Below are 45,898 nucleotides of genomic sequence, written 5' to 3' on the forward strand. Positions count from 1 at the left end.
GATCTCCTTCAGGAATGCTTTGTAGGCGGCGCGGTCGTAGTTCGGGCCCGCATGCTCACCGTGCCAGGCATCCACCTTGCCCTGGATCTCGTCGCGGACAGCCAACAGTGATTTGTTCTTGGGAGCGAGATCGGCGATCACCGACGCGGCACCGGTCCAGAAGGCATCCGAATCTACGTCGGTACCCGGCAGCGCCTCCTTCTCGACGAAATCGAATAGGACCTTGGCGACCTGAAGTCCACCAGCCTGCACACGATCGGTCATGAATTCCTCACTCTTTCCGGTCACGGACACCGGTCACCGGTGTCCCCACGACAACGCTGTCGATGTTACTCGGCGGTAGGTCCGACGCCGAACTCGCCGCCGATCAGTAAATTCTGGCATCGAGCGATCAACGCCGAGCGTAGAGGTGCCGCTTCGCTGGACAATTCCCCCTGCGCGCGCACGTATTCTGCTCGACCGGCCGCGGTCTCGATCCGAATGGGTTCGAGGTCGTAGTCGCTCAAGTCGTACGGACTCGCCCGCATGTCGATCGTTCGGGCATGCAGAGCGAGCTCGAAGCAGTCGGTGAGGAACTCGGAATCGATCAGCGGCCCCAACTTGTAGCACCACTTGTACAAATCCATCGAGGCATGAATGCAGCCGGGTTGTTCGGATGTCAGACGCGACTCCGAGGACAGCGCGAGAGCATTGCGCGGCGCGGCATCGGGGGTGAAGAACCGAAAGGCGTCGTAGTGGGTGCACCGCAACGTCATCGAATCGACCACGGCATCGGTCCCGTCATGTCCGAGCCGCAGCGGCACCTGCTCGTGCCGTTGCGCCGAGGTGCCCCCGCGGTAGACCATCGCCCACTCGTGCAGTCCGAAACAGCCGAGAACGGGTGGTCGCTCTCGGGTGGCAGCGAGCAGTCCGAGGGTGAATTCGATGCTCGATCGGCGTCGCTCCACCAGGTCCGATCGCACTCGGTAGCCCGGTCCGTCGTCGGTGTCCACGTGTTCGTAGGACGCGAACTCCGCGAAATCTCGCGCACGTTCACCGGTGAGGACGATGCCGTGACCGGGATTCCACCGGCGCAGCTGGCCCGGGCGGTGACTGTAGTAAGTGAACAGGAAATCGAGCACAGGATGAACGCCGCCGTGGCCCCGATCGGTGAGATAGTCGCCGACGAGGTTCTCCACCCGTGCCGCGTGCGCGGCGCGCCGAGTGGTCCACTCCGCCTCGGTCAGCAACGTCGAGCCGTGCATTCACGCGTTCCGTGGGGGAGCGGTCACGGACTCGACGCTCGGCGAGGATTGACCCGGGCGAGGACCGGCCACCCGGTGCGTACCGTCGCGAACCGTGCCGACGAATTCCTCGACCAGGTCCTCGAGCGCGACGATGCCGACCGTGGCACCCGTCGCGTCGTGTACGGCACCCAGATGGCTGCTGGCACGACGCAGCTTGGTGAGGGCGTCGTCGAGCACCGTGTCGATGGAGACCATTGGCAGGGCCCGCACATCGCTGCGGGGAATGACCGTGTCCGGTCCCGCCGCTTCGTCGGCCATGTCGTCGAGTACGTCCTTGAGATGCAGGTAGCCGACGAGCGCGCCCGAGGCGTCGCGCACTGGATAACGGGAGAATCCGGTTTCGATGACAGCGCGTTCGACGGAGCCGAGAGTGGGTCCGAGGGTGTGATCGGGCCCGGACAGCTCGATGCTGCGAACCTGCTGGGAAGGAATCAGAACCTCACCCACCGTTCGCCCGGACGTCTCGAGCGCCTGCCGCAGCCTGCGATGTTCCTCGGCATCGATCAATCCCTCGGATCGCGATTCGCCGATCATCTGCGACAACTCGACCGCCGAGACCGAAGAACTCAGCTCGTCCTTCGGCTCGATACGCAGCAGCCGAAGGGTCAGGTTGGCGCACAGGTTGTAGAACGAGATCAGCGGCCGCGCCACCTTGATGAACAGGAGATGGATCGGCACCAGAATCATGGCGGTGCTCTCCGGACCCGCGATCGCGATGTTCTTGGGCACCATCTCGCCGACCAGAATGTGCAGAACGACCACGAGGGTCAACGCGATGGCGAAGGCGATCGGGTGCAGGAACGACTCGGGAATGCCGACCGCTTCGAGCGGAACCTCGATCAAGTGTGCCACCGCAGGCTCGGCCACACGACCGAGAAGAATCGAGCAGATCGTGATGCCGAGCTGGGCGGCGGCAAGCATCTGCGAGAGGTTCTGACCGGCCTCGATGACGCTCTGGGCACGCTTCTTGCCCTGTGCAAGTAGCGCCTCCAGGCGATCGCGGCGGGCCGAGATCAGGGCGAACTCGGCACCGACGAAGAACGCGTTACCGGCGAGCAGCAGAACGGCGAGAGCGACTCCGAAGACATCACCCATCGATCTCACCTTCCGATCTCATCCGAGCCACAGCCGCCGCGTCGACGGGCAGGAGCACCACCCGGTCGATGCGACGACCGTCCATCCGAATCACTCGTGCCACCCATCCGCCGTCCCGTTCCAGCGGATCCTCGTTCGCCGGGGGAGGCAGCAGAACTGCGTCCCCCTCGCTCGGGATCCGACCCAACTCCGTCAGGACCAATCCACCGATGGTTTCGTACTCGCCCTCGGGCGCGGAATATCCGGTGGCCGACGCGACCTCGTCGATGCGCAGCAGTCCGGCGCAGTCCCAGCCGTCTCCCGAGCGGGCGACATCGAGCTCCGGCTCGTCGTGTTCGTCGCGCACATCACCGACGATCTCCTCGATCAGATCCTCCATCGTGACCATGCCCGCTGTGCCGCCGTACTCGTCGACGACGAGCGCGACCTGCATACCGTCGGCGCGTACCCGTTCCATCACCGCGTCACCGTCGAGGCTGGACGGTACGACGGGAACGTCGCGCGCAAGGGACTCGACCGTCGTCGTGCGACGGTTCGCTCCCGCAACGGTGAACGCATGCTTGATGTGGACGACGCCGACGGTGTCGTCCAGGTCGCCGTCGACCACCGGAAAACGCGAGAATCCGGTGCGTGCAGCCGTTTCGATCAGATCGGCCACGGTTGCGTCCGTGGCGAGCGTTTCGATCTTGACTCGCGGCGTCATCAGCTCCTCCGCCGTGCGGTCGCCGAACTGCAACGAGCGATCCACCAGTCGGGCGGTGTTCTCGTCGATCGATCCCTGCCTCGCCGACGTGCGAACCAACGAACCCAGTTCCTGCGGAGAACGCGCGGATCTCAGCTCCTCGGCCGGCTCGATGCCGAGTCGGCGTACCAGCCAGTTGGCCGAGCCGTTGAGACCGTTGATGGCCCACTTGAAGATCAGCGAGAACCCGGCCATCGCACCGGCGGTGACACGAGCGGTCGACATCGGTTTCGCGATGGCGATGTTCTTCGGGACCAGCTCACCGAAAATCATCGAGAACGACGTGGCCAGGATCAGCGCCACCGCCAGAGAGATGCCGGCCGACAGGGTTTCGGAGGCACCGAACGCGTCGGCCACCGGCCGAATGAAGCCCGCCAGTACCGGTTCGGCCAGATATCCGGTGATCAGTGTCGTGATGGTGATGCCGAGCTGCGCGCCGGACAGCTGAAAGGACAGCGTCTTGTGGGCGTGCAGAACCTGGCGCGAGCGCAGGTCTCCGTTCTCGGCCTGTGACTCGACCGCGCTGCGTTCGAGAGCAGTGAGGGAGAACTCGGCAGCGACGAACAGCGCGGTGCCTGCAGTCAGGGCGACGAAACCCAGCAGGCTGACGATGGTGATGATGGTTGCCACGGCTCAGCGCCGCCGAAGTTGAGACAGGAGTACGGCACCGCCGGAATGCACGTGGCTGTCGAATCTGGTGTCGCCGGGTTTCTCTCCCGGCTCGATAGAGGATCCCTCCGAAGTGGAACCGTCGTCGTGCTGCTCTGCAGTTGCCGAAACGGCAACCGAAATAGTGGGTGCCTCGGGCACCTGATTCCCTTCTGTCGGTTCGCGTTGCGGTCCCACTCGCCGTGGATCCGACCGCTCGGCCGGCCATGGAGAATCGAATGCTCGATTTTTGATGGCCGGCCCGCGCGAACTGCTGTGTCTGCTGTAGGAGAGTCTAACCGTGCGTGCCCGTCACCACCCGGAGGGCAGGGGCCGTCCCTCGGCGAATCCGGCCGCGGACTGAACTCCCAGAACTGCTCGTTCGGCCAACTCCGGGAGGGAACGGGCTCCGGCATACGTGCAGGTGCTGCGAACTCCGGCGCAGATGTGGTCGATCAGATCCTCGACACCGGGCCGATCGGGATCGAGGCGCATCCGAGAACTGGAGATTCCTTCCTCGAACAAGGCCTTGCGAGCCCGGTCGAACGCTCCGTCGGTGGCGGTACGGGCGGCAACGGCTCGCTTGGACGCCATGCCGAAGCTCTCTTTGTACCGATTGCCGGACGCGTCGACACGCAGGTCGCCGGGGGACTCGTAGGTGCCGGCGAACCACGACCCGATCATGACGTTCGCAGCACCGGCAGCCAGTGCCAACGCAACGTCACGCGGGTGGCGCACACCGCCGTCGGCCCACACCGAAGCACCGAGTTCGGCTGCAGCAGCGGAACAATCGGCGACAGCCGAGAACTGCGGGCGCCCGACGCCGGTCATCATTCGTGTCGTGCACATCGCTCCTGGACCGACGCCGACCTTGACGATGTCCGCGCCCGCCTGCACCAGATCGCGCGTGCCCTGGGCAGACACCACGTTGCCGGCCGCCAGGGGAACGCCGAGATCGAGTGAGCGCACAGCAGCGAGGGCTTCGAGCATCTTCTCCTGATGCCCGTGAGCGGTGTCCATCACGAGCACGTCGGCACCGGCCTCGACCAGCGCAGTCGCCTTCTCCGCCACGTTGCCGTTGATGCCGACGGCCGCCGCGATTCTCAGCCGCCCCGACGCATCGACTGCAGGTGCGTAGATACCGGTCCGAACCGCGCCGGTCCTGGTAACGACACCCGCCAGCGTGCCGTCGTCCTCGACGACGACGGCGAGGTGTGCATGTGCTGCCTCGATCTGCTCGAACACTTCCTTGGGGGACGCATGGCGGGGGACGCGGACGAAGTCGGTAGACGCCACGGAACTGAGCCGGGCGAATCGGTCGACGTCGGTGCAGGCGCTCTCGGTGACGACTCCGATGGGCTTGCCGTGTTCGACGATGACGACCGATCCGTGTGCGCGCTTGTGCACCAGCGCCAATGCGTCGGACACGGACGCATTGGGGCCGAGGACGACAGGTGTGTCCGCGATCAGGTCACGACTCTTGACGAATGCGACGGTCTCGGCGACGGCCTCGGTGGGGAGGTCCTGCGGGATCACGGCGATCGCTCCGCGGCGTGCGACGGTCTCGGCCATCCGCCGGCCGGACACAGCGGTCATGTTGGACACCACGATCGGGATCGTCGTTCCCGAGCCGTCGACCGTACCGAGGTCGACATCGAACCGCGACGTGACGTCGGTTCGGCTGGGGACGAGGAAGACATCGTCGTAGGTGAGGTCGTAGGGCGGATGATGACCATCGAGGAACTGCACGTTGATCGAGACTACCGGTCGGGCGCAGCCGACGGTGCCGACGCCCCGGCCACCGACTCCGATTCGATGCGCGTCGACGCCTGGGTCCGCGACAGCAGAATCGTCGTGACGAGCATGACGGACACCGCCACGGCAATGGTGGGGAGTGCAGCCCCCTCGGTTCTGATTCGCTCGTCCAGGACCGTGATGCCGATGAACGCCGCACCGAGAGGCTCGCCGATCGTGACGGCCGGCAGTGACGCCGACAGCGGCCCGACCTGAAATGCGCGCTGTTGCAGATAGAACCCCAGGACTCCTGATCCCACCAGCGCGTAGGTCTGCCAGGCACCCAGTGCTCCGAGCAGGTCGCTCTCGACGAGATCGGTGACGAACTTCGTCAGGGCCGCAGCCAGACCGAACAGCAGACCTCCCGCTGCCCCGAGCAGCAGGGCTCGCGCGCCGGGGTTGCTCACCAGCAGCCCGACCACGGCAGCGCTGCCGATCACCACAGCGGCGCAGATCAGCGGCCCGATCCAGTCGGAGAGAGGGGCGTCGGTAGTGCCCTCACTGGGATCACCGACGACAATGAACACCGCAAGGGCGGCGGCCAGAAGGACAGCGAGCGCCCAGGTGGAACCAGGCAATACACGGCCCGCCAGTTTCGCCGACATCGGGAGTGCGAACAGCAGGGCAGTCACGAGCAAGGGCTGCACGACGAGGACGGAACCGACCCAGAGCGCAGCGATCTGCACCGCAAAGCCGCCCCCGTCACCGAGTACGCCCACCCACCATCGCGGACTACGGATCAGCGCCGAGAACAAGGACGTCCCCTCGGGAACCGAGGCTGCGGCGCTCTGCTGCGCCACCGACGCGCAGGCGAACAGGAATGCAGACACCAGGGCGAGCGCCACAGACAGCCACGAGGCGGTCACCCGCGTCGTCCTCTGCTTCCGCCCCGCCTGCCCCCGGTCCGGCCGCTCCGCTCGTGGCGGACGGAGCCTGCGCCGCGCCGTGAACCGCGCGGCGGCGGTGGTTCCGCTGCCTGCGGCGGCAACGGCCGGCCGATGGGGGTACGCGCGCCGGTCAATCGACGCCAGGAGGTGGGATCGGTCTCGGTATCGACCACCGTTGCCGAGACACCGGCATCGTCGGCCATGGCGCACACGTGCTCGACCTGTTCGTCGGTTGCCAGCGTCACGACGATTCCGCTGGCACCGGCGCGTGCAGTTCGGCCTGCGCGATGCACGTAGTCCTTGGAGTCGAGCGGAGGGTCGACGTGCACCACGAGGGTGACGTCGTCGACGTGTACCCCCCTGGCTGCGACGTCGGTTGCGATCAGTGCAGTCGATTCGCCGTCCCCGAAAGTGGCGAGCGAACGTGTTCGATGCGCCTGAGTCTTGTTGCCGTGCAACGACGATACCGGTACACCCAACCGTCGACAGTCATCGGTGAGCCGATCGACCGCATGGGTCGTGCGGACGAACAACAACGTGCGACCGTCTCTGTTGGCAAGTGCGGCCGCCACGTCGGTCTTGCGTGCAGCGTCGATCCTGAACACGTAGTGCGCAATGTCGGGCTCACTGACCGACTCCGCTGTGGAATGCTCGGCCGGATCGGTCAGGAACTTCTCGACCAGACGGTCGACGTCCTCGTCCAGGGTCGCCGAGAACAGCAACCGCTGGCCGACGGCCGGTGTCGCGCCGAGAAGCGACTCGATCTGAGGCAGAAATCCCATGTCGACCATGCGATCCGCCTCGTCGATCACCGTCACCTCCACGCGATCCAGAGCGATCGAACGTCGCTCGAGCAGATCGTTGAGACGACCGGGGGTGGCGACAACGATGTCGATTCCGCGCTGAATCTCTCGGACGTTGCGCTCGAGCGGAACCCCGCCGACCACACCGACGCTGCGCAGGCCGAACGTCGCACCGTGGACGTCGAGGACTTCGTGGATCTGGAGCGCCAATTCACGAGTGGGTGCCAATACCAGTCCGCGCGGTGCACCGGGCTCGCTGCGACGGCCGGCAAGCCGAACGAGAAGCGGGAGTCCGAACGCCAGCGTTTTTCCCGACCCGGTCGGAGCACGTCCGAGTACGTCGCGACCGGCAAGCGCATCGGGCAGGGTTGCGGACTGGATCGGAAACGGCTCGGAGACACCCGCTTTCCTGAGCGAGTGGACGAGAACCACAGGCAGTCCCAGGTCTGCGAACGATCGAACGGATTGACCCGGCATGGCTGTGACCCTACCGCTGCGTCGATCACGCGTCGGAATCTTCTTGTCGGTACCCGACGCGATACTCCGTGTAGAACGCACGTTCGAGTCGCGTTCGACATCGCGATTGCCGAGGGGGCGATCGCACGCAGAGGGTGGGGGAGCTATGTGCAAGATGTGTCAAGGCTTCGGCGTCGACGAGTACATCGGTGACGTCAGGCGCACCATGGAGCAATTCGGGTGGGCTCTGCAGTACGTGGAATCCGAGGTCGACCGGGAGGGTATCCACCCGGCGTTCTGTTACACCGTCGGCCTCACCGACTTCGGGAGTCCGGAAATAGTCCTGACGGGGCGTGGGCCGACCGAGTCCTCTCGAATACTGAACGCGCTCGGCGCGTCGGTGGCTTCGGGGATGCTGGAACTCGAAGCCGGAATCGGTTGCTCAGCAGCAGGATTCGAGTTGTTCACGATCGATGTACCGGAATGTGCAGACATCCTGTACACGGCATCCGACTTGTACGGCAAGGGCTGCTTCAGCGCCGTGCAGGCGGTGTGGATGGATCTGGAAGGTTCGTTGCCCTGGGAGGGCATCCCGTCGACGGTGGTCCAACCGGTCCTCGGGCCGGTGCCCATCTGACCGAATTCCCGGTGGTGCATCGGGGGCGCTGCGTACTGCACGCAGCGCCCCCGATGGACAACGGTGGGTCAGGCTTCGACCTCGGAACGATCGCCACTCCACAGAGTGTGGAACTTGCCTTCCGAGTCGGTTCGCTCGTAGGTGTGCGCCCCGAAGAAGTCCCGCTGTCCCTGCGTCAGAGCGGCCGGTAGACGCTCTGCCCGCAATGCGTCGTAGTAGGAGAGCGAGGACGCGAACGCCGGCACCGGAATGCCCAGCGAGGCCGCAGTGATGACGACCCGGCGCCAGCTGTCGATGGCGTTCTCGATGGCATCACGAAAGTACGGAGCCAGGATCAGGCTGGGGAGTTCGGCGTTGTCCTCGTATGCATCCTTGATGCGATCGAGGAACCGAGCGCGGATGATGCACCCACCACGCCAGATGGTGGCGAGGTCACCGGGGTGCAAGTTCCAGCCGTATTCTGCACTGCCCGCCGCGATCTGGTCGAAGCCCTGCGCGTAGGCGACGATCTTCGATGCGTACAGAGCCCGGCTGATGTCGTGTGTGAACTGCTCCGCGTCGGTGGGCTTGTCGGCAAGCGATCCCGAAGCGAGTCCGACGGCTGCCTTGCGCTGAGCCCGTGACCCCGACAGCGCCCGAGCGAACACCGCCTCGGCGATACCGGTGACGGGAACACCCAGATCCAGGGCCGCCTTGACGGTCCACCGGCCGGTGCCCTTCTGTTCCGCAGCGTCGACGATCACATCGACGAGAGGCTGACCGGTCTTGGCGTCGACCTGGCGGAGCACCTCGGCGGTGATCTCGACGAGGTAGCTCTCGAGGTCCCCGTTGTTCCACTCGGTGAACACGTCTGCCACCTGGGCAGGCGTGTAGCCGAGGGCGTCGCGGAACAGGTTGTACGCCTCGCCGATCAACTGCATATCGGCGTACTCGATGCCGTTGTGGACCATCTTGACGAAGTGGCCGGAGCCGTCGGGGCCGATGTGGGTGCAGCACGGTGTGCCGTCGACCTGTGCCGCGATGGATTCCAGCAGCGGACCGAGTGCCTTGTAGGACTCGGCCGGACCACCCGGCATGATCGACGGGCCGTTGAGCGCGCCTTCTTCACCGCCCGAGATGCCGGCACCGACGAAGAGCAGCCCGCGCTCCTTCATGGCCGCCTCGCGGCGAATGGTGTCGGTGTAGAGAGCGTTGCCACCGTCGATGATGATGTCGCCCTCCTCCATCGCGCCTGCAAGCTCCTCGATCACCGCGTCGGTGGGGTCGCCTGCCTTGACCATGATGAGCACTCGGCGCGGCTTCGCGAGAGCGGCGACGAACTCTTCGATGGTTTCGGTGCGGATGAAGGTGCCTTCGGAGCCGTGCTCGGAAATCAAGGCATCGGTCTTGGCGACACTGCGGTTGTGCAATGCGACGGTGTGGCCGTGGTTCGCGAAGTTGCGGGCGATGTTGGAGCCCATGACGGCGAGTCCGGTGACTCCGATCTGAGCCAGTTCTGTCGGTTCTGCTGCTGAGGTCATACAGACAGCTTTCCCTGCCGAGCAATTTCGCGCGAGCCAACCCCCCGGGTCTGCGTCGAACCCAGTCCGACAGAACGACAACGGGTGCCGCATTCGCGAAGAATGCGGCACCCGTTGTTGCAGTTCCGGTCGGATCACGACCTCACGGTGACGAACCGATCAGTGGCTGCGAGCCGGACCGTCGAAACCGTCGTACGAACGGCGTTCCGTGCGGCTGCGGAAGCCTCCGGAGCGGTGCTCGTCCTGGCGGGGGCCGGACGCGGGACGACGGTTGTCGGAGCCACGGTACGAGCTCGAGTCGGAGCGACGCGGACGGTCTCCCTGGTAGCCCTCGCTACGTGGGTTGGAGCCCTGGTAGCCGCCGCCGCTGCGGGGATTGGAACCCTGGTAGCCCTCGCCACGCGGGTTCGAACCCTGGTAGCCGGTGCGGGGACGGTCTCCCTGGTAGCCCTCGCCGCTGCGCGGGTTGGAGCCCTGGTAGCCGCCACTGCTGCGGGGGTTCGAGCCCTGGTACCCGCCACTGCTGCGCGGGTTGGAGCCCTGGTATCCGCCGCCGCTGCGTGGGTTCGATCCCTGGTAGCCGGGACGACTGTTCCGGTCACGGGGAGCGGACTCGGCGCGCAGGGGCTCACCGGTCGGCTTCTTCGCCCCGGTGATGCTGTTCAGCTCGGCCGAACCGGGCGAGACGTTGACGGCGGTGGCCTTGACGCCGGCCATACCGGTCAGACGCAGAACCTGACGACGCTGGTTGGGGAGCACGATCGCGACAACGGTGCCCTTTTCTCCGGCGCGTGCTGTGCGTCCTGCGCGGTGCAGGTAGTCCTTGTGGTCTGCGGGCGGGTCGACGTGAACGACCAGGTCGATACCGTCGACGTGGATTCCGCGAGCAGCGACGTCGGTGGCGACGAGAACGGGGGTACGGCCGTTCTTGAAGCGCTCGAGAACGCGGGTGCGCTGATTCTGTGCCTTGCCACCGTGCAGTGACTCCGCGGCGATACCGAGCGCACGTAGACGGTCGGTGATTCCGTCGCAGCCCAGCTTGGTACGCGCGAACATGATGGTGCGGCCGCCTTCGCGGGCACCGATCTCGGAGAGAACCAGATCCTTCTGACCCCGGTCGACCATGAGTACGTAGTGATCCATGGTCCGGACGCTGGCTTTGCCGTCCTGGGTGGAGTGCTCGACGTGATCGGGCAGGAACTGGCGTACCAGCGACTGAACCTCACGGTCGAGGGTTGCCGAGAACAGCATGCGCTGTCCGTCTGCCGGAGTGTCGGCGAGGACGGCACGCACCTCGGGCAGGAAGCCCATGTCGGCCATCTGATCGGCCTCGTCGAGGGCGGTGATCTCGATGGAGTCCAGGATGCAGGTGCCCTGACGAAGGTGATCGGCGAGGCGGCCGGGGGTGGCGACGAGAACGTCGACTCCGCGTCGGAGCTGCTCGACCTGCTTGTTGAACGGGGTGCCGCCGACGGCGGGCATGACTCGCAGGCCCTGCGCATTGGCGTAGGGAGCGAGAGATTCGACGACCTGGAAGGCGAGCTCGCGGGTGGGAACCAGCACCAGTGAACGCGGGCGCTTCGCGGCCGGTCGGTCGGTGTGCAGCGACAGGCGTTGCAGAATCGGCAGGCCGAAGGCAAGGGTCTTGCCCGAACCTGTCTGCGCGCGACCGAGGACGTTCTTGCCGGCGATCGCGTCGGGGAGCGCCTTCTCCTGGATGGGGGAGGGCACGGTGATCGAGTTGCGCGCCAATGCGGCGACGACTGCCTCGGGCAGTCCGAGATCGGCGAAGGTGAAGGCCGGTGCCGCTACGGGCGTCGGGACTGCCGTGGCGTCGGAAGTGGTGGAAACGGGTGTGTTGGAAACAGCGTGGGTCACGCAGTAAAGCCTCTCCGGATTACGGGCACGCCAATAAGCCCGAAGCTGAGAGCACCCGAAGAACCGGGAAACACGAAAAACAGCCAGAACACATTGATACGAGCCAGGGCACTGTCACCTGGCCATCAGAATGCAGCTGAGAACTGCATAAAGTGGGGCTGTTTGTGCCATTTCGATTGCTAGGTCGCGATGGCGACCGGTCTCTACTGTACGGGACGTCTCGCGAATTGTTCGACTCGAGTCGATGTGACCTGTGCGACCCCGATCGCGTGCAGACTCACCCGACGAGCTTGCTCAGTTCCTCCAGCCACGGCATGGCGACGTAGATCGTGGGGAGAACGAGGATCACCACGGCCGCTGCGTAGGCAGCCGCGGCGATGCGCACATCGCTGCCCGGTCCGCTCAAGCGTTGAACACGGATCAGGGTGTGCGGTCCACCGGCCGCCATCGCACCACGCGGTGCGGTGGACCCGGCACACGTGACCAGTGCCCTGGCCAGCGGAGTGGGGCCGGTCACCTTGACCGCCGAATCGTCTGCGAGCAGCTCGACCAGCAATTGCACGCTGCCGAGGGCGGATTTGCTTCGGACGATCCGCGGAAACGCTTCGTTGACCGCGGTGAACGCCTCGAGGACCAGGTCGTGGCGGGCCCGAAGATGGGACCGCTCGTGACTGAGTATGGCGGTCACTTCTGCCTCGGAGAGGCTGGCCAGTGTTCCTCGACTGAGGACCACCCGCTGGCGCAGACCGGGCAAGCAGTACGCAATCGGTTCGGCCGCGTCGATCACTCGAATGTCGGCATCCCGAAGACCACGAAAAGGGTTCTCGCCCAAGTCGCTTCGATCCAGAAGATCTACGAGTACGCGGTGCCTGGACCGGCGGCGGCGAGTTCTGATCGCTACCTGAACGACAGAGAACATCAGTTTGGCGCCGATACCGAGCGTGATCGCGAGGACGACGACGTAGAGGATCCACAGAGGGAGACCCAGTGCGTCGATCTCGTCGGTCGGGGCCGTCGTCGGACGGCCGTCCGGACCGGGAACCAACAGCAGTCCGCCGATGGCGAGGCCGGAGCTGAATGCAGAGAGAACAGCAGCGAGAGCAATCGCCTGCCACAGCACGAGGGCGGCGCGGGGTGACCGGTACGGCCACGTCGCCCGAGCGAGCACCGCTGGAACCGGCCCCGCCAGAATCAGCGCGAGTACCGCAAAAACCAGGGCAGTCGTCGAGTTCATGTCCTCACTTACTACGGCGAGCGTCAGTCCCTCGGACGGCTATCTCCAGCCGAAGGGGACTCTGTAGTCGATTGTGCCACTTCCAGCGCGGCAAGTGCCTCACGGAGTGCGGCGGCCTCGTCGGCCCCCACCTGCCCGACGAAGTGCACGAGAGCCGCTGCGCGTCCACCCGATGCCGGTGCCTGCGACAGAGCGTCGACCATGAGGCTTGCTACCAACTCGTCGCGGCCGTGCAACGGCGCGTACCGGTGTGCTCTGTCGTCGCGTTGCTGGACGACCAACTTCTTCTTCGCCAGCCGCTGCAGCACGGTCATCACCGTTGTGTACGCGAGTTCGCGATGCGTCGCGAGCGCCTCGTGGACCTGTCGAACGGTCTGGGGATCCGACGACTCCCACAGATGGTCCATCACTGCGCGCTCTAGTTCACCAAGACCAGCCATTCGTCCGAGTCTACGGCTACTCCGACGCTGATGCGTACTACTCGTAGTAGTACCGAGCTGTCGGGTGGTGTGGGATCGGTCATAGTCGCTGCCGCCCGATTTCGGCGGGTCCCCACCGGCGAGGTGTCGTGGACGAATATTCTGACGACAGTTCGTGCCGCATCTCGGTCCGAATCCGTCAGACGAGCGGAGCTTCACGTGGATTGGTTCGATTCCCTTTCTTTGATCGACGGACCGTTACCTGTCATCGTCGCAGTGGCCGGAGTTCTGGGCGGTGTCTGGCTGCTCGTCTCTCGCTCGCGGCGATACATGACACGTGGGCTACCGATAGTGGCAACGGCGGCCGTTGTGGTCACCGTGATCGGTTACGTGGTCGTCGAAAAGGTGTGGCGACCGCTCCCGGATCCGATCGAGACGTCCATCTATGTCTGGATCGGGGTCGGCCTCGGGGCCCTGATCGCGGTGATCCCACGTTCGATGGCGGCGCACGGGGTTCTCGGTACGCTCGCGTCGCTGGTGGCGGCCGTGCTCGTCGTGGCAGTCTCTGCGCTGAACGTCAACCTGAAGTTCGACGCGTATCCGACCGTGGGTACTGCGCTGGGGGTGGAGTCCGCGACCCGCATTCAGTTCTCCGACGTTCCTCCAGCGGTTTCTCGAACCGTCACCGGAACGCCGCTCGATTCCGTCTGGACCGCACCAGCGGGAATGCCGTCCGCTGGTCGCCTCACCTCGGCTGCCATCCCTGCTACGGCATCGAACTTCTCTGCCCGAGACGCTCAGGTATATCTTCCCCCTGCATATTTCTCGGATCCACGTCCTTTGCTGCCGGTACTCGTACTCCTCGCCGGTCAGCCGGGTGACCCGGAGGACTGGCTCAACGGCGGCAAGCTCGCCGAGACGATGGACAACTTCGCCCGCGACCACGCCGGCCTGGCACCGGTTGTGGTCGTGGCCGACGGCACCGGTTCGCCGATCGACAACCCGCTGTGTGTCGACTCTCCGCTCGGCAACGTCGACACGTACCTGTCGCGCGACGTACCGGACTGGATCGACAGTGCTCTTCAGGTCGATCCGGATCGCGCACAGTGGGCGATCGGTGGACTGTCCTACGGCGGAACGTGTTCCATCCAGATGGCGACGAATCATCCCGACGTCTATCCCACCTTCCTCGACCTGTCGGGTCAGACCGAGCCCAGTCTCGGCGACAGGGATCGCACCATCCGCGAGGCTTTCGGCGGAAATCCGGCAGCGTTTGCTGCCGTCAACCCACTCGACCTGCTGAAATCGCGTCAGTACCCTGATTCGGCCGGTATTTTCGTCGTGGGGTCGGACGACAACGACTACAAATCCGGTCAGCAGGAGATGTACAACGCTGCGAAGGCCGCCGGGATGGACGTGCAGTACGTGGAGGTACCGGGCGGGCACAGCTTCGCGGTGTGGTCGGAAGGGCTCCGCCGTGAGCTCCCATGGCTGGCAACGAGAACAGGGTTGATTTCGTGAACGTGACCGATCCGGAACGACCGTCTGCGGCGGACGCCGAACCACCCACGCCCGCCGAACCGTCCTGGGTGTCCGAGCGCACGGAATCCCTGAGGTCGGGTGCGTCTGCAGTCATGCGCCAACTTCGGCGGGTGTGGGCGCTCATCGTGTTCGGTGCCGTGGGAGCACCGGTGAGTTTCACCTTGCTCGCCGTCGTCTGGGTGATGGGCATCGTCGCTGCGGTCGTGGACAACCGGGGCGAGATGGACAAGTACTTCGCCGTGGGCATCATGCCGTTCGAGCACTGGCACCTGTGGACCCCGCTCACCTCGGGTCTGACGGCGCCCAACATCGCCGGTTGTGTGGTGGCCACAGTCGGGGTGCTGCTCGCCGCTGCACCGATCGAGCGCCGGATCGGATCCCGTCGCTTCGCCGTCGCAGCATTCGTGACGCAGGTGGCCGGCTCGCTGCTCGGTCTCGGTCTCGCGGCCCTGGCCAAGACCTTCGACGCGGACTGGGGCTTCCGGTTGCACGTCGGAACCGCTGTGGGCCCGACGACCTGGATCTTCGGCGTGGTCCTGGTCGCGACCTCGCGCATGGATACGTTGTGGCGCAGGCGAATCCGCGTCGGCGTGCTGGCCCTGCTGGTGACGTTGGCATTGTTCGGTGGACACCTGCAGGACGTCGTTCGGCTCGCTGCGGCGGTGATCGGTCTGATCGTCGGACCATGGATCGTCGGGCGATCGGCCCGCGGACCTCGATTGGCGGGTACCCAACGCGAAGGTCGGGTGTTGGTTGCGCTGATCGTCGCCGCGAGTGCCCTCGGCCCGGTGCTGGCTGCCCTGAGTCCCAACGCTGTCGGGCCGTTCGCGGTACTTCGTGATGTAGTGCGGGGGGTGCCGTACACGGCGGCCGAGGTGCGCGAAATCTGCTCCGACGCGACCACCGACCCGGTCGAATGCCGTCGTGGTCTGCTCGATCTCAGACTCGGGGGAGTCGGCCCGACGATCCTGAGCATCATGCCGTCCTTGTTCCTGCTCGTGGTCAGTGACGGCCTGCGTCGAGGCAGGCGTTTCGCGTGGGCGATGGCGGTGGTCTCGCAGGGAATTCTGCTTGCACTGTCGGTGGCCAACTTCGCAATCCGGTTTCTCGAGTCCGGTGACGATCAGTCCCTGTTCTACGGATTGGAATCGCCGACGGCGTACCGCACTGCGGTCCCGTTCCTGCTGCCACTGATCGTGCTGCTGGTCCTGATCGTCACGCGCAAGTTCTTCGACGTCTCGGCACCTTCGGGTACCTACCGTCGATGGGCGGCCTCGGTGGTCGGAGTGGCGGTCGGACTCGCCCTGATCTACTCGATCGGTGGGTATCTGGCCCGCGACGGGTTCGCCGATTCGGCGTCCTTCGGCGGGTTACTGGCGGACTTCCCGCAACGATTGATTCCCCCGGTCTATCTGCAGTGGCTCGAACCCGCCCTGCTACCTCAGAGCACGCCGACGACCCTGCTCTTCGAGTGGACCGGCGTGGTGTTCTGGGTGGTGGTGTGCGTGCTCGCCGCCAGCACGTTCCTCACCCCGGTGTACGGCACCGAGACCGATGCCACCGAACGCGCGCGCGGATTGCTGATGTCGAGCAGCGGGTCTGCTCTGTCGTGGATGACGACCTGGCGCGGCAACAAGTACTGGTTCGGTCCGGACGGCCGTAGCTACGTCGCCTACCGAGTCATCTCCGGTGTGGCACTGACCACCGGCGATCCCGTCGGTCCACGGGAGTCCCTGCGGGACAACGTCGTCGACTTCGCGGAGTTCGCGTCGAGGAACGGATGGATTCCATGCTTCTACTCCGTCACCCCCGACGTCCGCCGCATCACCGATTCCCTCGGCTGGGGCGGAATCCAGGTCGGTGAGGAAACGGTCCTCGACCTGGACGGAATTGCCTTCACCGGCAAACGATTCCAGGATGTGCGGACTGCACTGAACAGAGCGAAAAAAGCCGGCGTCGTCGCAGAGTGGATTCGTTTTCCTTCTGCTCCGCTGGCGATCACGGACCAGATCACTGCCATTTCGGAGGAGTGGGTCGCGGACAAGGGCATGCCCGAGATGGGCTTCACCCTCGGCGGTCTCGAGGAGGTCGACGACGAGAACGTGCGGTGCCTGATCGCCGTCGACGAGCAACGGACCGTGCACGGCGTGACCTCGTGGATGCCGGTCTACGAGGATGGAGTCATCGTCGGTTGGACGCTCGATTTCATGAGACGGCGATCCGAAGGGTTTCGACCCACGATGGAATTTCTCATCGCATCGGCCGCTCTGCTGCTCGAACAGGAGGGGGCCAGATTCCTCAGTCTCTCGGGAGCGCCCCTGGCCAAAGTCGACGAGAAGCAACCCGAACACGTGGCCAGTGCCGAGCAATCGACGCTGTCGGGACTGTTGGAGCGGCTGCTCGATGTCCTCGGACGCACCCTCGAACCCGTCTACGGATTCCGTTCTTTGTTGGCGTTCAAATCGAAGTTCCAGCCTCGCTACGAACCGATGCACATGACCTTCGCGGATCCGGCCGCACTGCCCAGTATCGGCAACGCGATCGGCCGCGCATATCTGCCGGACGTGTCGATCGGTCAGGGTGTCAAGCTGGTGCGCACCATGATCGAGCGGTGACGCCGGCTCGTCAGTTGGCGGTGAACGGTTCTGCAGCAGAACGGTGCAGTGACTTCACCGGCCCGCCGACCGACCCGTACACGTGCCGAGTGCCGATCGGAACGACGAGTGGGCGATCGGACATCGGGTCCTCGATCACGGCGGCTTCGAGGCCGAAGACGTCGAGCAGAAGCTGCTCGGAAATGACGTCCTGCGGCCGACCCGAGGTGACGATCTGTCCCTGCTTCATCACGATCAACCGGTCGCTGTAGCGAATTGCCAAGTTGAGGTCGTGCAGCACCATCACGATGGTGCGGCCGAGTTCGTCGTGCAGCCGGTCGACGAGGTCCAGGACTTCGATGGAGTGCGCCAGATCGAGGTACGTGGTCGGCTCGTCGAGGAGCAGAATGTCGGTGCCCTGGGCCAGCGCCATCGAGATCCATGCGCGCTGCCGTTGGCCGCCGGACAGTTCGTCGACGGGCCGGTCGGCGAGATCTGCGACCCCGGTCAGTTCCAACGCGTTCGCCACCTCGGCCTCGTCGTCCGAGCTCCACTGCCGGATCCACGACTGGTGCGGATGGCGACCGCGCGACACCAGATCGGCGACAGTGAGCCCCTCGGGAGCGGTCGGTGCCTGAGGCAGCATTCCCAGTGTGCGAGCCACCTCCTTGGTCTTCATCGACGAGATCGCCCGACCGTCGAGCGTGACGCTGCCGGCCTTGGGCTTGAGCAGGCGGCCGAGCGAACGAAGCAGGGTCGATTTTCCGCAGCCGTTGGGACCGATGACCGTGGTGATGACACCGGTGTGAATTTCGAGATCGAGGTGCTCGACGATGATGCGATCGCCGTAACCGAGGCTGAGGTCTTCCGCGATCAGGCGCGAGGTGTGGCCGATTGTCATATGGAAGCCTTTCGATTACTGCGAACGAGAAGGTAGAGCAGGAAGGGTCCACCGAGGGCGGAGGTGACGATTCCGACCGGGAGCTCCACCGGCAGAATGGTGCGCGCGATGAGATCGCTTGCCACCACCAACAATCCACCCAGTAGTGCCGAGGCGATGATCGGCGGGCCCGGCGTTCGCAGAATCCTCAGCGCGATCTGGGGGGCGGCCAGCGCTACGAATCCGATGGGTCCGGCCGCGGCGGTGGCGATCGCCGCGAGCGCGACAGCAGCGAGCAGCATCATGGCTTGGCTGTGTTGCAGGCGCACGCCGAGCGATCGCGCGTTGTCGTCACCCAGGCGTAGCGCGCCGAGGGTGAACGTCGCGATGACGGTGCCACCGCCGACGAGTACGACAGCCGCCGCGACCGGCCAGACCGAGGCCCAGTTGGCACCGTTGAGCGAGCCGTTGAGCCAGACCTGAGCGCGCGAGACGTCGTTGATGTCGGCGCTGATCAGTAGCCAGCCGATCACGGCCGTGAGCATGGCGTTGACGGCAATTCCCACCAGAATGAGCCGGAAGCCGTCGACGCCTTTTCGCCAGGCGAGGGTGTAGATCGCGATTGCGGTGAGCAGACCGCCGATCAGGGCCGCGAGTGGCAGGCCCAGAGTAGCGAGCAGACCGCTGAAGCTGCCGCCTCCGCCGAGCACGATCAATGCGACCGCTGCGGCACTGGAACCGGCGGTGATACCGAGGATGTCGGGGCTGGCGAGCGCGTTGCGGGATATCGACTGGGTGATGGCCCCGGATATACCGAGTGCCGCTCCGACCAGCAGCCCGGTCAGAGATCGCGGCAGGCGCAGGTCCATCACGATGAAGCGCTCGATCCTCGAGCCACCACCGAGCAGGACGTCGAGGACCTGAGCTATCGACAGCGGAAAGTCGCCCCGGCCGATGTTCACGCACATGACCAGCATCAGTGCCACGGCCAGCAGGGCGGTGGTCAGAACCATGAGCGGCCGTCGGACGGTCGAGATCGGGCCGAGGCGAAACGGAGGCCGAGTGCGAACCGCGCCGGTACCGGACGGGGGCGCGGGGGACCGTACATCGGCGGTCACAGGCCGACCAGCTTTCTGCGTCGAACGAGGGCGATGAAGAAGGGCGCTCCGATCAGGGCCAGAACGATGCCCACCTGTAGCTCGCCCGGGCGCACCACGACGCGTCCGATGACGTCGGCGATCATCAGCATCACTCCGCCCATGAGCCCCGCGTAGGGGACCAGCCAGCGGTAGTCGGGTCCCGTCACCGCCCGAGCGATGTGCGGCACGACCAGGCCGACGAACGCAATGGGTCCGCACGCGGCAGTCGCTGCGCCGGTCAACAGCGTGATGGCGAGGATTCCGACAGTTCGGGTGATCGCGATGTTGGTCCCGAGCGAGCGTGCGACGTCCTCACCGAGGCTCATGACATTCAGGCCGGGAGTGCTCGCGAGTGCGATCAGAATGCCGATCACCAGGAAGGGCAATACCTGCCACAGCACGTCGAGGCCGCGTCCTGCGACCGATCCGACCACCCAGAAGCGGTAGCCGTCGAGGCTGGTCTGATCGAGCAGTACGACTGCGTTGGTCATCGCTGAGAGAAAGAACGCGACGCCCGCTCCGGCCAGCGCCAGATTGATCGGACTGGATCTGCCCGATCCGATCGACGACAGTCCGAACACGACGACGCTCGCCACCGCAGAGCCGGCGAACGCGAACCACAGGTACTGACTCGGTGAGGTGAATCGGAACAGGTAGATGGCCATCACCACGAAGAACGCCGCACCGGCATTGAGGCCGAGCAGGCTGGCGTCGGCCAACGGGTTGCGCGTGTGCCCTTGGATGAGGGCACCTGCGATACCGAGCGCGATGCCGACGACCAGTGCGAGCACCGTGCGGGGAATCCGCAACGTGCGCACGATGATGTCGGTGTCGGTGCCCGTCGAATTCAGCAGGGCGTGCGCGATCTCGGCGAACGTCAGTGGCCGGGCACCGATGGCGATGCTCGCGAGTATCCCGGCCACGAGAGCTGCGACCAGGACGGCCAAGCCGAGCAATCTCCGCCGTCGAATGGCTGCGACCGAACCGTCCTTGGGGATGGGCTCGAACCCGTCCGCGACTGCCGTCTTGTCACGCACCACCTCGGACGATGCAGCACCTATGCGGAACTGGCGTCCGAGGGCACGCCGCGCGCCGATCGGGTCGTGCGTGGTGCTGTCACGCAGCGTCAGGCCCATCCAACGTCGACCGGTGCTCTGGCCTTCGTTGCCGTCGCGGTATCCGCGGTTCCAGACGAACAGAGCCAGCGCGACGCATACGGCGATCGTGCCGAACACGAATCGGTCCGCCTGGCCGCCACCGTTGTCGTCACGGAGCGCGTCGACGATCGACCAGCCTACGAAGAGCGGGAGCAGCACGATCAGGGCATCGATCGCGGCAGCGGCGATGCGAGAACTCCGCGGCGGCGGTCCCGCGGGCACGTCCTGGGTCCCGTACTGCTCGTCGGGAGACCGGCGAGCGCCGTGGGGACCGAGTAGCGGAGCAGTTGTCACTGTGGTCGTGACTCCTCGCTGTATCGAAGGGACTCGGTTTAGGTTACGGAACCCTTGCTCGCCGCGTGAGGCGAGGTAAGGATAGCGGTACCTGTCCCGTTTTGAGATCTGGTTAGGCTAACCTACATACAGGGGTCGAGGTGCGATGCGTGCACCCGCCACGAACTGCGAGGAGATTCAGGTGTCAGTTGCAACCGCGGAATTCACGGGCTGGGCCGATGTGCATCGATTCTCGAATCGATCCGGCGCGGCGACGTTGTTGGCCGACTCGTGTGCAACCCTGCGCGCGCTGAATCCCGATTATCCGCGGATGTACGCGGTGGCAGCGATGGCGAACGAGGGAAAGCGACGCTGGTGGCAGTTGGCCGTGGGCCTCGACGACGGCCGCGTTGAGCAGATGTACCGACGGTCGCTCGAGGATCTCGATGTTCCGGAGGCCGCGGCAGTGCAGGTCGCGACGGCCTTGATCCACGCCGTCGTCGGCCGCGTGACCGCGCTGCTGGTTCTGGAGGCACGCGCCTGGGATCCGGGCATCGACAATCTGTGGATCCACATGGACAGCGACGGCGGAATCGATTGGGCGGGAGTAGGATCGCCGATCCTGAGAGTCCTACCGGAGGACCCGGCTGCGGGTGAGCCCGGCACGGTCACGCTCCCATGCGAACAGGCCTTGTTGGTCTGGACGGCGCACCGTTGCACGACCTCGCTCGGTGCGGTCCACCGCGCGGTGTCGGAGCGCGCACCGCTGGACGCGCGAGTCTTCTGGGCTCTGGTGGGCGACGCCATCCTCGGGGCCTCGACGTACGTGCCGATTCTTGCGGGGGCGGGCGCATCTGCAGGTGCGCGCAGAGGTCAGATGTTGCTCGACGCGATGGTCGCGGCGGGGGCTCCCGTCCGGTCACGCGTCGGGGTGCCTGGCCGGGTGCGGCTGCGGGCGTCGTGACTCCCTTGCGCATGAACTAAGGTTTGCCTATGCTGACTTGATACCAACGGACCGCGCCGGAGTCCTGAGGGCTGCAGTGACTCCCGGTCCTTGCCACGGTGGGCCTCTCGTTCACAGCGAACGAGAGGCCCACCGATTTTCGTGGGTCGATCGTCGTGTATCTCTGAGTCGGAGTCGACAGTCGAGTCGGCCGGACCATTTCGACGCCACCGGAGGCAGAGCTATGACGGACTCGAACGGCATTACTGGGGAGAGCACCTTCGACACCATGACGCCGGAGCAGCTCACAGAACTGTGTGGACGAGGATTCGACGGGGTAGTCGGCCTGCGATACCTCGAGGTGTCCGGCGACGAGGTGTGCGCGGAATGGACCGTCACCCCGCAGCTTCATCAACCGGCCGGAATCATGCACGGGGGCGTGCTGTGCTCGGTGGTCGAATCGGTGGCCAGTATCGGTGGATCGGCGTGGTTCGGCGCGCGCGGACACGTGGTCGGAACCAACAACAACACCGATTTCCTGCGCGCAACGCGCTCGGGAACCCTGACCGCGCATGGACATCCGATTCACCGGGGTCGCACCCAGCAGCTCTGGCAGGTCGACATGACGGACGAGAACGGACGCCTTGTCGCCCAGGGCAAGGTCCGGCTCGCGAATGTCGAAAACACCGCGCATCTGGGACAGTGAGGCCCATGACCGGACACAGCGACAACGCCGAATCCTCCTCCGAGTCCAGGGGCACCGCATTGACCCCCGACGCGTTCGATCGCCTGGAGTCACTGTTCGGTCCCATCGATGACGAACTGGCACAGCACTATCCGGGTGACCGAATCGGCGGTCAGCCTTCGCACACCGTCTACGTATCGGCCGCGGACGCTTCGGCTGCCGTGCCGGCCGAATGGGGCGCGGCCGCCCTGGCCATCCTGGACGCCAACCCCGAGGCATTCGCGGGACTCGACACCGCCGACGCACTGCCACTCGTGCGTGACCGGCTCGGCAGTGCTCCTGTTCAAGATCTCAGATTCGACTTCGAGGACGGCTACGGGTGGCGGTCGGACGCCGTCGAGGACGGTCATGCGCGCGCAGCCGGTGCCGCGCTGTCGGCGTTGGCGCTGGATCCAGCGGGCCCGACATGGCTCGGAGTACGCGCCAAAGGGCTTGCTGCACATGAGCGTCGGCGTGGTATTCGCACTCTCGAGCTCGTTCTGGAGGGAGCCGGGGGAGTGCCCGACGGCTTCGTGTTCACCGTACCCAAGCTGCGCGCCGTCCAGCAGGTGGCCGCAGTGGTGGCCGTGTGCGAGGAACTCGAGCGGGCCCATGGTCTACCGGATCGTGCGCTTCGGTTCGAGTTGCAGATCGAGAGCCCACAGGCGGTGATCGGGGCCGATGGCACGACGACGCTCGCGCGGGCGATCACTCGGGCGGACGGCCGCTGCACTGCCCTGCACTACGGGACCTACGACTACAGCGCCGCCTGCGGAATCACTTCTGCGCAGCAATCATTGGCGCATCCGGTGGCAGACCATGCGAAGAGCGTCATGTTGGTGGCGGCGGCGCAGACCGGGGTATGGGTGTGTGACGGCTCGACCCAGGTGGTGCCGACCGGCGATCCCGATCAGGTCGCGTCGTCCGCTCGGCGGCATTTCGATCTGGTCACCAGATCCCTCGAGCGCGGCTTCTATCAGGGGTGGGACATGCATCCTGGGCATCTGGTGACACGGTGGCTTGCCACCTTCGGCTTCTTCCGTCAGGCCATGCCGGTCGCTGCTGCTCGGTTGGGCAGCTACCTCGATCGTCAGGGTGGTGAGGTGATGGACGAGCCGGCGACGGCGCAGGCTTTGGCAGGCGTACTGGTGCGGGGTCTGGATTCGGGCGCGTTCGGCATCGCCGAGCTGCAGAACGTTGCTGCCGGCATCGACCGAGACGTGCTGCGCGGACTGCTCGATCGATCGGTGACCGTGCCGCTCGGATGAGGTGCGTCGGCGCACTCCGCTGCCGACGGGTCGCAAGCGTGTCAGAATTGCCGGGCACCATCACCGATCGGGACGGAGAACTCCAATGCGGTTGTCTCCGCACGAGCAGGACCGACTGCTCGTCAGTTACGCGGCCGAACTCGCTCGCCGTCGTCAGGCACGCGGCCTGAAGCTCAACCACCCCGAGGCGATCGCGGTCATCACCGATCACCTCCTCGAGGGTGCCCGCGACGGCCGATCGGTCGCAGACCTGATGTCCTCGGGTCGTGAGGTTCTCGGTGCCGACGACGTGCTCGTCGGGGTTCCCGAGTTGCTCCCCGAGGTGATGGTGGAAGCGACTTTTCCGGACGGTACGAAGCTGATCACGGTGCACGAGCCGATCTCGCCGACGCGGGGTGACGGCCACCTGATCCCGGGCGAGATCATCACCGTCGCAGGCGACATCGAGATCAACGAGGGTGCCGAGGTGATCTCGATGATCGTCGTGAACGCGGGAGATCGACCGGTACAGGTGGGTAGCCACGTGCATTTCCCGCAGTCCAATGCAGCTCTGCAGTTCGACCGTGAGCGGGCATACGGTTGCCGGCTCGACATACCCGCAGGCACAGCGGTGCGTTTCGAGCCCGGCATCGAACAGACGATTCGGCTCGTGCCCCTCGGTGGCACGCGCGAGGTACACGGATTGAGCATGACACCTCCCGGAAAGTTGGACAGCTGATGGCGCGCATGAGTCGCAGTCGATACGCCCAGTTGTTCGGCCCCACCACGGGTGATCGAATCCGTTTGGCGGACACCGATCTTCTGATCGAGGTCACCGAGGACCGCAGTGGCGGACCCGGCAACGCCGGTGAGGAGGCCGTGTTCGGCGGCGGGAAGGTGATCCGTGAATCGATGGGTCAGTCCCGAGCCACCCGCGCCGACGGTGCTCCCGACACGGTGATCACCGGGGTGGTGGTTGTCGATTACTGGGGAATCATCAAGGCCGATCTCGGTATTCGCGACGGACGCATCGTGGCACTCGGCAAATCGGGCAACCCCGACACCATGACCGGGGTACATCCCGATCTCGTCATCGGCCCGTCCACCGAGATCATCGCGGGCAACGGGAAGATCGTCACAGCAGGCGGCATCGACTGCCACGTCCACCTGATCTGCCCTCAGATCAAGGAAGAAGCTCTCGGCGGCGGCATCACCACCGTCATCGCAGGAGGAACCGGCCCCGCCGAAGGCAGCAAGGCCACCACCGTCACCCCTGGCGCGTGGCACCTCTCCCGAATGCTGGAATCGCTGGACGACTGGCCGATGAACATCGTGCTCCTCGGCAAGGGCAACACGGTCAATCCGGACTCGATGTGGGAGCAATTACGAGCGGGCGCATCGGGATTGAAACTGCACGAGGACTGGGGATCGACTCCGGCCGCGATCGACGCGTGCCTGCGAGTGTGCGAGGACGCAGGCGTTCAGGCAGCACTGCACTCGGACACCCTGAACGAGGCCGGCTTCGTCGAGACCACCCTCGATGCGATCAAGGGACGCGGAATTCACGCGTACCACACCGAGGGTGCGGGCGGTGGGCACGCACCCGACATCATCACCGTTGCGGCGCAGCCACATGTGTTGCCCAGCTCGACCAACCCGACGCGTCCCCACACCGTCAACACGCTGGACGAACATCTCGACATGCTGATGGTGTGCCACCACCTCAGTCCTTCCATTCCGGAGGATCTCGCCTTCGCCGAGAGCCGAATCCGACCGTCGACCATCGCGGCCGAGGATCTGCTGCACGACATGGGTGCGATCTCGATGATCGGTAGCGACGCCCAGGCGATGGGCCGGATCGGTGAGGTGGTTCTGCGAACCTGGCAGACGGCACACGTGATGAAATCTCGCCGTGGGTTCCTGGCCGGTGACAACGGAGCCGACAACAACCGTGTCATGCGCTACGTCGCGAAGTACACCATCTGCCCGGCCGTCGCACACGGCCTGGACGACGAGATCGGTTCGATCGAACCGGGGAAGCTCGCCGACCTCGTGCTGTGGGATCCGGCGTTCTTCGGCGTACGTCCCCACATGGTGATCAAGGGCGGCATGATCGCCTGGGCTGCCATGGGCGATGCCAACGCGTCCATCCCGACCCCGCAGCCCGAACTGCCGCGTCCGATGTTCGGGGCGTCGCCGAAGGCGGCCGCTGCGACCTCACTGCATTTTGTTGCCCCACAGGCGATCGAGGACGGACTCGCTGGACGTCTCAACTGTGATCGACGGCTGGTTCCGGTCAAGAACGTGCGCGGCGTCAGGAAGTCGGACATGGCACACAACGACGCTCTGCCCGATATCCGAGTGGATCCCGACACCTTCACCGTGCGGATCGACGGTGACGTGTGGACAGAGCAACCGGCCACCGAACTGCCGATGGCGCAGCGATATTTCCTCTTCTGATGTCCGATGCCCGACTACGAGTGACGACGCTTCTCTCGCTTGCCGATTCCCGCCTGCCCACCGGTGGCCACGTGCACTCCGGGGGAGTCGAAGAAGCCATCGCCTCGGGCTTCGTTCGAGACATCACGACGCTCGAGGCCTTCCTACGACGGCGCATCAGGACTTCCGGTGCCACCACGGCGTCCATTGCCGCATCGTTGGTGCACGGGTCGTCGAGCACGGACGAGGCCGATGCCGAATCCGACGCACGAACTCCGTCCCCGGCAGCCAGGTCTGCCTCCCGTGCTCAGGGCCGTGGATTGCTTCGGTTGGCCAAATCGGCGTGGCCGCATCATGATTGGGCGTCGATCGGGCGGAGGCCACACCTGGCGGTTGCCGCTGGGCACGTCGGACTCGCGGCGGGCCTGTCGGTTGCCGACACGGCCGCGGTACAGGTGTACATCACCATGACCGGGTCGGCGATTGCAGCACAGCGTCTCCTCGCGCTCGATCCGGCCGAGGTCGCGGCGTGCACCATCCGGTTGGGCGAGTTCTGCGACGACGTGACGGCCGCGGTGTGTCGATGTCTGCCGGAGCTGATGGAGTTGTCGGATCCGTTGCTGGACATGTTCGCCGAAGCCCACGCCGTCCGCGATCGGCCGTTGTTCGTATCCTGATTACGGTTCCATTTTTTCTCTAGTGACAAGGAGTTCGACATGCCCCCGCACCTGATCGACGGTGAGCCCCACGACCACGGTTTGGATCGGCCCAAGCGCGCACGGGTGGCAGGCGATGCGCTGCGCGTCGGGATCGGTGGTCCCGTCGGGTCCGGCAAGACGGCGTTGGTGGCTGCCCTGTGCCGCGAGCTGCGCGACGAACTCTCACTGGCCGTACTCACCAACGACATCTACACCACCGAGGACGCGGATTTCTTGCGTCGGCACGCGGTGTTGCCCGACGAGCGCATCACGGCGGTGCAGACCGGTGGCTGCCCGCACACCGCGATCCGAGACGACATCACGGCCAATCTCGACGCCATCGACGATCTGATCGAGAACAACCCGCCCCTCGATCTGATTCTCGTGGAATCCGGTGGCGACAATCTGACGGCGACGTTCTCGTCCGGTCTGATCGATGTACAGATCTTCGTCGTCGACGTTGCCGGGGGAGACAAGGTGCCGCGCAAGGGCGGTCCCGGTGTCACGTTCTCCGACCTGCTGGTCGTCAACAAGACGGACCTCGCCCCGTACGTCGGAGCCGACCTCGGTGTCATGGAGCGCGACGCGGCCCAGGTGCGCGAGGGACGACCGACTGCGCTGATCTCCCTCACCGACGATCCGGCGGCGACCATGGTGCTCGAGTGGGTGCGGGAGCAGCTGAAGGTGATCGCCGACGCCGACGCGCATGCCCACACGCACTGAGCGTCGATGCACACCGAGCTCTGCATCGACGCGAGCCGCACCCGGAGCCCACGCATCACCTCGGTGGGAGGGCTGGCCGGCCGACAGACGGGACCGGACACGGTTCACCTGATCGGAACGGCGGCAACGCCTCTGGGCGGTGACACCATCACCGTGAGAATATCGGTGGCGGCCGGCGCCCACCTGGAGGTGCGCAGTGTCGCTGCCTCGTTGGCGATGCCCGGTGGGCTGCATCGTCACTCCTCCGCGCAGTGGCACTTCGAGGTCGGAGCGGGCGCGTCGTTGATCTTCGATCCCGAACCAATGGTCGTGGTATCCGACGCCTCGCACTCGGTGGTCAATACCGTTGCACTGCAGGAAGATTCAACATTGTGGCTACGTGAGAGGACGCAGATCGGACGATTCGAGGAAGCATCGGGTCGGTGGAGCAGTGCGATGCGATGCGACGTCGGCAACAGCCCGTTGTTGCGTCACCGAGTGGAACTGGGTGCGGGATCGGTTGCGCACGACGCGCTGTCGGCTCCGCTGTCGATGTCCAGCACCTTGCAGTATCCCGATGACCGTTCGTCCGAGGTCGATCTCGCCGACGGGACCGTCCGGCTGTCGCTGGCAGGAGGCGGTTCGCTCAGCACCTCCGTGGGACGCCGACTGCAGCCCGCCGGAGCCGATCTGTGAGACCCGCACACTTCGAAACGAACAACGCATCGGCCGACGGTGTCCCGTCGGCCGATGCGTGTTCTCGAACACTTCGGTCGGCGGCCGATCAGCCCGCTGCGTCCTCGCGTTGCCGTTCCACCTCGGCGGTGCGCTTGTCCACGTCACCAGCACGTTCGATGGAGTTGAGTTGCTCGATGGCCAGTCGCGCGAACACCTGCTGCTCGGTCGACGCCATCTGAGCCCGACCGCGGCCGAGGAACGTCACGAACCACGAGATGACGGTCGTGATGCGGCTGCGGTAACCCACCAGGTAGTAGAGATGTAGCGCGAGCCACATGAGCCAGGCGATGAAACCGCCGAATTCTAGCTTTCCGACCTTGGCGACCGCGTTGAAGCGCGACACCGTTGCCATCGAACCCTTGTCGAAGTACTTGAACGGGGCCCGTTGGGCGGGATCGTCCTGGCCCTTGACCGACGCCTTGATCAGCTTGGCCGCGTAGGTCGCTCCCTGGATGGCGCCCTGCGCCATGCCGGGAACGTCCTTGACCGACATCAGGTCGCCGATCACGAACACGTTCGGATGGCCCTTGACGGTGAGGTCCGGTTCGACCAGCACGCGTCCGGCGCGATCGGTTTCCGATCCGGATTGGTCGGCGAGCTGCTTGCCGAGGGGGCTGCCCTGCACGCCTGCAGACCAGACCTTGCACTGCGACTCGATGCGACGCGTCGTGCCGTCCTTCTCCTTGACGGTCAGGCCGTCGTTGTCGACGTCGGTGACCATCGCGTTCAGCTGGATTTCGACGCCGAGCTTCTCGAGCCGCTCGGCGGCCTTGCGGCCCAGCTTCTCGCCCATCGGCGGCAGCACGGCGGGCGCGGCGTCGAGCAGGATGACGCGGGCGTCACGCGGATCGATGTTGCGGAAAGCTCCGTCGAGGGTGCGATCGGCGAGCTCGGCGATCTGCCCGGCGAGCTCCACGCCGGTGGGACCTGCGCCGACGACCACGAAGGTCATGAGGCGGTCCTTCTCTTCTTGATCGTCGGAGAGTTCGGCCTGCTCGAACGCACCGAGGATGCGTCCGCGCAGTTCGAGAGCGTCGTCGATGGTCTTCATGCCGGGCGCGAACTCGGCGAAGTGATCGTTGCCGAAGTACGACTGTTGTGCGCCCGCCGCGACAATCAGGCTGTCGAACGGAGTGACGGTGATGCGTTCGAGGAGCTTGGACGTGACCGTCTTGGCCTCGAGATCGATGTTCAGCACGTCTCCGAGCAGCACCTCGGCGTTCTTCTGCTTGCGCAGAATGACGCGGGTGGTGGGGGCGATCTCGCCGACGGACAGAATTCCGGTCGCGACCTGGTAAAGGAGAGGCTGGAAGAGGTGGTGTGTCGTCTTGGCGACGAGGGTGATGTCGACGTCGGCTTTCTTGAGCGCCTTGACGCCGAACAGACCTCCGAACCCGGAACCGATGACGACGACGCGGTGACGCTTCGATTCGAGCGGTTGGATGCTCATTACCTGCTCCCTAACGATTGCTGTGTGAGGTCAACGGTAGTCGCCATCCATCGCGACGTCTCGGCGAGGTCGTCGTGTCTGTGGTTGCATCTCACACCTATCGGCCGGCTGCGGCGCGCTTCGCCAGTTCCACGGTCGCGGCCCGCAGTTCGGCAGCCGAGTCGATCGGAGTCGCATAGCCGACCCTTGTATACGCGATCCCGCGTGGCGTGAGCACTTTCAGATCCAGTCCGTACCGGTCCGCGGCCGTGCACTCGGCGGATGTGGCGTCGGGAAAGCCTCCCAATTCGCGAGCCATCGCGTTCAGCGACGACGCGTGGTCGGCGTTGAGGTGCTCGATTGCGTACGCCGAGGTCGGCGACACCGGATCGGGCGCGGCCTCGGAATACGCGTCGGCAGTTGCCGAATCCATCCGGCCGTATCCGCCGACCCAGCGGACTCGCTGCACGCGCATGACCCAGAGCGTGAAGTCGCTGTAGTCCAGGTAGTACTTCGCTGCTGGTACGCCGTCGAGATGCGCCGCGCGTGCTGCGGCCAATTCGTCCCCGTCGGGCCGTTCCACCACGCCGGCCAGCGTGATACGGCCCGACGCCAGGGGATCGGTCTGCGATTGCGGTGCGACGATCGACAGGCTCATCCGTTGATCGCCTGCGAGGTTCCGTCCGTGCTCGGCCATCCGGGAGACACACAGAACTGGAGCGCCGTCGAGCAACCCGTAGGTGACGAACGATGCCCAGGGATCGCCGTCCGCGGTCAGGCTCGCGAGGGTTGCGGTGTTGGTGGACGCAGCGATCGTGCGCGCTTCCTCGGCCGCGGAGGGACGACGGTCGTGGACCACCGGTGCTAGGGGAGGAGGGACGGACGGGGCGTCACCGGGATCGCCGTGATCGAGTGCCATGCGGTGAAGCTTACGGCGACGACCTAGACGAGGTCTGCGGCATGAATCAGCGCGTCGGCGACGAGTGCGACACCGAGCACGACGAAGATGACGCGCACCGTCGGCGGGCCGTACCGCATCAGCGCCCGCACGGTTGCCGTGAACGCGCGTCTGGAACGTCGACTCTTCCTCGACGCCAGAATCAGAACGAGGATGGGCGGTAGTAGCCCGATCACGCAGTAGACGACGACGATGGCCGGCCACCACGGCGGCCGGGGATCGTAGGTCGAGAGCATCGTCAGCCCGGCGAGATAAGGCACTGCCGTCGGGCCCTGCACCAAACCGATCGTGAGTCCGGTCAGGGCGACGACGGGAATGCTCGAGCCGGCTCGGGCTGCCCACGCCGGTGGGCGCCGTTCGGCGGTGCGCAGAGCACCGAGAGTGATCAGCACCAGCCCGATCACCAGCTCGGTGCGATACCGGACCGTAGGAGTGATGGTGATGTCGAACAGATCGGTGAAGAAGTCGATGCCGAGAACGGTGAGTATGCCGAACGTGGTCGTCGCTGTGAACACTCCGCCGACGAAGGCCAGCCCGGCTCGGAAAGGAGACCGGCGGGTGGTTCTCGCGTGCACCGCGATGGCAGCGGTCACGCCGATCAGCAGCACGTCGAGCGAATCGAGCAGTGCGAATCCGACGAGCGCAAGCAGCAAGGTCACCATGGAGTGTCCAGGATATCGGTCAGCCGAAGGTGACCTTCTCGGTGACGACGGCCACGGCAGTCCGGCCGGGAGCGGTCTGGTTGTCCCAGTACATGTTCGTGTGCGCGATGACCTGCGCAGGTGGCGGCGCACCCCAGTCGGACAGATCCTCGGCAGTGTGTGCGTCGCTCACCAGCGTCACGTCGTATCCGCGGACGAGGGCTCCGTGCAGCGTGGACCTGATGCAGAAATCCGTGTGCGCCCCGGCGATGACGACATGCCCCACGCCCGAGGCGGCGAGCTCGGTTTCGAGACCGGTGTCCTCGAAGGCATCGCCGTGCTTCTTGTGGACGAGCGGATCGCGCGGATCCATCGGCAACTCGTCGAGGAGTTTCCAGCCGTCCGTTCCGAAAGCCAGCTCCTTCTCGGAGGAGTGCTGCACCCAGATCACCGGAGTACTGGTGTACCGGGCGCGGGACACCAGGGTGACGATGTTGTTGATGACGCGCTGCCGGTCGTGCACGCCGACCAACACGTCGTTCTGCACGTCGATGATCACCAGTGCGGTTGCGGGCCGGTGAAGCAGGGTGGTCACGGCATCTCCCTTGTTCTCGGGTTCGGTTGCACGTCAGCTCCCGACGTACGCAGCCAGGTGCTGGCCGGTCAGAGTCGAACCGTCCGCGATCAAATCGGAGGGCGTTCCCTCGAACACGACGAGTCCGCCGTCATGGCCGGCACCGGGACCTAGGTCGATGATCCAGTCGGCGTGGGCCATGACGGCCTGATGATGCTCGATGACGATCACCGACTTGCCCGAGTCGACCAGGCGGTCCAGCAGCCCGAGGAGTTTGTCGACATCTGCAAGGTGCAGTCCGGTGGTGGGTTCGTCAAGCACGTAGATCCCGCCCTTGTCGGCCATGTGCGTAGCCAGCTTGAGGCGTTGCCGTTCTCCACCCGACAGAGTCGTCAACGGCTGGCCTATCTTGAGGTAGCCCAACCCGACATCGTTCAGGCGCTGCAGAATCTTGTGTGCCGGGAGCAATTTCGCTGAGCCGTCGGAGAAGAACTCCTCGGCCTCGGCGACCGACATCGACAACACCTCGTCGATGTTGCGACCGCCGAAGTGGTACTCGAGTACCGATGCCTGGAATCGCTTGCCCTCGCACTCCTCGCACACCGTGGCGACCCCGGCCATCATCGCGAGGTCGCTGTAGATGACGCCGGCGCCGTTGCACGTCGGGCACGCGCCCTCCGAATTGGAGCTGAACAGCGCAGGTTTGACGGCATTCTCCTTGGCGAACGCCTTGCGAATCGGTTCGAGCAGCCCGGTATAGGTTGCAGGATTGCTTCGACGCGACCCTCGTATCGCCCCCTGATCGACCGACACCACATCGTTCGTCCCCGAGAGTGATCCGTGAATGAGCGAACTCTTGCCCGAGCCGGCGACGCCGGTGACGACTACCAACACACCGAGTGGAACGTCGACGTCGACGTCGCGCAGATTGTGGGAGTCCGCGCCGCGAATTTCGAGCACATCGGAGAACTCGCGGACGGACTCCTTGAGAGAAGCCCGGTCGTCGAAATGCCGACCGGTGACCGTGTCGCTCTGACGCAATCCGTCGACGGTGCCCTCGAAACAGACGTGTCCGCCTGCGCTTCCTGCACCGGGACCCAGATCGACGACGTGGTCGGCGATGGAGATCGTCTCGGGCTTGTGCTCGACGACGAGCACGGTGTTTCCCTTGTCCCGCAGCTGAAGCAGCAGATTGTTCATTCGCTCTATGTCGTGGGGATGCAGACCGGTGGTCGGCTCGTCGAACACGTAGGTCACATCGGTCAACGACGACCCCAGATGGCGAATCATCTTGGTGCGCTGGGCTTCTCCACCGGAGAGTGTTCCCGACGGGCGATCCAGGCTCAGGTAGCCGAGCCCGATCTCCACGAACGAGTCGAGGGTCTCACCCAGCGTGGTCAGCAGCGGTGCCACCGACGGTTCCTTCAGGCCACCCACCCACTTCGCCAAATCGCTGATCTGCATCGAACACGCGTCAGCGATGTTGACGCCCTTGATCTTCGACGACCGAGCGCCTTCGTTGAGCCGGGTGCCGTGGCAGTCCGGGCAGGTGGTGAACGTAATCGCGCGTTCGACGAAGGCGCGGATGTGGGGCTGCATCGCCTCGACGTCCTTGGACAGAAACGACTTCTGGATTTGGGGCACGAGCCCCGAGTAGGTCACATTGATGCCCTCGACCTTGACCTTCGTCGGCTCGCGATAGAGCAGATCGTCGAGTTCCTTCTTAGTGAACTTCGAGATCGGCTTGTCCGGGTCGAAATACCCACAGCCGCGGAAAATTCGGCCGTACCAGCCCTCCATGCTGTAGCCGGGGATCGTGATCGCGCTCTCGTTGAGTGACTTGCTCGCGTCGTACAGCGCGGTGAGATCGAAATCGCTGACCGAGCCTCGGCCCTCACAACGCGGGCACATGCCACCGGTCACGGAGAATGACTTCTTCTCGGTGGTCTGCCTGCCGCCCTTGTCCACCTTGTACGCGCCTGCACCGGACACCGACGCCACGTTGAACGAAAAGGCCTGTGCGGAGCCGATGTACGGCTTTCCGACTCGGCTGAACAGAATGCGGAGCATGGCGTTGGCATCGGTCGCGGTCCCGACGGTGGAATGGGGATTGGAGCCCATGCGCTGTTGATCGACGATGATGGCCGTGGTGAGTCCATCCATGACGTCGACGTCGGGTCGGCCGAGCGTCGGCATGAATCCTTGGACGAAGGCACTGTAGGTCTCGTTGATCATGCGCTGCGATTCGGCGGCGATGGTACTGAACACCAAGGAACTCTTTCCGGAGCCGGAGACGCCGGTGAACACGGTCAGTCGCCGCTTGGGCAACTCGACATCGATGTCCTGAAGATTGTTCTGCCGGGCCCCCTGTACCCGAATCACATCGTGACCGTCGGCAGCGTGCGGTGCCGTGTCCTGCGTGACCTTCTTCGTCGCCATGAGGGCTCACGCTAGTCGTACCGGAACGTGCACGCCTGTCGATTCCTGATCGATTCCGGTGGCCGACAAGGCGTCGTCGAGCCGACCCAATTCACCCACGGAGGACTCGAGCAGAGGGCGCCGCACGGTCGCGTCGGAGATGACGCCGATCCTGACGAGCGCGGCCTTGGCCATGATGGCACCCTGCGTCGTACGCATGATCGCGTCGGTCAACGGCAGGAGCGATCGCTGTACTGCGATCGCCCGATCCAGGTTGCCGACGCGGACTGCCGCGATCAGTTCGGCGTAACGGTCTGCCACCACGTTGCCGGTGACACTGACCAATCCTGTTGCACCAGAGGCAAGGTAGGGGAGCGCGAGTTCGTCGATTCCGCAGTAGTAGGCGAGGTCCGTCGAGGACATGACGGTCATGGCCTCGTACAGATCACCCTTCGCGTCCTTGACGGCACCGATGAGGGGGTGGCGGGAGAGTTCGATGAGCGTCGACGCCTCGACCGCCACACCTGTCCGCGCAGGGACGTCGTACACCATGACGGGCAGCCCACCTGCCTCGGCGATCGCGACGATGTGCTCCGTGATGCCGGCCTGGGTGGGCCGCGAATAGTAGGGAGCGGTGATCAACAGTGCGTCGGCTCCGGCTGCTGCTGCGGACCGGGCCATCTCGATCCCTGTCGCGGTGTCGTTGGTGCCTACTCCCGCGATCACTCGAACAGCGTGACCCGAGTGCCTGCGAGCCCGAGCGATCAGCTGTGAGGTCTCGTGGTTCGTCAGGGTAGGTGCTTCACCGGTCGTTCCGGCGACGACGACGCCGTTGCATCGTGTTGCCATCAGGTGCGTCAGAAGCGCATCGACGCCCGCTCGGTCGAGCGATCCGTCGGGGTGCATGGGGGTCGCCATGGCGACGAGGTTCGTGCCGAAGATCGTCGAGGCCGGCGACGGAGTGGTGGTCATGGTCCGAGTGTGGACCGCTCGATAGGTGAGGTCCAGCGATGCATTTTCCGCATTACTACGTACTGTTGCTTCATGATCGACGTGAGTGCACTACATGCCCTGCGCGCTGTGGCAACCCTCGGCACTCTCGCCCGGGCCGCCGATGAACTCGGCTACACCTCATCGGCGATTTCTCAACAGATAAAGCGACTCGAACGGCAGATCGGCACTTCGGTACTGGCACAGGCCGGTCGGGGCGTCGTGCTCACCCCCGCAGGTCGGGCGGTGGTCGAGTCCGCGGGGGAGGTGTTCGACGCTCTCGAACGGTGCGTCGAGGCGGCTCGATCCGCCGACGAGGGCGTCGCACGTGGGGTCGTTCGGCTGGTCGGCTTCTCGACCGCGGTACGGGGTTTGCTGGCACCCGCGCTGATCGAGCTGAATCGACGGTATCCCGACCTGACGGTGCACATCAGCGAGGAGGATCCGGACCGTGCACTGCACAGCGTGTATTCCGGCACCGCAGATCTGGCGCTGGTGCACGACGCCGACGGAGTTTCGGTGCCCGCTCCTCCCTCGGTCGTTCGGCAACCGATTCACACGGATTTCGGCGACGTGATCATGAAGCGAACCCACCCACTCGCCCGACGCGAGACCGCGTTGGCCCACGCCGAACTCGCGCGATACCCGTGGGTGACGAGCCCGGCCGGGACGGTGTGTCACCAGTGGTTTCGTCGGCTGTTTGCCGAAACGTCCGCCGAGGTCGACGTTCGCCATCTCGTGGACGACTTCTCCACGCAACTCGCGCTGGTCGAAGCGGACGATGTACTCGCTCTCGTGCCTCGTCTCGCGCGTCCGTTGCTCGGTGCCGGTCTCGTGGCGGTTCCGCTCGAGCGCGCTCCCGCTCGTCAGGTGCAGGCCGCGTGGCGGCGCAGCGCCGACGCCAGCCCGGCAATTCATGCTGTGCTGGACGTTCTCGATTCGGCGTCGCACTGAGTGGTCAGAACCACCAGCTGTCCGGTTGCTCGTGTCATCGCCACGTAGGTGTCGACGGCACCGGCGATTCCCGATCCGAACGAATCCGGGTCGATCAGGACGACCAGATCGAATTCGAGTCCTTTCGTCAACTGTGGTGTCAGTGAGCGGATGCGCTCCGAAGACGGGAACGCAGGATCACCTACGACGCACGCGATTCCGTCGACGTTCGAGTCGAGCCATCGATCGAGAATCGACGACAGATCTGCCGCGTCGCCGTACTCGACGGGCACACCGGTGCTGCGGATGGAGACCGGAACATTGGCGTCCGGCAGCGCCGCGCGGATCACCGGCTCGGCTTCGGCCATCACTTCTCGTGGGGTGCGGTAGTTGACGCCGAGGGTGGCGACGTTCATGTGGTCGAATCCCACTCTTCCGAGGCGTTCGAGCCAGGACTCCGCGAATCCCCGCCGCGCTTGTGCGCGGTCTCCGACGATCGTGACGCTGCCGGACGGGCATCGGCGCAGGACCATCTGCCACTCCGCGTCGGTCAACTCCTGTGCCTCGTCCACGACGATGTGTGCGAACGGCCCGGCCAAGGGATCCGAGGGGACCTCCTCGAAGCCAGCCGAATCGACGAGCGCATCGCGAATTCCGTCCTGCCGCAACTGGGCGGCCATCATCTCGTCGTCATCGGCGGCCATGAGTTCGTCGACGACGCGGTCCATTCGCGAGCGTTCGTGTACAGATGCGAGCTCCCGACGCCGAGTGCGCCGCGCATGCTCTGGATCTCCGAGCCGCATCCGTGCGGTGTCGAGCAGCGGTAGATCGGCCACCGTCCACTGTGCCGAGTCGGGTCGCTGCAGCGCACGTACCTGCTCGGAGCCGAGCCAGGGAGCGCACCTACGGAGATATGCCGGCACGCCCCACAGATCGGCCACGAGGTCGGCGGCGTCGATGATGGTCCACGATCTGTCGAGCTCCTTTCGTAGATCTACGTTGCGCTGCAAAGACGTTCGAACTTCGACGGGATTGTCGCCGTCGTACCGGTCCGTCAGAATCGTCAACAGCAGATCCCAGATCTGCTCCCGGGCTTCGTTGTGCGGTGTGTCGGGCGCGGGTGCCGAGAATGCCTCGATCCAATCGTCGGGAGTGAGCGTCAGATCGGCCCACTCCGTTTCCACGATGATGTTCCTGGTCGGCGGCTGCTCGTAGAACGCGACAGCAGCCTCGATCGCCGTATGCATCTCGGTGGTCGCCTTGAGCAGCGCTACCGCCGGATCGGCTTCCTCCAGGGCGTCCGCTCCCTCGTCGACGAGGTCCCGGAGAGTGCAGGTTTGCACACCGTCCTCACCCAAACTCGGTAGAACATCGGATACGTAGGCGAGGTACGGCTCGTGTGGGCCGACGAACAACACTCCACCGCAGTTGTGTCCGAGTCGCGATTGTGTGTACAGCAAGTACGCGGTGCGGTGCAGAGCAACGACGGTCTTTCCGGTTCCAGGCCCACCGTCGACGACCAGCGCGCCGCGGGCATCCGCTCGAATGATCGCGTCCTGATCTGCCTGGACGGTGCCCAACACGTCCCGCATTCGCGGTGAACGTGCGGTGCCCAGACTGGCGATGAAGGCCGACTGATCGTCCAGCGCAGCGTCGGTGATCGGTCCGGTCAGGTCGAACACCTCGTCCCAGTAGTCGGTGATGGAGCCGTTCGTCCAGCGATATCGACGACGACTCCGCAGCCCCATGGGATTTGCGTGAGTGGCACCGAAGAAGGGTTCGGCTGCGGGGGAGCGCCAGTCGACGAGTAGTTGCTCGCCCGAGGTTCCCAGCAGTCCGAGTCGTCCGATGTACACCGGCTCGACCGAGTCGGCGACGACCATCCGGCCCAGACACAGATCGACCCCGTAACGATGTAGGGAGCGAAGGCGTGCGTTCAGTCGATGGATCTCGAAGTCACGCTCCATCACTTCCTGCCCCATCCGACCCATCGACTTCTGCACGATCGTCAGACGTTCCGCCGTATCTGATCGAGACTTCTCGATACTCGACTGTATTTCCGAAAAGTGTTGCTGATCAACCCCTATCGCATCAGCGGTGTTCTTGTGAGTGAGGCTTTCCGGGAGCGCGAAGATGGGTGGTCGCTCAGGTTGCACAGGACTCCGATCGATGACTACGTGGTTGCAGCGAGCCATTCTGAGCCCTGTACGGGGTCTTGCCGCAAGCCCCGGGGTGCGCTATACCTTGAAAGGGAAAGGGGGGGACAGGCCCTTTCCGAACCCATCCCGCACCGGTGACACCAGGCGACGCAATCTCTGATCCGATATCGGATCAGGCCGTCAGCCCCATGCCGCGGTGAAGTTCGAGTCGATAGATCACGCCGCCGAACAGAAGCAGTTGCAGTGCCTCGTCGGCGAAGTAACTGTCGATATCGTTCGGCTTCAGTCCCGGATGGTCGTCGAGGTGGTCCCGAAGAGTTGGTAGAACGGTGTCGACACCGACGACGAATCGTTCGCCACCGACGTCTGTGATCACCGCGCGGCCGAGGCCGTCCCATTCGTCGACTCGAGCCCAATGTCGAATTCCGCATCCCTCGACGGCCTCGATCAGAAGACGCTCTGCGAAGGGCAACAACGACTTTCGATCGGCGTGGGCGGCGCGTACCGACGCCAGAGCCTGACGATAGGGGAGTGTGTGCGCCCTCGCATAGGTCCGCGCTGCGCGCTTGTCTGCGTGGTTCTTGGTCATGAGAGTTCCAATCCCTGTGTGCACCAGTCCCGCGCACTGCTGCACCGGTCGGAAACCATGAACACGGCGTGCAGATAGAAACCAGCATTGTCGATCGCAGATCCGTGAAGGACCTTGCCCGTGGAACGCTGACGGAGGCGACGCGGGTGCCTGCTGCAGCTGGGGTGGCTATGCGAGTAGCTCTGGTTGGGCACGGTATCACGAACGTCGGGACGGCCCGGGATTCATCGATCGCCGAGAAGCAGATCGGCGATGGCACCGGCCCCGACCGGTCGGCCCAGGAGGTATCCCTGTGCGAAGTCGCAGCCGGTGGCGGCCAGTGCGTCCAGTTGCTCCTCGGTTTCGACGCCCTCGCCGACGACGGTGACGTCGAATGCGCGAGCGAGCGCAACGATGGCCGAGATAATCGCGCGAGCCCGAGGGGCAGGCAGCCGGGCAATGTACGACTTGTCGATCTTGAAGCACTCGAACATGGGGTAGCGGTCGAGATACGACATGGAGCTGTGGCCTTTGCCCATGTCGTCGAGTAGTAGAGCTACCCCCATGGCGTGCAGGGCCGAGACGGTGTCGGCGACCCGCTCGGTGTCCGCGACCCACACGGTTTCGGTCACCTCGAGTCCGAGAGCGAAGGCAGGCAGTCCAGTCTCTGCCAGTACCGACGCGACCTCGGTGGGGAAGTCGGGATCGCGGAGTTGAAGCGCGCTGACGTTGACGCGAACCACGATGTCGGAGAACGTTCGCCACCGCGCCGCGGCCGTGCATGCGGTACGTAGCGCCCACGCGCCCAACGGTGTTGCAAGACCGTTTCTTTCGGCTACGCCGACGAACTCGCTCGGTTCGATGGGCCCGAGTTCGCGGTGATTCCAGCGGGCGAGTGCCTCCACCGCAACGATTTTCCGTGTGGCGATGTCCACCAACGGTTGATAGGCGAGAGTGAGCTCGTCGGCTCGCAGCGCCGCTCGCAGATCGATCGACAGTGACCTGATGCGGTCCGCGTCGTAGAGATCGGTGGGATCGAACACTGCATGCCCACCGGTGCCACTGTCCTTCGCACGGTACATGGCCAAGTCGGCGCGGTGAATCAGCTCGTGCCGGGTCGAACTCGGTTCGGACACAGCGATACCGATGCTGGCACTCAAGGGGATGGGCACGTCCTCGGCCGAGAAGGGAACGGCGATGGAACTCGTGATGTGTCGTGCGAGTTCCTCCGCATGGGCAACGCTGTCCACTCCCTCGCAGACGATCAGAAACTCGTCTCCGCCCAGGCGCGCGATGGTGTCGGCGTCTCGGATTGCCGACGCCAACCGTTCGACGAACTTGACCAACGCCCTGTCTCCGGCGTCGTGTCCCAGGCTGTCGTTGATGATCTTGAAGTCGTCGATGTCGAGCAGCAGGAGCGCGACGGTGCCCGACTGTTGTCTGGCTCGGTCCAGTGCCGAATCGATGACCTCGTATGCAAGGGTGCGGTTGGGCAGACCGGTCAGGGCGTCGTGCGTACTCCGTCGTCGCAGTTGGAGTTCGAGGTCGATGCGTCGTATCGCTGCCGATACGATGCCGGCCACCGAGCTGAGGAACGACACTTCCTCGTCGCGGTAGAGACGGGCCTCGACGCTGTGGATGGAGAGAACTCCCCATGGTTTTCCGGCGGCGGTGAAGATGGGAACTCCGACGCCGCTGCGGAGGCCGAGCGAGATCATCGTGTCGGTACGGAAACGCTTCTCGGCGTGACTGTCGCTGCACACGACAGGCTCCGAGAGCGTCAGGGTGAATCCCACCAACGAACCGTCCCCGGACGGAATGTCCTGACGCCTGCCAAGTGCACCGCTGGCGGCGTCCATGGTCAAGTACGGGTCGGTCGGGTGTTCGAGATGCGCGATGGCGGAGTTTCCCACGCCGATCAAGGTGGCGGCAGTGTCCGTTGCTGCAGTGAGCAACCTGGGTAGCTCGGCAATGACGGCGAATCGGCTCAGATCGGCGAGGGCCTTCTGCTCCTGAGCGTGACGACCGGCGATCACCGCATCTGCCGCAATCCTGGCACTGCGCTGCTCTACCGTGTGTCGGTGACGAATGGTGGAGGCAACCAGGTCGGGGCTATCGTCGTGACGATTGATCACATAGGACGAGACCACCACCGGAATGCCGGTGCCTGTCACGTGATGGCGAAGCTCGCAGTAGCCCTCCCACTTGCCTTCGGAGAGCAGACCGGCGGCGATGTCGCCGGTGAGATCGACTCCGTCCGGGGTCAACAGTTCCAGGGCAGACAACGTGCCGAGATCGGCCACGTCCGTGACACCGATCAGCTCCGAACCCGCCGGATTGATGTACAGAATCTTCCCCGTGAAATCGGCCAACGCGACGAAGTCCGGAGAACGTTCCAGGAAGGATCGAAGACTTACCGGATCGTCCGGAAGATCGAACATTCGGCCCTCCGATCCGTTCAGCTCGGGATACGAGCGGCACCGGGCCCATGGTATTCGGCGTTCGTGGTCCTCGTGCTCGAACAGTCGTCGAAGTGCATGTGCGGGACGGACAGAATCGCTTTCAGCTGCACATCAGTCGGCCCGTTGCTGGGCGTCGAGGGGATTCTTGGCGACGATGAGCGCCACATTGCCCACCATCGTGACGTCGACGTGCTCGAATCTCTCGGACAGAAGCTGCCGTAAGCCGGGCAGATCGTCGCACCGATTACCGAACGCACCGATCCTGTTGTAAGCGAACATCAGTGCCGCACCGAGTGTCGTGTATTTCTGATCGACGCCGATCACGGTCGATCCGAACAACACGCCATCGGGGGTCAGCACATCGGCCAGGTTCGTCAGCGCTCTGGACTTGGTCGACCAGTCCCCGGGGAGACAATGCAAGACGTAGTTGATCGACGCCGAATCGAATGTGTCGACGTTCTCGGGCAGCGGCAGCATCACATCGTGTTCGATCAGTGTCGGCGAGACGTCGAGACGCGAGGCGGTGTGCTCGAGTGAGTTGGCATTGAGATCGACGAGGGTGAGGTCGATATCGGAGGGTAGGTCGATGTTGGCAAGGACCCAGCCCGATCCGGGGCCGACTTCGAGGTGGCGGCGACCGATGTGCTCACGATACAGGTCGACGAAATGTTTTCTGTTGCAACGCCACCCGTAGTCGTTCGAGAGTCTGATCACCCACAGGTCGTAGATGGCGAGGAAAAGCTTGCTGTACGGGGCAGCGCCGGGTCGGGTGGATGGCGCGGTCATCGAATCGTTGCCTCGGAGCCGTTGGGTTCGGCCACATCTTGCTCCGAGGTGCCCGTGCGAGGGTGATCGATCAACGCCTGCAGCCGGGACACTCGGACGACGGGATCGATGGGCATGGTGGGCAGAGTATCGCGTCGACTGTACTGCCGGGCACCTACGCTGAGCTGATGATGATGCCGCTGTACGCGGGGCGAAAGGACCTGCGGCTGGGCGGTGCAAACACTGTCCGGTGACGTCGGGGCCCATATCGACTCTCGCGGAGAAAAGGGAAACGTGATGATTGCTCGCAAGTCTGTTGTTCTGGCCGCGACTGTGTGCGGGTTGGCTCTCGGCGGTTGTGCGAGTGGCGATTCGGACACCAGTGCCGCGCCGGACACGACGTCCGTGCCCGTAGGGACGACAACGTCGCCTGTGGGGACGACCACAGAGTCGCCAACTCGGCTGGAGGTCGAATCGCCACAGGAATCGGCAGTTGCTCAGCCGACGCGAACGCCGGAGGAAGCAGCGGACCTGGTGCCCGGTGGTGGCGGTGCAATCTTGCAGCCGTCGGGCGACGAACCAGGCAACGTCGATCCTGCGACGTTCCGGACGGGGAGTGATAAATACAACTTCACGTCGCCGACGGGCAACATTCACTGCGGCATCTGGGACGCCGATGGACCCGAGGGGCGAGTGGGATGTCAGGCCGTGGACGGCAGGAATCCTTTCGAGGGACCCCAATGCTCGAATGCCGAGAACGACAAGGTCGCTGTTCGCGTGACCGCCGCGGGTTCGGAAAGCATGTGCACGACGCAGGGCATCTATGTGGATGCGAACGCGCCGGTGCTCGAGTTCGGCCAGGTGCTGTCGGTCGAGGATGTGGTGTGCCGGTCCGGGCCCGACGACATAATCGGCTGCACCGCACCAACGGGCGGATTCACGTTCTCCCGAGGTATCAACTACACCTACTGATTCGGACGTTGCGGGGTATCAGCCAACAGGCCACACTTGGACCCACCATGACGAACTACGATCTGCGCGCGAATCCACGGAAATTGCGGCCGCGGCCAGCGGTCCCGCGCGAGGTGGCGGTCGAGTTGACGTCGAGTGGGGTGCCTGTTGCCGAGCGCGACTTCTTCATCGAGGAATTCCGAGGGGTCACGATCGTGATTGCCCTTCCCATGGTGAGCATCGCTGCGCTGGAAGCAGCGGAACGTACGGTCGGTGAGTTCGTCACGGGCGACACGCGATTCATCTTCGTGGTTCCGGCCGATTCCGTTCCGGAGGTCACCACCGCGGTCGGAGGTGTGGCCATCGACGGCGTGACGGTCTGGAACGACGAGTCCGTCGCCCGTCTGTGGCTCGCAATCGCAGACTCGGAATGTGTCGTGATCGGTACGAAGGCAGCCGCAGTCGCACGAACCGCCGGCACTGTATCTGCGAGTGTGCGGGCCTCGAAGATGGTGCTGACCGATCCGGGTGGGGGTTGGGGTGATCCTCCTCGCAGCTTCGCCGACATCGACCTGCACCGCGAGCGCCTGGTCGCCCACCTGGCCGAACGGGGACTCGACGATTTCCCGCCCGCGGCCGAGGCGGCACTTGTCGGCGGTGCATACAGCGTAAATCTCTGTCGTGCTGAGGATCTCGAATTCGAGCTGTTCACATTCGACGGCCGGGGGACCGTTCTGACTCAAGGGCGCTACCTTCACTTGGCCTCGCTGCAGGTGGACGATTTCTCTGCAATCGAGGCGCTGGTCGCACAGGGAGTACGAGAAGGGGTTCTCAAGCAGCGCAGCCGGATCGAGATTGCCAGGATGGCGGTCGGAGGACTCGGCGCACGAGTGCTACGAACCGGGCACCTCGCCGGCATCGTCGGACTCGAGGTTGACCTTTATGCCGGAACAGGATTCGCCGAAGTATCGGGTCTGATCACAGTCGCCGAGTTTTCCGGACTTGGAGCGGGTGGCTTACTGATGGACGGATTGTTGGAGGTCTGCCGCACCAGGGGTATCGCGAATCTGTTCGCGGTGACAGTCAGTGGTGAGGCCGCAGAATTCTTCGGCAAGCGCGGCTTCGTCGAGGTTGAGCGCAAGGCCGTGCCCGCAGCGAAATGGGAAGACTACGACGCTGATCGACTCGAGTCTGCTCGTTGTTTTCTGCGATCAGTAACAACCACCGAGATGACCAGACAGTCGGCACCGTAGCGGACGGTTCCGAACCAGCCTTGGAACAGTCGGTCATCGATCACGGTGCTCCACAAGGAAGTTAAGCACGGGCCGGGGGACAGGAACCTAGACCTCTCCGAGGCGTTCCTGTGTCCGGGCGGTGCGGGCTGTCGCAGGAGCGAGAAGGTAGGCGAAGAGGTAGCTCGACGCTGTCATGGCCGCCTGTGCGATCCACCAGGGCGGGAATTCGTCCGTATCGGTGGAGATTTCACCAGCGGTCACGGCCAGCCAGCACAGGGCCGCAGCGGTCACCAGTGTGACCGCTGCCGCGGTGCACGTGGCGAATCGGTGTCGCCAGCTGCGGTGCGATCGAGCGGGCCACACGCGATTCGACCACAACGCGTAGCGGCCCCCGCCGACCGCGATCACGCCGACCAACAGCCCGGCCAGAGCACCACAGAACGCAGGAATCAGCAGCAGCGCCAACCATGACATGGACCCTTCCAGAGCCCAGGGGAGCATGACAGCCACACCTGTGCAGGCACCGGTGAGAGCAGCGACCCTCAATTCCTTCTCGACCCAGTCCACTGTTCCACTAGAACACGTCGGCAGTCACTTCGGCCTCGAAGTCGCCGTCTCGCCGCTCACGTTCATACATAGACCAGTTCACGCCGGACAGTGCATATTGCCTCGACTCGAACTGTCGATCAGGACTGCCGCTCGACGCCCCTTGCAAGTCCCTCGTACGTCTCCTACGGGTTCATGCGTCCATGATCGCTGTCACTTGTGCGGCGAAATGTCCGAAGCCCGGTCAGGATTGCGGCCGCAGCAAGCAAACAAGCAGCCACCCATGACCAGGCCGAAAACTCACCGTCCTGAGTTCGAATCACCGAAATAACGGCCCACAGCAACGCCTGCGCCGACCAGAAGAGAACCCACCATTTCCCGCTCGGAAAATTCACCCTCGACTCCTCGCATTCTTGGAGAGATCCCGTGCACTGTTCACAGTGAATTGTGGTCGTTCCATCACAACAAGCAAACGGCGATGCGAGGCCGCTCCGCAGACACAAAGGACAGAATCTGCGAGCCAGGGGCACCTGTGAAAATACAGGCTAACCGCTATGCAACGTTCGACTGGTTGAGTGTCGTGTTCCGTCGTTCACCGCGGATCGTGCAGACAACGTGCGTCCGCGCCGTAGTATCGGTGGTAGAGAGCAAAAGGTTGGTGGCGAAAGATAGTGCCCCATGGGGTGGTGTAATTCGGATCGGTGAACCATCCGGTTCATGATCAACGAGTTGTGTTGTATGTTAGGCGCTTTCGAGCTGAGGTGTCAACGACTCAGCGGTCGTGTCGGTTGATA

General features: G+C 64.6%; 40 protein-coding genes (1 of these 40 only partly in view). 14 read left to right on the top strand and 26 right to left on the bottom strand.

What is annotated here, in order from left to right; all coding sequences use genetic code 11:
* The 7 genes from MTX34_RS17715 to MTX34_RS17745 form a co-directional block, all read right to left on the bottom strand.
* Positions 1–264 carry the start of a malate synthase G gene (locus MTX34_RS17715; protein WP_243596168.1) on the bottom strand. 1,911 nt of this gene lie to the left of the window's left edge, so the window shows 264 of its 2,175 coding nt (coding positions 1–264); the start codon lies at positions 262–264; its stop codon lies beyond the left edge, outside the window.
* A 65-nt stretch (positions 265–329) separates the two neighbouring features.
* Positions 330–1,244: a 3-methyladenine DNA glycosylase gene (locus MTX34_RS17720; RefSeq protein ID WP_243596169.1), complete on the bottom strand. Its 915-nt coding sequence runs from the start codon at positions 1,242–1,244 to the stop codon at positions 330–332.
* Entirely contained in the window at positions 1,245–2,381 is a 1,137-nt protein-coding gene (locus MTX34_RS17725) for a hemolysin family protein (RefSeq protein ID WP_243596170.1), read from the bottom strand. It lies immediately after the preceding gene.
* Positions 2,374–3,753, bottom strand: coding sequence for a hemolysin family protein (locus MTX34_RS17730; RefSeq protein WP_243610251.1), 1,380 nt, complete (start codon positions 3,751–3,753; stop codon positions 2,374–2,376). Before MTX34_RS17730 ends, MTX34_RS17725 begins: the two co-directional genes overlap by 8 nt.
* Positions 3,754–4,083: 330 nt before the next feature.
* Positions 4,084–5,520: a GuaB1 family IMP dehydrogenase-related protein gene (locus tag MTX34_RS17735; protein WP_243596172.1), complete on the bottom strand. Its 1,437-nt coding sequence runs from the start codon at positions 5,518–5,520 to the stop codon at positions 4,084–4,086.
* An 11-nt stretch (positions 5,521–5,531) separates the two neighbouring features.
* On the bottom strand, positions 5,532–6,431 hold the full coding sequence (locus tag MTX34_RS17740) for a DMT family transporter (RefSeq protein ID WP_243610252.1): 900 nt from the start codon (positions 6,429–6,431) through the stop codon (positions 5,532–5,534).
* Complete coding sequence (locus MTX34_RS17745; RefSeq protein ID WP_243596174.1) at positions 6,428–7,732, bottom strand: DEAD/DEAH box helicase; 1,305 nt, start codon at positions 7,730–7,732, stop codon at positions 6,428–6,430. Before MTX34_RS17745 ends, MTX34_RS17740 begins: the two co-directional genes overlap by 4 nt.
* Positions 7,733–7,877: 145 nt before the next feature.
* On the opposite strand from MTX34_RS17745, the gene MTX34_RS17750 reads away from it, so the two are divergent.
* The gene (locus tag MTX34_RS17750) at positions 7,878–8,348 is read left to right on the top strand and encodes a DUF4262 domain-containing protein (protein WP_243610253.1); all 471 of its coding nucleotides are present in this window, start codon (positions 7,878–7,880) and stop codon (positions 8,346–8,348) included.
* Between the two features lie 68 nt (positions 8,349–8,416).
* On the opposite strand, the gene gndA is transcribed toward MTX34_RS17750, so the two are convergent.
* The 4 genes from gndA to MTX34_RS17770 form a co-directional block, all read right to left on the bottom strand.
* The gene (gene gndA, locus MTX34_RS17755) at positions 8,417–9,868 is read right to left on the bottom strand and encodes an NADP-dependent phosphogluconate dehydrogenase (RefSeq protein WP_243610254.1); all 1,452 of its coding nucleotides are present in this window, start codon (positions 9,866–9,868) and stop codon (positions 8,417–8,419) included.
* 159 nt (positions 9,869–10,027) lie between these two features.
* Positions 10,028–11,746 carry a DEAD/DEAH box helicase gene (locus tag MTX34_RS17760; protein ID WP_374639922.1) on the bottom strand — a complete coding sequence of 573 codons (1,719 nt, stop codon included), beginning with the start codon at positions 11,744–11,746 and terminating at the stop codon, positions 10,028–10,030.
* Positions 11,747–12,023: 277 nt separating this feature from the next.
* On the bottom strand, positions 12,024–12,980 hold the full coding sequence (locus tag MTX34_RS17765; RefSeq protein WP_243596177.1) for a M56 family metallopeptidase: 957 nt from the start codon (positions 12,978–12,980) through the stop codon (positions 12,024–12,026).
* Between the two features lie 23 nt (positions 12,981–13,003).
* Positions 13,004–13,420, bottom strand: a complete 417-nt coding sequence (locus tag MTX34_RS17770) for a BlaI/MecI/CopY family transcriptional regulator (protein WP_243596178.1) — start codon at positions 13,418–13,420, stop codon at positions 13,004–13,006.
* A gap of 198 nt (positions 13,421–13,618) precedes the next feature.
* On the opposite strand from MTX34_RS17770, the gene MTX34_RS17775 reads away from it, so the two are divergent.
* Together MTX34_RS17775 and MTX34_RS17780 are read left to right on the top strand one after the other, a co-directional pair.
* Positions 13,619–14,920, top strand: a complete 1,302-nt coding sequence (locus tag MTX34_RS17775) for an esterase family protein (protein ID WP_243610255.1) — start codon at positions 13,619–13,621, stop codon at positions 14,918–14,920.
* Positions 14,921–15,033: 113 nt separating this feature from the next.
* Positions 15,034–17,556, top strand: a complete 2,523-nt coding sequence (locus MTX34_RS17780; protein ID WP_243610275.1) for a bifunctional lysylphosphatidylglycerol flippase/synthetase MprF — start codon at positions 15,034–15,036, stop codon at positions 17,554–17,556.
* Between the two features lie 10 nt (positions 17,557–17,566).
* Here MTX34_RS17780 and MTX34_RS17785 read toward each other — a convergent pair whose 3' ends face one another.
* The 3 genes from MTX34_RS17785 to MTX34_RS17795 all read right to left on the bottom strand — a co-directional run bounded on the left by MTX34_RS17785 (position 17,567) and on the right by MTX34_RS17795 (position 21,005).
* Positions 17,567–18,436 carry an ABC transporter ATP-binding protein gene (locus MTX34_RS17785; protein ID WP_243610256.1) on the bottom strand — a complete coding sequence of 290 codons (870 nt, stop codon included), beginning with the start codon at positions 18,434–18,436 and terminating at the stop codon, positions 17,567–17,569.
* Positions 18,433–19,428, bottom strand: a complete 996-nt coding sequence (locus tag MTX34_RS17790) for an iron chelate uptake ABC transporter family permease subunit (RefSeq protein WP_243610276.1) — start codon at positions 19,426–19,428, stop codon at positions 18,433–18,435. Before MTX34_RS17790 ends, MTX34_RS17785 begins: the two co-directional genes overlap by 4 nt.
* Before the next feature lie 101 nt (positions 19,429–19,529).
* Positions 19,530–21,005 (bottom strand): iron ABC transporter permease, encoded by a 1,476-nt coding sequence (locus MTX34_RS17795; protein WP_243610257.1) that lies wholly within the window; start codon positions 21,003–21,005, stop codon positions 19,530–19,532.
* A gap of 181 nt (positions 21,006–21,186) precedes the next feature.
* On the opposite strand from MTX34_RS17795, the gene MTX34_RS17800 reads away from it, so the two are divergent.
* From MTX34_RS17800 to MTX34_RS17835, 8 genes are all read left to right on the top strand, one after another.
* On the top strand, positions 21,187–21,948 hold the full coding sequence (locus MTX34_RS17800; RefSeq protein WP_243610258.1) for a hypothetical protein: 762 nt from the start codon (positions 21,187–21,189) through the stop codon (positions 21,946–21,948).
* A gap of 223 nt (positions 21,949–22,171) precedes the next feature.
* Positions 22,172–22,633, top strand: a complete 462-nt coding sequence (locus MTX34_RS17805; RefSeq protein ID WP_374639926.1) for a PaaI family thioesterase — start codon at positions 22,172–22,174, stop codon at positions 22,631–22,633.
* Between the two features lie 5 nt (positions 22,634–22,638).
* Complete coding sequence (locus MTX34_RS17810) at positions 22,639–23,919, top strand: aldolase/citrate lyase family protein (protein WP_243610259.1); 1,281 nt, start codon at positions 22,639–22,641, stop codon at positions 23,917–23,919.
* 85 nt (positions 23,920–24,004) lie between these two features.
* On the top strand, positions 24,005–24,637 hold the full coding sequence (locus MTX34_RS17815; RefSeq protein WP_243610260.1) for an urease subunit gamma: 633 nt from the start codon (positions 24,005–24,007) through the stop codon (positions 24,635–24,637).
* Positions 24,637–26,358, top strand: a complete 1,722-nt coding sequence (locus tag MTX34_RS17820; protein WP_243610261.1) for an urease subunit alpha — start codon at positions 24,637–24,639, stop codon at positions 26,356–26,358. Before MTX34_RS17815 ends, MTX34_RS17820 begins: the two co-directional genes overlap by 1 nt.
* On the top strand, positions 26,358–27,014 hold the full coding sequence (locus MTX34_RS17825; protein ID WP_243596186.1) for an urease accessory protein UreF: 657 nt from the start codon (positions 26,358–26,360) through the stop codon (positions 27,012–27,014). The genes MTX34_RS17820 and MTX34_RS17825 overlap by 1 nt, the downstream gene beginning before the upstream one ends.
* 39 nt (positions 27,015–27,053) lie before the next feature.
* Positions 27,054–27,758 carry an urease accessory protein UreG gene (gene ureG, locus MTX34_RS17830; RefSeq protein WP_094641747.1) on the top strand — a complete coding sequence of 235 codons (705 nt, stop codon included), beginning with the start codon at positions 27,054–27,056 and terminating at the stop codon, positions 27,756–27,758.
* Between the two features lie 6 nt (positions 27,759–27,764).
* Positions 27,765–28,433, top strand: a complete 669-nt coding sequence (locus tag MTX34_RS17835; RefSeq protein ID WP_243610262.1) for an urease accessory protein UreD — start codon at positions 27,765–27,767, stop codon at positions 28,431–28,433.
* Between the two features lie 88 nt (positions 28,434–28,521).
* Here the strand turns inward: MTX34_RS17835 and MTX34_RS17840 are convergent, their stop codons facing one another.
* From MTX34_RS17840 to dapA, 6 genes are all read right to left on the bottom strand, one after another.
* Entirely contained in the window at positions 28,522–29,925 is a 1,404-nt protein-coding gene (locus tag MTX34_RS17840) for an NAD(P)/FAD-dependent oxidoreductase (protein ID WP_243596189.1), read from the bottom strand.
* A gap of 97 nt (positions 29,926–30,022) precedes the next feature.
* Positions 30,023–30,823 (bottom strand): HugZ family protein, encoded by an 801-nt coding sequence (locus MTX34_RS17845; protein WP_243610263.1) that lies wholly within the window; start codon positions 30,821–30,823, stop codon positions 30,023–30,025.
* 23 nt (positions 30,824–30,846) lie between these two features.
* On the bottom strand, positions 30,847–31,524 hold the full coding sequence (locus MTX34_RS17850; RefSeq protein WP_243610264.1) for a GAP family protein: 678 nt from the start codon (positions 31,522–31,524) through the stop codon (positions 30,847–30,849).
* A gap of 19 nt (positions 31,525–31,543) precedes the next feature.
* The gene (locus MTX34_RS17855; RefSeq protein ID WP_243610265.1) at positions 31,544–32,098 is read right to left on the bottom strand and encodes an isochorismatase family protein; all 555 of its coding nucleotides are present in this window, start codon (positions 32,096–32,098) and stop codon (positions 31,544–31,546) included.
* 33 nt (positions 32,099–32,131) lie between these two features.
* A complete protein-coding gene (locus tag MTX34_RS17860) occupies positions 32,132–34,516 on the bottom strand; it encodes an excinuclease ABC subunit UvrA (protein ID WP_243610266.1) in 2,385 nt (794 codons plus the stop codon).
* 6 nt (positions 34,517–34,522) lie between these two features.
* Complete coding sequence (dapA, locus tag MTX34_RS17865) at positions 34,523–35,467, bottom strand: 4-hydroxy-tetrahydrodipicolinate synthase (protein WP_243610267.1); 945 nt, start codon at positions 35,465–35,467, stop codon at positions 34,523–34,525.
* Positions 35,468–35,539: 72 nt separating this feature from the next.
* On the opposite strand from dapA, the gene MTX34_RS17870 reads away from it, so the two are divergent.
* Complete coding sequence (locus tag MTX34_RS17870) at positions 35,540–36,439, top strand: LysR family transcriptional regulator (protein ID WP_243610268.1); 900 nt, start codon at positions 35,540–35,542, stop codon at positions 36,437–36,439.
* Here MTX34_RS17870 and helR read toward each other — a convergent pair.
* The 4 genes from helR to MTX34_RS17890 all read right to left on the bottom strand — a co-directional run bounded on the left by helR (position 36,400) and on the right by MTX34_RS17890 (position 42,393).
* Positions 36,400–38,613, bottom strand: coding sequence for an RNA polymerase recycling motor ATPase HelR (gene helR / locus MTX34_RS17875; protein WP_243610269.1), 2,214 nt, complete (start codon positions 38,611–38,613; stop codon positions 36,400–36,402). The genes MTX34_RS17870 and helR overlap by 40 nt on opposite strands.
* Positions 38,614–38,749: 136 nt before the next feature.
* The gene (locus tag MTX34_RS17880; RefSeq protein ID WP_243596196.1) at positions 38,750–39,166 is read right to left on the bottom strand and encodes a hypothetical protein; all 417 of its coding nucleotides are present in this window, start codon (positions 39,164–39,166) and stop codon (positions 38,750–38,752) included.
* A 224-nt stretch (positions 39,167–39,390) separates the two neighbouring features.
* Positions 39,391–41,586: an EAL domain-containing protein gene (locus MTX34_RS17885; protein ID WP_243610270.1), complete on the bottom strand. Its 2,196-nt coding sequence runs from the start codon at positions 41,584–41,586 to the stop codon at positions 39,391–39,393.
* A gap of 132 nt (positions 41,587–41,718) precedes the next feature.
* The gene (locus tag MTX34_RS17890; RefSeq protein ID WP_243610271.1) at positions 41,719–42,393 is read right to left on the bottom strand and encodes a class I SAM-dependent methyltransferase; all 675 of its coding nucleotides are present in this window, start codon (positions 42,391–42,393) and stop codon (positions 41,719–41,721) included.
* 756 nt (positions 42,394–43,149) lie between these two features.
* On the opposite strand from MTX34_RS17890, the gene MTX34_RS17895 reads away from it, so the two are divergent.
* A complete protein-coding gene (locus MTX34_RS17895) occupies positions 43,150–43,344 on the top strand; it encodes a hypothetical protein (protein ID WP_243596199.1) in 195 nt (64 codons plus the stop codon).
* Between the two features lie 47 nt (positions 43,345–43,391).
* The gene (locus MTX34_RS17900) at positions 43,392–44,576 is read left to right on the top strand and encodes a GNAT family N-acetyltransferase (protein WP_243610272.1); all 1,185 of its coding nucleotides are present in this window, start codon (positions 43,392–43,394) and stop codon (positions 44,574–44,576) included.
* An 87-nt stretch (positions 44,577–44,663) separates the two neighbouring features.
* Here the strand turns inward: MTX34_RS17900 and MTX34_RS17905 are convergent, their stop codons facing one another.
* On the bottom strand, positions 44,664–45,125 hold the full coding sequence (locus tag MTX34_RS17905; protein ID WP_243610273.1) for a hypothetical protein: 462 nt from the start codon (positions 45,123–45,125) through the stop codon (positions 44,664–44,666).
* 164 nt (positions 45,126–45,289) lie between these two features.
* Positions 45,290–45,499, bottom strand: coding sequence for a hypothetical protein (locus MTX34_RS17910; protein WP_243596202.1), 210 nt, complete (start codon positions 45,497–45,499; stop codon positions 45,290–45,292).
* Positions 45,500–45,898: the final 399 nt, after the last annotated feature.

This window comes from Rhodococcus sp. ARC_M5 (assembly GCF_022810405.1).
GTDB lineage: Bacteria > Actinomycetota > Actinomycetes > Mycobacteriales > Mycobacteriaceae > Rhodococcoides > Rhodococcoides navarretei.

Excerpts from the sequence above, each read along its gene's own strand:
- MTX34_RS17720 (WP_243596169.1), bottom strand. The coding sequence starts at position 1,244 with ATGCACGGCTCGACGTTGCTGACCGAGGCGGAGTGGACCACTCGGCGC.
- MTX34_RS17725 (WP_243596170.1), bottom strand. The coding sequence starts at position 2,381 with ATGGGTGATGTCTTCGGAGTCGCTCTCGCCGTTCTGCTGCTCGCCGGT.
- MTX34_RS17745 (WP_243596174.1), bottom strand. The coding sequence starts at position 7,732 with ATGCCGGGTCAATCCGTTCGATCGTTCGCAGACCTGGGACTGCCTGTG.
- MTX34_RS17750 (WP_243610253.1), top strand. The coding sequence starts at position 7,878 with ATGTGCAAGATGTGTCAAGGCTTCGGCGTCGACGAGTACATCGGTGAC.
- gndA (WP_243610254.1), bottom strand. The coding sequence starts at position 9,868 with ATGACCTCAGCAGCAGAACCGACAGAACTGGCTCAGATCGGAGTCACC.
- MTX34_RS17765 (WP_243596177.1), bottom strand. The coding sequence starts at position 12,980 with ATGAACTCGACGACTGCCCTGGTTTTTGCGGTACTCGCGCTGATTCTG.
- MTX34_RS17770 (WP_243596178.1), bottom strand. The coding sequence starts at position 13,420 with ATGGCTGGTCTTGGTGAACTAGAGCGCGCAGTGATGGACCATCTGTGG.
- MTX34_RS17780 (WP_243610275.1), top strand. The coding sequence starts at position 15,034 with ATGCGCCAACTTCGGCGGGTGTGGGCGCTCATCGTGTTCGGTGCCGTG.
- MTX34_RS17785 (WP_243610256.1), bottom strand. The coding sequence starts at position 18,436 with ATGACAATCGGCCACACCTCGCGCCTGATCGCGGAAGACCTCAGCCTC.
- MTX34_RS17790 (WP_243610276.1), bottom strand. The coding sequence starts at position 19,428 with ATGGTTCTGACCACCGCCCTGCTGGCCGTGGCACTGATGCTGGTCATG.
- MTX34_RS17805 (WP_374639926.1), top strand. The coding sequence starts at position 22,172 with ATGACGGACTCGAACGGCATTACTGGGGAGAGCACCTTCGACACCATG.
- MTX34_RS17810 (WP_243610259.1), top strand. The coding sequence starts at position 22,639 with ATGACCGGACACAGCGACAACGCCGAATCCTCCTCCGAGTCCAGGGGC.
- MTX34_RS17815 (WP_243610260.1), top strand. The coding sequence starts at position 24,005 with ATGCGGTTGTCTCCGCACGAGCAGGACCGACTGCTCGTCAGTTACGCG.
- MTX34_RS17820 (WP_243610261.1), top strand. The coding sequence starts at position 24,637 with ATGGCGCGCATGAGTCGCAGTCGATACGCCCAGTTGTTCGGCCCCACC.
- MTX34_RS17825 (WP_243596186.1), top strand. The coding sequence starts at position 26,358 with ATGTCCGATGCCCGACTACGAGTGACGACGCTTCTCTCGCTTGCCGAT.
- ureG (WP_094641747.1), top strand. The coding sequence starts at position 27,054 with ATGCCCCCGCACCTGATCGACGGTGAGCCCCACGACCACGGTTTGGAT.
- MTX34_RS17835 (WP_243610262.1), top strand. The coding sequence starts at position 27,765 with ATGCACACCGAGCTCTGCATCGACGCGAGCCGCACCCGGAGCCCACGC.
- MTX34_RS17840 (WP_243596189.1), bottom strand. The coding sequence starts at position 29,925 with ATGAGCATCCAACCGCTCGAATCGAAGCGTCACCGCGTCGTCGTCATC.
- MTX34_RS17845 (WP_243610263.1), bottom strand. The coding sequence starts at position 30,823 with ATGGCACTCGATCACGGCGATCCCGGTGACGCCCCGTCCGTCCCTCCT.
- MTX34_RS17850 (WP_243610264.1), bottom strand. The coding sequence starts at position 31,524 with ATGGTGACCTTGCTGCTTGCGCTCGTCGGATTCGCACTGCTCGATTCG.
- MTX34_RS17860 (WP_243610266.1), bottom strand. The coding sequence starts at position 34,516 with ATGGCGACGAAGAAGGTCACGCAGGACACGGCACCGCACGCTGCCGAC.
- dapA (WP_243610267.1), bottom strand. The coding sequence starts at position 35,467 with ATGACCACCACTCCGTCGCCGGCCTCGACGATCTTCGGCACGAACCTC.
- MTX34_RS17870 (WP_243610268.1), top strand. The coding sequence starts at position 35,540 with ATGATCGACGTGAGTGCACTACATGCCCTGCGCGCTGTGGCAACCCTC.
- helR (WP_243610269.1), bottom strand. The coding sequence starts at position 38,613 with ATGGCTCGCTGCAACCACGTAGTCATCGATCGGAGTCCTGTGCAACCT.
- MTX34_RS17880 (WP_243596196.1), bottom strand. The coding sequence starts at position 39,166 with ATGACCAAGAACCACGCAGACAAGCGCGCAGCGCGGACCTATGCGAGG.
- MTX34_RS17885 (WP_243610270.1), bottom strand. The coding sequence starts at position 41,586 with ATGTTCGATCTTCCGGACGATCCGGTAAGTCTTCGATCCTTCCTGGAA.
- MTX34_RS17890 (WP_243610271.1), bottom strand. The coding sequence starts at position 42,393 with ATGACCGCGCCATCCACCCGACCCGGCGCTGCCCCGTACAGCAAGCTT.
- MTX34_RS17900 (WP_243610272.1), top strand. The coding sequence starts at position 43,392 with ATGACGAACTACGATCTGCGCGCGAATCCACGGAAATTGCGGCCGCGG.